The following is a 57,671-nucleotide window of genomic DNA, read 5'->3' as shown; positions in this document are numbered from 1 at the left end:
GGAGTTCTGGCCGGCCCCGGAACGGGACGACCCGGTCGGCAGCCAGGTCCTGCGCGCGAACACGGCAGCACTGTACGAGCACCCCGGCCGCGCCCTGCTCGACCTCCACTGCCATGCCGTGCTGTTCCGGGCCGGACGCAGTCTCGGCGACACCGGCCAACCCGCCGCCGCCGTGGCCTACTTCACCGATCTGCACACCGACTGCCTGCGAGTGCTCGGCCCAGACCACTCAGACACCCTGACCGCCCTTCACCACATCGCCCAGTGGCGGGGTGAGGCCGGCGACCCGGCCGGCGCGGTCGAAGCCTTCACGCAGGTGCTGGTTGAGCGGCTCCGGGTGTTGGGCCCCGACCACCCCGACACGCTGTCCACCCGCAACGACCTGGCCTACAGTCAGGGCCGGGCCGGTGACCCGGCCGGCGCGGTCGAAGCCTTCGCACGGGTGCTGGCCGATCGGTTGCGGGTCATGGGCCCCGACCACCCCGACACCCTCTTCACCCGCAACAATCTGGCCTACTGGCAGGGTGCGGCCGGTGACGCGGCCGGCGCGGTGGAAGCCCTCCGGCAGGTGCTGGCCGACCGGTCGCGGGTACTGGGCCCCGACCACCGACATACGCTGAGCACCAGTAGCAATCTGGCCCACTGGCGGGGTGCGGCCGGTGACCCGGCCGGCGCGGTGGAAGCCCTCCGGCAGGTGTTGGCCGACTACCTCCGGGTGTTCGGCCCTGACCACCCGCACACCCTGACCACCCGGCGCAATCTGGCCCACTGGCGGAGCGAGGCCGGTGACCGCGCCGGGGCCGTCGAGGCGACCGAGCACGTGCTCGCCGACCAGCTTCGTGTGCTCGGCCCCCGGCACCCCGACACTCTGGCCTCCCGACGGAACCTCGCCCGGTGGCGAGCCGACGATGAGGGCCGACCCAGGAACAACCCTCCATAGCCTCAGGCCGTGCAAGGCGTTCCCCAGTCACGGTCGGCTCCCGGGCGGCAGCCCGGCGAGGAGCTTTTCCACCCGGCGCCATGGCCTCGGCGGCGGCGTGATTCCCGCGATCTCGGTGGCGCCGCGGTCCGGGCGGGTCACGGCCGGGGCGCCTGGGCGGCGGTGAAGAACCGTCGGCGTGCCCACAGGGAGACGTAGACCAGGCCGACGAGGACGGGTACCTCGATGAGCGGGCCGACGACGCCGGCGAGGGCCTGACCGGAGGCGACGCCGAAGGTGCCGATGGCCACGGCGATGGCGAGTTCGAAGTTGTTGCCGGCTGCGGTGAACGCCAGGGTGGTGGTGCGTTCGTAGCTCAGGCCGATGGACCGGCCGAGCAGGTAGGAACCGGCCCACACGAGGGTGAAGTAGACCAGCAGCGGCAGGGCGATGCGGACGACGTCCAGCGGCCGGTTGGTGATGGCGTCGCCCTGCAGGGCGAACAGGATCACGATGGTGAACAGCAGGCCGTAGAGGGCGGTGGGGCCGATCTTGGGCAGGAAGCGGGACTCGTACCAGTCGCGGCCCTTGGCGCGCTCGCCGAGGCGGCGGGTGAGGTACCCGGCGAGCAGCGGGATGCCGAGGAAGACGAGCACGTTGCGGGCGATGTCCCAGCCGGAGACGTTCAGTTCGGCGCCGGACAGGCCGAGCCAGTCGGGGAGTGCGGCCAGGTAGAACCAGCCGAGCAGCCCGAAGGCGAGGACCTGGAAGACGGAGTTGAGGGCGACCAGGACGGCGGCGGCCTCGCGGTCGCCGCAGGCCAGGTCGTTCCAGATGATGACCATGGCGATGCAGCGGGCGAGGCCGACGATGATCAGGCCGGTGCGGTACTCGGGCTGGTCGGCCAGGAAGATCCAGGCGAGGGCGAACATCAGCGCGGGACCGACGAGCCAGTTGAGGACGAGTGACGAGACCAGCAGCCGGCGGTCGCCGGTGACGGTGTCGAGGCGGTCGTAGCGGACCTTGGCCAGCACCGGGTACATCATGATCAGCAGGCCGAGGGCGATGGGCAGCGAGATTCCGCCGATCTTGACGGCGTCCAGCGCGGTGTCGAGGCCGGGGACGAGTCGGCCGAGGAGGAGGCCGACGACCATCGCCAGGCCGATCCAGACCGGCAGGAACTGGTCGAGGCGGGACAGGCGTCCGACCACCGCGGTGGTGGAGTCGTCGTGGGTGGCGGTGCTCACGGGCACTCCCGTCGGGATTCGTCGTTGAGGTGTGTCCGGTGGCGATTGCCGGACCGGCTCGGAGGACGGCCCCCCGACCGGGCGCGGCCTACGCCACCGGGGCCGGCTCGACGGTGAGCAGCGCGGCGAGCTGCCGCAGGATGGCCGGCCGGGCCCGGTAGTACACCCACGTGCCGCGCCGCTCGGCGTCGACCAGGCCGGCCTCGCGCAGCGTCTTCAGGTGATGCGAGATGGTCGGCCCGCTCAGGTCGAACGCGGGGGTCAGCTCGCAGACGCACGCCTCCCCGCCCTCGGCCGAGGCGATCATCGACATCAACTGCAACCGCACCGGGTCGCCGAGCGCCTTGAACGCGGGCGCGAGAACCGCCGAGGTCTCCGCCGGCACCCGGCCCTGCGCCAAGGACGGGCAGCACGGCTCATCGGTGGTGAGGCCGATGGCGGGAGGCGGCGTCCCTTGCTTTGACATTCCTCTAGGTTGACATCCATCTAATCAGCATGCAAGTCTCTGATTCGACAGGCATCGAGACAGGCGGCGTGGAGGGGTCATGGTGGGCCGCCGACGTCGTCATGGGCCACCCCGCCCCCCAATCCGAACGGAGCCTGCTGATGGCCGACATCACCGTCCGTCCCATGACGGTCGACGACGCCGGGCGGGTCCGGGCCATCTACCAGGCCGGTCTCGACGGCGGCGACGCCAGCTTCGAAACCGCCGCACCCAGCTGGGCGGCGTTCGACGCGAGCAGGCTTTCCGGCCACCGCCTCGTAGCCGCCGACGGCGACGGCCCCGTCCTCGGCTGGATCGCCGTCTCGCCGACCTCGACCCGCGCCGTCTACGCCGGGGTGGTGGAACACTCCGTCTACGTCGATCCGGCCGCCCGGGGCCGCGGGGTGGCCCGGCTGCTGCTGGACGCGCTGATCCGCTCGACCGAGGCCGCCGGCATCTGGACCATCCAGTCCGGCGTCTTCCCCGAGAACGCCGCCAGCCTCGCCCTCCACCAGCGGGCCGGATTCCGGGTCCTCGGCGTCCGCGAACGCGTGGGCCGCCACCACGGTCGGTGGCGCGACGTCGTCCTGCTCGAACGCCGCAGCGCGGTCGTCAACTGAACCTCGTCTCCACGGTGGGGCACCTGCCTGCCTGCTTGATTCGACAGTTCTCAACACAGAGGAGTTGCCTGATGAGCGCCACGGACAACCTGCCCGTCGTGGTGATCGGCGCCGGCCCGGTCGGGCTGGCCGCCGCCGCGCACCTGCACGAGCGCGGCCTGCCCTTCACCGTCGTCGAGGCCGGCGACACGCCGGGGGCGGCGGTGCGACAGTGGGGGCACGTCCGCGTGTTCTCCCCGTGGCGGTACAACATCGACCCCGCCGCCCGCCGGCTCCTCGACGACGCCGGCTGGGTCGCCCCCGCCCCCGACGCTCTGCCCACCGGTGCCGAGCTGGTCAGCGACTACCTCCAGCCCCTCGCGGAGCTGCCGGGCCTCAAGCCGCACCTGCGCTACGGCGCCCGGGTCGAGGCGATCTCCCGCCTCGGCCTGGACCGGCTGCGCACCGCCGGCCGCGACACCACCCCGTTCCTGATCCGCCTCACCGACGGCGACGAGATGCTCGCCCAGGCGGTCATCGACGCCTCCGGCACCTGGCGCACCCCGAACGTCGTCGGCGCCTCCGGCCTGCCCGCCCGCGGCGAGAGCGCAGCCGTCGCGTTCCTGGAGCATGCCCTGCCGGATGTGCTCGGCGCGGACCGCGACCGGTTCGCCGGCCGGCACACCCTCGTCGTCGGCGCGGGTCACTCCGCCGCCAACACCCTGCTGTCCCTCGCGGAACTGGCCGCCGACCAGCCGGGCACCGAGGTGACCTGGGCGATCCGCGCCGCCTCGCCCGCGCGCACCTACGGCGGCGGCGGCGCCGACGCCCTGCCCGCGCGCGGCACCCTCGGCTCACGGCTGCGCGAGTACGTCGACGCCGGCCGGATCCGGCTGCTCACCGGCTTCTCCGTGCACGCCATCACCCCCGCCGGGGACCGCGTCTCGGTGGTCGCACGGCACGCCGACAACAGCGAGGATGCCGTCATCGTGGACCGGATCGTCGCCGCCACCGGCTTCCGCGCCGACCACTCCATCGCCACCGAACTGCGCCTGGACCTGGACCCGGTCATGGGCGCCACCCGCGCACTCGCACCGCTGATCGACCCGAACGAGCACTCCTGCGGCACCGTCCCCCCGCACGGCGTGGACGAGTTGTCCCACCCCGAGGCCGGCTACCACGCGGTCGGCGCGAAGAGCTACGGACGGGCGCCGACGTTCCTCATGGCCACCGGCTACGAGCAGGTTCGCTCCGTCGTCGCCGCGCTGGCCGGGGACTGGGACGCCGCCCGGGACGTCCAGCTCGACCTGCCCGAGACCGGCGTGTGCAACAGCAACCCCGCCGACTCCACCGGCGACGGCTGCTGCGGGCCGGCCCCCGCCGCCGCCGAGCCCACCGGCCGGGGCCTGGCCACCGGCATCTCCGGTGGCCTCCTGGCCGCGCCGCCGAGCCTGGTCACCCTCGACGCCGCCCCCGCCGGCCAGGCCGGCGGCTGCTGCTCCGGCTGACGCCCGCCACCAACAGCGGCGCGGTGCCCGCCGGCCATACGGCCGGCGGGCTGTCGCGTAACGGTTCGACAACCAGGAGATTGTCGCATGTCTATTGTTTCCCTCCGGCAATGGCGGCCCGATCATCCCGGATCCACCGCGAGCCCGGCGCCCACTCCAATCGACTGTCCTGGATGTGTTTGATCGGAGGACAGCGTACGGCAAGGGGAGTTCGAAACATATATCTAAACATCGATGCCTCCTGGCCCTAGCATCTGTGTCAGGCAGATGCAGAGTTGTCCGTCGATGTGTCACAAGCGCGTCGGCTGGGGATCGGAAGGAGGCTGGAGAGATGACGCTCTCCCGATCGTCTCGGCGCCGCTGGCGCCTTGGACTGGCGGCCACCGCGGCCACCACCGCGGTGGCCCTCGGGACACCGGCGATGGCGGCGCCGGCGGAGGGGGAGATCCTCCATGCGGGCGGTGCCACCGCCGTCGCCGACTCGTACATCGTGGTCTTCAAGGACACCGCGGTGACCCGTTCCCTGGTCATCGACAGTGCCAAGGACCTCGCCGCCCGGCACGGCGGCACGGTGGCCCGGACGTACCAGAACACTGTGCGTGGTTTCGAGGCGCGACTGTCGGCGCGGCAGGCCCGTCGACTCGCCGCCGACCCGGCCGTCAGGTACGTCGAGCAGAACCGCACCGTGTCGATCGCGGGCACCCAGACGCCCACCCCGTCCTGGGGCCTGGACCGCATCGACCAGCGCATCCTCCCGCTGAACAACACCTTCAGCTACCCGAACAACGGCGCGGGTGTGCGGGCGTACATCATCGACACCGGCATCCGGTTCACCCACAGCGACCTGGGCGGCCGGGCGATCACCGGGTTCGACGCCATCGACGGCGGCAGCGCCGACGACGGCAACGGGCACGGTACGCACGTGGCCGGCACCGTCGGCGGCACCGCCCACGGGGTGGCCAAGGGCGTCACCCTGGTCGGGGTGCGGGTGCTGGACAACGCCGGCAGCGGCACCTACGCCCAGGTCATCTCGGGCATCGACTGGGTGACCGCGGACCACGACCCGGGCGAACCGGCGGTGGCGAACATGAGCCTCGGCGGTCCCACCGACCAGGCGTTGAACGACGCGGTCACCGCCTCGATCGCCGACGGCGTCAGCTACGGCGTCGCGGCCGGCAACGAGACCACCGACGCGTGCACCAAGTCGCCGGCCAGCACCCCGACCGCGATCACGGTCGGCGCCACCACCTCCACCGACGCCAAGGCCAGCTACTCCAACTACGGCACCTGCCTGGACATCTTCGCCCCCGGGTCGTCGATCACCTCGGCCTGGAACACCAGCGACACCGCGACCAACACGATCAGCGGCACGTCGATGGCGGCCCCGCACGTCACCGGCGCCGCCGCGCTGGTGCTCGCCGCCAACCCGTCGTATACCCCACAGCAGGTACGCGACAAGCTGTACAACGACGCCACCAGCGACGTGGTGACCGGCGGCGGCACCGGCTCGCCGAACAAGCTGCTCTACACCGGCAACATCATTCCGCCGACCCAGGACTTCGGCATCGCGGTCGCGCCGGCCGCCGGGACGGTCAACCCGGGCGGCTCGCTCACCGCGACGGTCAGCACGACCACGACGGTCGGCAGCCCGCAGACGGTGGCCCTGACCGCGACGGGCCTGCCGGCCGGCGTGACGGCGAGCTTCAGCCCGTCGTCGGTCACCTCGGGTGGCTCGGCCACCCTGACGCTCAGCACCGCAGGCACGACGGCGCCGGGCACCTACTCCGTGACCATCAGGGGCACCGGCCCGGAGACCATCCAGAGCACCTCGTACGCGCTGACGGTCAACGGCCCGCCGGGCTGCTCCCAGACCAACGGCACGGACGTGTCGATCTCGGACAACAGCACGGTGGAGAGCTCGGTCACCATCTCCGGCTGCGCCGGCACCGCCTCGGCGGCCAGCACGGTCGCGGTGGACATCGTGCACACGTACATCGGTGACCTGGTGGTGAGCCTGGTCGCGCCGGACGGCTCGGTCTACGCCCTGCACAACCGGACCGGTGGTTCGACCGACAACATCAACCAGACCTACCCGGTCAACCTATCCAGTGAGACCAGCAACGGCACCTGGCGGCTGCGGGTGCAGGACGCGGCCTCCGGGGACGTCGGCTACCTCAACAGCTGGACGCTCAAACTCGACGGCCCCGTGACCCCGGATTGCAACGGCACCAGCGACACGGACGTGACGATCTCGGACAACACCACGGTGAGCAGCACCATCGCGATCGCCGGCTGCGCCGGCAACGCCAGCGCGACGAGCACGGTCGCGGTGGACATCGTGCACACGTACATCGGTGACCTGGTGGTGAGCCTGGTCGCGCCGGACGGCTCGGTCTACGCCCTGCACAACCGGACCGGTGGTTCGACCGACAACATCAACCAGACGTACACGGTCAACCTCGCCAGTGAGGTCCGTGCCGGCACCTGGACGTTGCGGGTGCAGGACGCTGCCGCCGGGGACGTCGGCTACATCAACAGCTGGACGGTGGCCCTGTAACACCACGCCGACCGGTTCCCGCCGGTCCCGACGTCCGGAGCTCCGGCCCAGGCCGGAGCTCCGGATCGACGCGTGCGGCCCTGCTCCCGCGGTTCAGGCGGCGCCTCCGTTGACGTACAGCACCTGGCCGTTGATCCAACGGGCCGGGCCGGCGAGGAAGGCCACCACGTCGGCGGTGTCGCTCGGGTCGCCGAGCCGGTTCATCGGCGACATCGCCGCCATCTGGGCGATCGTCTGCTCGTCCTTGCCCTCGAGGAAGAGCGCGGTGGTGGTGGCGCCGGGCGCTACCGCGTTCACGGTGATGTCGCGCCCCCGTAGCTCCCGGGCCAGGATCAGGGTGATCGAGTCCATCGCGGCCTTGCTCGCGGCGTAGGCGGCGTAGCCGGGCAGGGACAGCCGGGGCGTCGTGCTGGAGATGTTGATGATCGCGCCTCCGGGCCGGACCCGGCGGGCCGCCTGCTGGTCGACCACGAAGGTGCCGCGGACATTGGTGCGGTGCACCCGGTCCAGGTCCGCGAGATCCAGTTCGGCTATGGGGGAGTGGATCACTATCCCGGCCGAGTGCACGACGACGTCGATCCCGCCGTACGTCCGCTCGGCGGTGTCGAAGAGGTCGGCCACCGCGAACTCGTCGGCGACGTCGGCCTGCACCGCGACGGCCTCTCCGCCGGCGGCGATGACCTCGGCGACGGCCTCCTGCGCCTCGACCTTGCTCGTGGCGTAGTTGAGCACAACCGCGTAGCCGTCCGCCGCCAACCGTTCCACGACCTGCCGGCCGATTCCATGGGAGCCTCCGGTGACGATCGCGACGCGCTGGGGGACGGTCATGACTAGCTCTCCTTGATCCCTGAAGGGCCGTCGCGGTGGGGCTGCTCCGGAGACCGGATTAGATCAAACGAAGACCTTTGATGTGCACGGCCACCCCACCTGCCCTTCCGTCGGGCACCGGCAGGACGCCCCGCACGGCGTGCCCCGCCGCCCCGCTCGTCGACGACGGCGATCGTGGCGCGGCGGCGAACTTCCGCAGGCACCGGCGTGTTTTCCCGCCGTCCGCCGAGAGTTAGGACCCGCGTGCACTGGGTAGGCGGCGGGCGCCCTTACCAGCGGCTGTGGAGGTCGAATGACGGCGATCAGCGCCTTCTTTACACGGTTGGCGGAAGTTGGCCACGACCCACGCTTCTGCAAGGTGCGCGGCAACGTCCGGTTCGACATCCGGGACGGGGATCGGGTGGAGCAGTGGCTGCTGGACATCGATCATGGGTGGTTGCGGGTGACGCGGGATGCTGGTCCCGCCGGGACCGTCATCACCACGTCTGCCGAAGTCGCGGATGCGATGGCGCGGGGTGAGCTGAACGGCCTCGCCGCGATCGCGCGGGGTGAGATCCTGGTCGACGGGGACCTCGGCCTGGCGCTGCGGATCGGCCGGCTGTTCCCGGTGCCGCCTGCTTCACCGCGGCGAGCAGTCGCCCAGCGCGGAGGAAAGTGACCCGATGGAGGACACTCCGGGCACCGTGTCGTGCATCGACGGAAGCACCTTCATCGTGTCGGACGCCAGCGGTGACGTGGATGCCTCGCCCGCCACCCCGGTCGGGTTGTTCGCCGCCGACACCCGTTTCCTGTCCCGATGGGTGCTCACCGTCAACGGCGAGCGGTTGACCGCGCTGTCGGTGGATGACAGCCAGTACTACGAGGTGGCGTTCTTCGTGGTGCCGGGCGGGCGGGTCGACTACGTGGAGGCTGACGTGTCGGCGATCCGGCGGCGGCGGATCGGGCCGGATCTGACCGAGTCGCTGACGGTGTTCAACTACGGCGAGCAGGACGTCGACCTCGACGTGCGGTGGGAGGTGGCGGCCGACTTCGCCGACATCTTCGACATCAAGTTCGACATCCGCGACAAGGCTGGCAGTTACTACACCCACATCGGTCCGGACGAGTTGCGTCTGGGCTATCGGCGCGGCACGTTCCAGCGGGAGGTGTCCGTGTCGGCGAGCGAGCCGACCACCGTCGGTCCGCGCGGTCTCCGGTTCACGCCTCGGGTGCGGCCCGGACAGCAGTGGTCGACGCAGCTGCGGGTGGTCATGCGGGCGCTGCGCCCGGACGGCGTCGACCTCCGTTCCGCGGTACGGACCCTGCGCCCGGACGAGTCCACCCTGCCGGAAAGCGTGCGCGCGTGGGTCGCGGCGGCCCCGCAACTGGACACCGAGAACACCGCGCTGCAGCAGGTGTACCAGCGCAGCCTGGTGGACCTGGCGGCGCTACGCTTTGCTCCGCTCTCGCTCGGTGGCGCGACCGTACCCGCGGCCGGTCTGCCCTGGTTCATGACCCTGTTCGGCCGGGACAGCCTGCTCACCTGCCTACAGACCCTGCCCGTCACGCCGTCGCTGACCCCGCCGACACTGCGGGTCCTCGCCTCACTGCAGGGCGCCCGGACCGACGACGTCCTGGAGGAGGACCCCGGCCGGATCCTGCACGAGTTGCGCTACGGCGAGTCGGCCGCGTTCGAGGAACAGCCGCACTCGCCGTACTACGGCACCGTGGACGCCTCGCCGCTGTTCGTGGTGCTGCTCGACGAGTACGAACGGTGGAGCGGCGACGCGGCGCTGGTGATCGAGCTGGAGCAGGAGGCCCGAGCGGCCCTGGCGTGGATCGACCAGTACGCGGACCTGACGTCCACCGGCTACGTCTCGTACGAACGACGCAACCGGGCCACCGGCCTGGAGAACCAGTGCTGGAAGGACTCCTGGGACAGCATCTCCTACGCCGACGGCAGACTGCCGGGCTTCCCCAGGGCCACCTGCGAGGTGCAGGGCTACGCCTACGACGCCAAGATCCGCGGGGCGCGGCTGGCCCGTACGTTCTGGGGCGACCCAGCCTTGGCCGACCGGCTGGAACGCGAGGCGGCGGCGCTCAAGGACCGCTTCAACCGGGATTTCTGGATCGACGACCGCGGCTACTACGCCCTCGCACTCGACCGCGACGGCACCCCCGTCGACAGCCTGTCCTCCAACATCGGACACCTGCTGTGGAGCGGCATCGTCCCACCGGAGAGGGCCGGGCAGGTCGTCGAGCACCTGATGAGCCCGGCGCTGTTCTCCGGCTGGGGAGTACGCACCCTGGCCGAGGGGCAACGCCGTTACAACCCACTCGGATACCACAACGGCACCGTGTGGCCGTTCGACAACTCGTTCATCGCCTGGGGTCTGCGCCGCTACGGATTCGCCGCCGAGGCCGGCCGCATCGCCGAGGGCATCATCGACGCCGCCGCCTACTTCCAGGGTCGGCTTCCTGAAGCCTTCGGCGGCTTCGCCCGCGACACCACCCGGTACCCGGTCCGTTACCCGACCGCCGGCAGCCCCCAGGCATGGTCCAGCGGGGCCTCTCTGCTGCTCATCCGGACCATGCTCGGCATCGACCCCCACGAGGACCACCTCGCCGTGAACCCCGCGCTGCCACCCAGTTTCAGACGGATCGCGCTGCTGGACATCCCCGGCCGCTGGGGCAAGGTCGACGCCTTCGCCCGCCACCGCCCAGAGCATCTACCGCCCAACGACACCGGCCACCATCTCGCACCCTCGCTGGAGTAGCACCCGGGTGTGGTCGCCACCGGATCCCCGACGGGACGTCAGGGGGTCCCCGCATACGCCTGCGCCGCGCTCCGGCGGCGCAGCCCGGCGCGGGTCCATGCCTTGTCGAGCTCACCGGCGATCAGGATGGTGGAGCCCGCCGCCACGCACGCCAGCCACTGGCCGGAGGTGAGGTCGACGGTGGCGAAGAAGCGGCGGAGGGGATCCATTTCGACGACCAGGAACACAAGCGCGACGACGACCGCGACGGCGATGAACGCCGACGGGTTCCGCAGCGTCTCGCGGGCGAAGACACTGCGGCTGAGGTGCCGGACGTTGAGCAGGTTGAACACCTGGAAGAACACGAAGGTGACGAAGGCCATGGTGCCGGCGACGGTGGCCAGCCCCGGCGCGGGTTCGGGGCCGGGCGCCAGCACCAGAACCGCGAGGGTTCCGGCGGCCATCACCGCACTGGCCAGCAGGATCCGCCCGAGCCGGTGCCGGGTGAGGATGCGCTCGCCGGCGGGCCGTGGTGGCCGGCTCATCGCGTCCTGACTGATCGGGTCGACGCCGATGGACATCGCCGGTGGGCCGTCCATGACGAGGTTGACGAAGAGGATCTGCAGGGCGGTGAACGGCGTACCGCCGGCGATGCCGGTCAGCGACGCGACCAGGAAAGTCAGCACGAAGCCGAACGCGGTCGACACCTGGAAGCGCGTGAAGTTGACGATGTTGTCGTAGATGCCGCGGCCCTCGCGGACGGCGCGGACGATGGTGGCGAAGTTGTCATCGGTGAGGACCATCGTCGCGGCCTCGTTGGTGACCTCGGTCCCGGTGCGGCCCATCGCGATACCGATGTCCGCCCTGCGCAGCGCGGGGGCGTCGTTGACCCCGTCGCCGGTCATCGCCACCACGTCACCGCGGGCCTGCAACGTCCGGACGATGCGGATCTTGTGTTCGGGGGAGACCCGGGCGATCACCCCGATGTCGTCGAGTCGGCGGGCAAGCTCGGCGTCGTCCCCGATCCGGTCGAGGTCGGCGCCGCTCACCGCCGTCCCCGGGATGCCCAGCTCGGCGGCGATCGAGCCGGCCGTGACGACGTGGTCTCCGGTGATCATCCGGACGCGGATGCCGGCGGCCCGGCACTCGGCGATGGCCTGTCGCGCCTCGGGCCGGGGCGGGTCCACGATCCCCACCAGCGCGACCAGGACCACCCGGTCGAGCATGTCCTTGGGGTCATCGGTGGGTTTGAACCCATCCGCCGGAAAGTCCTGCGCGCCGACGGCCAGCACCCGCATGCCCTGCTCGGCGAGCAGGGCGTTGGCCTGGTCGTAGTCGGTCCGGGCGGCATCGTCGAAGGGCAGGATCGCCGCACCGCCGAGGTGACGGTCGGCACGGGCCGCCAGCACGTCCGGGGCGCCCTTGACGAAGGACCGGATCGTCTCGCGGCCGTGCTCGTCGGTCCATCGGTGGAACGTCGCCATGAACTTGTAGTCGGCGTCGAACGGAATCTCCAGCAGCCGGGGGCGCTCACGGCGCAGGCCGGCTACGTCGATGCCGCCCTTCTCGGCGAGCACCACCATGGCGCCCTCGGTGGGGTCGCCGACCAGGTCGCCGTCACGCAGCACGGCGTCGTTGCACAGCGCCATGGCGATCAACGCTTCGTCGAGTGTCCCGGGCAGCGGCGTACCGTCGGTGGTGCGGATCCGTCCGTCGGTGCGGTAACCCTCCCCGGAGACGGTGAACCGCCGACCCGCCAGCAGTACCTCCCGGGCCGTCATCTGGTTGAGGGTCAACGTGCCGGTCTTGTCGGTACAGATCTGCGAGGTGCTTCCCAGCGTCTCCACCGACGCCAGCCGCTTGACGACGGCGCCGCGTCTGGCCAGCCGGCCGGTGCCCATGGCCAGCGTGAACGCCACCACCGCGGGCAGCCCCTCCGGAATGGCGGCCACCGCCAGCGACACCGCGCTGATGAACAGGTCCCCGAAGTCCCGCCCGCGCACCAGGCCCAGCACGAACACGATCACGATGACCGCGCCGGCGACGAGGGCCAGGGTTCGCCCGAGCGTGTCGATCTGGCGCTGCAACGGCGTCGGTCCCGGCTTCGCCTGTTGCAGCATGCCGGCGATGCGGCCGGTCTCCGTCGCCATCCCGGTCGCGGTGACCACGGCCGCCCCCCGACCCCGGGTGACCATGGTGTTCATGAACAGCGCGGTCGTCCGGTCTCCCAGCGGGGCCCGCTCGTCGATCTCCGCGTCCGCCGCCTTCGCCACCGCCTGCGCCTCGCCCGTCAGCGACGACTCCTGCACCTCCAGCGAGGCCGACGTCAGCAACCGGCTGTCGGCGGGCACCCGGGCGCCCGCCTCCACCGCGATCACATCCCCGGGCACCAACTGCGCGGCGTCCAGCCGCACCAGCCGCCCGTCCCGGCGAACCGTCGCGGTCGTGACCAGCATCCGCCGCAACGCCTCCAGCGACGCCTCCGCCCGCGATTCCTGGACGAAGCCGATCGTCGCGTTGAACAGCACCACCACGGCGATCGCGGCCGGTGTCTCCCATTCCCGGCTCACGATCAGGCTGACCAGCGCCGAGAAGAGCAGAATCAGGATCAACACATCCTGGAACTGCCGCAGGAACGCGCGCAACCGCGACTCCCGCGCGGCTTCGGTCAGCCGGTTCGGACCGTGGCGCTCCGACCTGCGGGCCGCCTCCTCCGACGACAGACCGGTCGCCGGGTCCACCCCCAAGTCCCGGACGACGTGCTCGGCGGGAACGGCGTACCAGGCGTGCGCCTGCGTCGCTGATTGAGCCATTATCCCATTATTCCCGGCCATACCCCTCCGCATCTGCAAAGATCAAGACTGCGTGGGCGGGCGTCGGCCGCTGCGGTGCCCCGATCGTTCGTCGGCCCCTGTCCGCTCCGAACGTTCTCGGTCGCCGGTGCGGTGGCTGGATCGAGGCGGCGTCGGGCCAGAGTGTCAGCTCCCGGCGGTGGCAACCCGGTGGTGGAGGATGGCCACGGGAGCGTGCGCGTGCTGGAGTACGGCGTGGCTGACCGAGCCGAGCAGCAGGCCGGCGAGCGCGCCCCGGCCGCGGGCTCCGACAACCACCAGTTGGGCCGTCTTCGACTCCTCCACCAGCACTCCGGCCGGCGAGCCCCGCGTCAGCCGCTGCTGGACCGGTACGTCCGGGTACCGCGCCGCGAAGCCGGCGACCGACTCGGCGAGCGCGCGTTCCTCCTCCGCGGCGAGCGCCTCCAGGTCGTACACCAGCGGCAGGATGTCACCCGGGCCGAGCGGCGCCGGGTAGAGCCAGGCGTGCACCGCCACCAGCGGGACACCCCGCCGGGCCGCCTCATCGAACGCGAACTCGACCGCCTCGGTGGACAGTTCGGAGCCGTCCACGCCGACCACCACCGGGCCGTCGGCGCGCGACTCGCCGCGCACCACGAGCACGGGGCACGCCGCGCGGGCGGACAACTGCACAGTGGCCGAGCCGATCAGCAGCCCGGCGAAGCCGCCCAGGCCGCGGCTGCCCAGCACCAGCAACGAAGCGTCGCGCGACTCGGCGAGGAGCACCGGAGCCGGCGAACCGTCGACCACCGCGCCGGTGACCTCCACCTCTGGGGCGATCCTGCCAGCCTCGGCCACCGCCTCGGCGACGTACCGCTCGGCCTGGTTGCGCAGCCCGGCACCGGCCGGGGCGCCGGGCGCCGGATCGACCGTGACGCGCATCAGCGGCCAGATGAACGCGTGCACGATCCGCAGGGGGCGCTGGCGGCCGGCCGCCTCCCGAGCAGCGGTGCGGACCGCGTCCAGCGCGATGGCAGAACCGTCGACACCCACCACGACGGGCGCACTGCTGTTCATGACATCTCCCATTCTTCGGCTTCCGCTGCCCGACCCGCCCTGAGGTTGATCAGGCTCGTCGTCCAGCGTATCCAGCTCGCGGGCCCTGGACCGCCGCCGACCCCGACCGGGGTGACCTGCGTCAACTCCCGATCGTCGCCGTCACCGATGCCGGCGGTGGCCACCGGTGACCTTCCACCAGGCCGGGCGGGGCACCGGGGCGGCCTCGGCCCCGGTGCCCCGCCCGACGGACACTACCGGGGGGCGCTGCCGAACGCGCTGGACAGGTAGGCCCGGGAGTCCGCGATCGCGCCCTCGATGATGCGGGCCGCCTCCCGGGCCTCCTCGGGCCCGTGACCGGCCTGCACCTGAAGCCGGAACCGGGACGAGCCGGTCGGCGTGACCGGGAACTCCACCATGAACGCGAGGACCCCCCGGTCGAAGAGCAGCCGGTTCGCGGTTCGGGCGAGCTTCTCGTTGCCGATCAGCAGCGGGACGATCGGCGAAGGCTCCCCCATGCAGGTCAGGCCCCGGTTGGTCAGCTCGTCGCGGAGCGCATGGATCGCGGTGAACAGCCGGGCGCGAAGCGCGTCCCCCTCGGGGGACCGGATGATCCGCGTGGCCTCCCGGACCACCGCGGTCTGCACGGGGGAGAGCGCGTTGGAGAAGAAGTGCGAGCCACCGAACATCTTGATGTACTGCTTCAGGGCCGGCGAGTTCGACGCCACGAAACCGCCGTTGGAGCAGAACGTCTTCGAGAAGGCGCCCATGACGATGTCGACCTCGCCGAGCAGGTTCTGCGTCCCCAGCACACCCGTACCGCCCGGCCCCATCGAGCCGAGGTCGTGCGCGACGTCGACCAGCAGGGTGGCGTCGTGCTCCCGGCAGACCCGCTGGAGGGTCACCAGGTCCGGCCAGTCGGCGTCCACCGAGAAGAGGCCGTCGGTGACCACCAGGATGCCGTTGCGGGTGTCGTGCGACCGGATGTCGACCAGGTGCTGGCGGACCGCCTCGACGTTGAGGTGCTCATAGCGCACCACGTTGCGGGTCGCCGCCCGGGCGCCCTGCTGGAGGCACGAGTGCGCGAGCCGGTCGATCAGCACGTGGTCGGACTGGCGGACCAGACCGACCACCGCGCCGAAGCCCGCCGCCCACCCGGTCGGGAAGAGCGTCACGTGGTCGAGTCGCACCAGGTCGCCGAGGGCCGCCTCGAGGTCGTCGGAGATCCGGGTGTTGCCGAGCACCATCGGCGAGCCGGCGCTGTGCGGACCGTAGTCGCGCATCGCGCGGGCCGCCGCCTCCCGGATCGCCGGGTGGGTGTTGAACGACAGGTAGTCCTGCGAGTTGAAGTTGATGCCCCGGGTCCGCCGGCCCAGGTCGTTGGTGATCTCGGCGATGCTGTCCGGGGCCGCCTCGAGCACCCGGGAGTACTGCCAGGTCTCCGTACGACGGCGGGCCTGCACCCAGCCGTAGAAGTCCTCGGTGCGGGCGAGCAGGTTCCGGCCGGCGGGGCGGTAGAAATCGTAGGCGTTCTTGTCCAGCGCGTACTCCTCGTCCGGGTCGACGGGGTTGCGCAGGTGGGCGGGCTCCCACATCTCCGTCAGGTCCGCGACGATCTGGGCGAGTTCGCCGTCGGCCCCGGACCGGTCGAGGGTCGGGAAGTCGTCCCACGGGATGTGGGCGGCCCAGTTGCGGGTCATCTCGGAGACCTCGGCCGCGGTACGCGCCATGGCCTCGACGTCGCCGAGGCGGGCCGCGTGCAGGATGACCTCGATCAGCTCGCCGTCGTCACGCTGGTGCAGGTCGGTGGTGGTCGTCACGGTGTCGGCTCCCTGGTGCGGCATCAGGCGAAAAGGTTCTGCTGGTACATGCGGGACGTCGCGGCGAAGTCGTCGAAGACCGCGTAGTCGGCCGAGGACTCCTTCGCGGCGTCGTTGAGCAGGAAGAGGTTGGACGCCTGGAAGAACTCCGAGACCGGCGCGACGTCGGCGTGCGTGGCGATGAACCGGTCGGTCTCCTCCTGGTTGCCGCGCAACGCGAGGAACAGTTGCAGCTCGTCGTGCCGGTACGGCCGCATCTCCGCGAACGTGCACACGTAGTCGTAGTAGGCGGCGGCGTTCTGGCTGCGGCGGCGGCCCTCGTACGCGGCCATCGACTCGTCGATCGACACCTCCCCGGTCAGCCACCGGTCCAGGGCGGCAGTGACCAGTTCCGCGTCGCGGAAGGCGTGGGTCATGCCGATCGCGGTGCACTGGTCCTTCGCGGACTCGGCGTCACCGACGAGCACCCAGCCGGGCCCGTGCAGCGGCCGGAGGAAGGCCGACTGGTCCAGGGTGCCGTAGATCCGCTCCTCCCGCGTCCCCCGGGTGCGGACCACCTCGCCCAGCTCGGGGCTGACGAAGTCCAGCGCCCGCTGCATGTTGCCCGGCACGTCGGCGCGGAACTCCCGGGACCACTCGCTCGGCCCCCAGACCAGGACCATGTTCTGCGCGAAGTTGGTCGGCACCACCGCGCAGCCGAGCCGGCCACGCCGGTGGATCTGCCCGGACCCGAGATCGAATCCGGACCAGTAGCTCCAGTAGGCGAACGTGCACCGGGGCCGCTCGTCGTACCTGGGCAGATCGAGTGCGCGCGCGACGAACGAGTTCCGGCCGTCGGCACCGACCACGATCCGGGCCCGCTCCTCGAACGCCTGGCCGTCGGCCGCTCGCCCCCGGACGCCGACGACCCGGCCGTCTTCGACGATCAGCTCCCGTACGGTGCAGTTGGTGCGGACCTCGGCACCGGCCTTGGCCGCGGCCTCGACGAGGATCTCGTCCAGCACCCGGCGGCGGACGGAGGCGTAGCTCTGCACCACGCCCGAGTCGTCGCCGTGCAGATCCCGGAAGTGCTCGCGCAGCAGGTCCGTCGGCACCGATCCGGTCAGTCGGATGCCGTCGTTGACGATGTCGATGCTCGTGTGCGTGGGGGTGACCTCGGTGACCTGGTCCAACAGGCCCCAGCGGTTGAGGTAGGACATCCCGTGCGGCCACAGGAAGTGTGTCGAGATGACGTCACTGGGGAACGACGACCGATCCACCACGAGCACCCGGTGCCCTTGCCTGGCGAGCAGCAGGGCGGTGGAGGCACCCGCGCAGCGGGCGCCGACCACTATCGCGTCGTACATGATTCGCAGTTCCTCCGATGGGGGTTCGGCTGCCCAGCCGGCCGACCGTCCGGCGCGGCAGCGACCGGTGCGGCCCGGCAACCGCCCAGGAGGTCGCCGGCCGAGCGGGAATTAGACCGCCACCGTACACAGTGGACTCCCGGGGATCGCCGAGCGGTCGAGGTTGTTGTCCCGCGGAATATCCGCGCTCCCGGGTGAGCCTTCGAACGGCGCCCGAGGCACACCCGAGCCGATCGCGACCCGGCCCGACCGCCTCGCGGCGTCACGGTTCCCACTCAGGTCGCAAACCGATTGCGTCCCTGCGCCAGATGGCACGGCGACGCTGCTCCAGCAGGCTGTGCCAAGGGCATTCGAGTGACGCCGAACGGACTTCCTCCGGACACCCGAGAGCCTCGGAAGGCAGCAGAGACCATGTTTCTCGATGACGCACCCGCACGACCCCGCCCACCCCGATCCGGGTTCCGCCCGCTGCGCCGCGCGGCGTTCCTGGCGACACTGTTCGCTGTCGCCGCGACGGCGGTCGCGGGCTGCGGCGCCGGCACGGCGCCGACCAACCCGGCCCCGCCCGTCGGCGCCCCGGGCGCGTCGACCGACCCGGCAGCCCTGAACGGCAGGGACGTCAACGCCTGGCTCGACGGCCTGCTCCCGGCCGCACTCCAACGGACCGGCATCGCCGGAGCCACGGTCGCCGTCGTCCGCGACGGTGAGATCATCACCGCACGGGGATACGGCCATGCCGACACGGGCACCGACGAGGGCGCGGTCCCCGTGCCCGTCGACCCCGACCGGCACCTGTTCCGGGTGGGATCGGTGTCGAAGCTCGTCACCGCCACCGCCGTCATGCAACTCGTCGAGAAGGGCCAGCTCGACCTCGACGCCGACATCCGCGGATATCTCGACTTCACCCCGCCCCGCAGCCACGACCGGCCCGTCACCCTGCGGCACCTGCTGACCCACACCGCCGGGTTCGAGGAGCGAATCGGCGGCCTGATCGACCTGGCGGGCACCGGAGCCGACCTGCGCAAGGCGCTGACGACCGACCCGCCCGAGCAGATCTACGAGCCGGGCACCGTGCCCGCCTACTCCAACTACGGCAACGCGCTCGCCGGGTACATCGTCGAGCGGGTGAGCGGAACGCGCTTCGAGGAGTACGTCGAGCGCAACGTCCTCGGCCGCGCCGGCATGACGTCGTCGACCTTCGCTCAGCCGCTGCCGCCGCACCTGCGGGACCGCCTGTCGAACGGATACGACGACGCCTCCGCCCCGGCCGTGCCGTTCGAGACCGTCGGCGTCCCACCCGCCGGGGCGCTCAGCGCACCGGCGACGGACATGGCCCGCTTCATGCTCGCCCACCTCGGCGCACCGGCCGGTGGGGCGGCCCTGCTCAGCGCCCCGACCCTCGAACTCATGCATCGGCCGGCGCTCGACGCGGCCTCGCTCGGCACCCTCGCCGGCGGCCCCCGGATGACCCTCGGGTTCTTCGAGGAGAACCGCAACGGCCACCGGATCCTCGGCCACGGCGGCGACACCTCGTACTTCCACTCCCACCTGCAGATCTACCCCGACGACCGGGCCGGCATCTTCATCTCGCTCAACAGCAACGGACGCGGCGCGATCGACAGCCACGAACTGCGGCAGGCGGTCCTGTCGGGGTTCGCCGACCGCTACTTCCCGCCGGCCAGGCCCCTGCCGGTCCGGGCCGTCGACGCGGCGACCACCGCCGAGCACGCCGCGATGGCCGCCGGCACCTACGAGAGCTCGCGGGCGATGCGCAGCACCTTCCTGACCGCGGTCGGCCTGGTCGGCCGTACGACGGTGAGCGTCCAGGACGGCGGACGGCTGCTGTTCGAGCCCGGCCCGCTGTCGGAGTCTCCCGCCCTGTACGAGGAGATCACCCCCCACGTCTGGCGGGAGGTCGGCGGGCAGCGCGTTCTCTCGATGCGGGCGGTCGACGGCAGGGTGCAGGCGATCGGCTTCGAGTCCGCGTTCGCCCTCCTGCCGGTCGAGCCCGCCCGCAGTTCCGCCCTCGCCGTCCCGGTGATCGCCGCGTCGGCGGGCGTGCTCGTCCTCGCCGTCCTGTCCTGGCCGGTCGGCGCGGTCGCCCGCCGCCGCCTCGGCCGCGCCCCCCGCGACCCCGCCGGGCGCACCGCGCGGGTCCTGAGCCGCCTCGCCGTCGCCGGCGCCGTCCTCGCACTCGTAGGCTGGGGGTGGAGCATCGTGAGCATCATGGGCCTCCAGGACGTCCCGAGCGCCGCCCTGCGGGCCGTGCAGGCGTTACAACTGATCGGTCTGCTCGGTGTGCTGCCCGCCGCCGTCCGGCTCGCCGACGACATCCGCCGCCGTACCGGCTGGCGCCGGAGGGCCGCCAGCGGAATGATCCTGCTCGCCCTCGCCGGCACGGGATGGTTCGCCGTCGAGTTCATGCTGCTCGCCCCGGACATCTCCTACTGACCCGCCGACGCGCGCCGATCCCCGACGAAGGATGCTCATCGCCATGGCAGATCACCCCGGTGCTGGCCGAGCGCCCGCCGACACCCCCGGCTTGCCAGGACTGACCCGGCAGTGGGACGAACGACTCACCAGGCTCGGAGTGACCGGACGGTTCGCGCGGGACTGCCTGCTGGCGGCCGGTGTCACCGTGGCGACGTTCGCGATGCTGACGACGTTCCTCCGGTTCGCCGCGCCCGTCGAGGGGCTCTCCGTCGACCCGGCGCGGGCCCGGGTGCTCGTCGCCGTCGCCTGCGTACAGGCGCTGGTGCTGTGCCTGCGTCGGGTACGTCCGCGGCTCTGCCTCGGGCTCGTCGTCGCCCTGCAGGTCGTCGTCACCGCGGTGGTCCCGTCCGAAGCGACGGTCCGTGGCGTCGCACCGCTCGTCGCGGCCTACACCGTCGGCGCCCTGTTCCCCGCCAGGACGGCGCTGCTGCTGGCCGGCGCGGCCGTGGTGGCCGAGGCGTCGGGGGTGATCGCGGTCACCGCCGGGGTGGCCCCCGACATCCTCGTCGCGGCGCTCGGCCACCTCGCCTCGGGTGCCCTGTCCTACCTGGGGGCGGCCTTCGTCGGCAGCTACGTCGCCACCCACCGGCGCTACCTGGAACTGGTGCGGGTGCGGGCGGACGACGCGCTCCGGGCGCACCGGGACAAGGTGCGGGCGGCGATCGGCGCGGAGCGCGCCCGGATGGCCCGGGAGCTGCACGACGTCGCCGCCCACCACCTGTCCGGCATGGTGGTGCAGGCGGCGGCGGTCGAGCGGCTGATCGACCGCGACCCCGCGGCGGCGAAGGCCGGCGTCGTGTGGATCCGAGGGCAGGGCAAGGAGACCCTCGACAACCTGAGACTCGTCGTGGGTGTGCTCCGGGGGCGGTCGGTCAACGGGGGCGGCGCGGACAGCGCCGGGCACGACGACGACAACGCCCCGGTGCCGGGACTGGTCAGCCTCGACGACCTCGTGCGCACCGCGCGCGACCTCGGCACCTCCGTCGAGTTCGTCGGGGAGGGACCACGACGCGAGGTGTCCCCGATCGCCGACGTCGCGCTGTACCGGATGGTGCAGGAGTGCCTGTCCAACGCCCGCCAGCACGCCCCCGGCGCCCCGGTGCGCGTGGAGCTCCACTTCCTGCCGCGCGAGGTCGCGCTCAGGGTGTCGAACGAACCCGCCACGCGCGCCCCCGAACCCGGGGAACGGACCGGCGGGGGAGTCGGCCTGGTCGGCATGCGGGAACGCGCACAGCTGATCGGCGCGCAGTTCGCCGCCGGGCCGACGCCGACCGGCGGGTGGTCTGTCACAGTGATGTTGCCGACGGGACGCGACGACGCGCCCGCCGGTTCGACGGCCACGGCCACGAAGGGAGAGGAACCGGCATGATCACGGTGATGCTCGTCGACGACCAGGCGGTCGTGCGGGCCGGTTTCCGCGTCATCCTGGAGCAGGCGGGGGACATCGAGGTCGTGGCGGAGGCGTCCAACGGATCCTCGGCGGTCGAGCTGGCCCGCCGGCTGCACCCGGACGTCATCTGCATGGACGTCCGGATGCCCGGCGGCGACGGGCTCGCCGCGACCCGCCAGATCGTCGCCGACGCCGCTGGGGCGCCGCCGGCCGTGCTCGTGGTGACGACCTTCGACCTCGACGAGTACGTCTTCGGCGCGCTCGAGTCCGGGGCGAGCGGATTCATCCTCAAGGACTGCGAGCCCGACGACCTCATCGACGCGGTCCGCCGCCTCGCCAACGGATACGGGCTCGTCGACCAGGCCGTCACCCATCGGGTGATCTCGGAGTTCGCGCGGCGCAGGCCGACCTCCCCGTCCGACGCCGCGGCGGCCCACCAGCTCACCGCGCGGGAGAAGGAGATCGTGGGGCTGCTCGCCCAGGGCCTGTCGAACGTCGAGATCGCCGGTGAGCTGTTCATCGAGACCAGCACGGTCAAGTCCCACCTCGGGCGGGCCATGGCCAAGATCGGCGTACGCGACCGGTTGCAGACCGTGGTCTGGGCGTACCAGAACGGTCTGGTCCCGCGCTGACCGGGCGCCCTCGTGGGTGTCTCCGCGCCGCGTGTTCGAATGCCCCTCACCGCCGCGACGGTCAGTACATTTGTCATGGAAAATTCATACCTATGGATGTATTCGTTAGGCTGGTCCGGCCTGTCCCGCCAGTTTCGCGAATCCCGAGGGGATGATGACCATGATCGAACGGGCCTGTCGTGGGGTGCTGACCGTCGCCGTGCTCACCACGGCCGGGCTGGCCGTCGCCGCGCCGGCGCGGGCGGCCCAGGCCGACATCACCGTCACCTCGGCCAGCGCGGTGACCGTCGACCAGCTCCAGGTCAACGGCACGGTGACCTGCACCGGCTCGACCGGTGCCGCGCACATCAGCGTGTCGGCGACGCAGGTCCTGCCGTTCTCGTTCGGAATGGCGTCCATGGACGTGCCGTGCGCGAGCGGTCCGGTTGCCTGGGAGATCTCCATCTTCAGCGGATTCGGGTGGCAGTCCTTCCACCAGGTCACCGTGAACGCGCAGATGACCGACGACGCCCAGGGCGCGGACAGCGCCTCCGGTAACTGGTGGGCGTAGGCCGCCGGACAGGGCCCCGCCGCGTCCGCCGGACCGGGGGATGCCCGGCCGGTCGGCCCGGACCGGGCATCCGTTCTCCACGCTGGACGCCCCTGTCGGCCATGGGCGGACGCGCGAGGCTGGCTGAGCGCCCACGGGTTGCTGCCGGACGCCTCGCGGAAGACGTCGGCGGCGGCCCGACCGCCCCGGCCTGACCCACTGCCGCCGGCTCGACCGGCCGGGCCCGCCGAGGTCACGCCGACACGCCCTGTGCCGACTGGCGGGCGGTGGCCCACGGCCGGGTCCGTACACGGGTCGTTCCCGGCGGTTTTTCCGGCCAGCGGAGGGCTACGCTTCCGGTGATGATGCGGGGTGGTGGGAGCGATGAGCGGCTGCGTCGGATCGAGGCGGTCGCCGACGCCGCGCTGTCCCAGCTCGGCGTCACCGACTTCCTCGACGAGCTCCTTGACCGGGTCCGAGAGGTGCTCGGGGTTGACACCGCCGCCATTCTGCTGCTGGACGTGCACGCCCAGCAGCTGGTGGCAACCGCGGCCAAGGGGCTGGAGGAGGAGGTCCGCCGGGGCGTCCGGATCTCCGTCGGCAGTGGATTCGCCGGCCGGATCGCTCGGGACAGGCATCCCGTCACGTTGGACAACGTCGCGTCCGGCGACGTGGTCAGCCCGATCCTCTTCGGCAAGGGGGTCCGCTCGCTGCTGGGCGTGCCCATGTTCGCCGGCGGCGAGGTGATCGGCGTATTGCACGTCGGCTGCCTCACGCCGCGCCGATTCACCGATGACGACGTGAAGCTGCTTCAGCTGGCCGGCGAGAGGGCGAGCCTTGCCAGCCAGGCCGGGGCCGGCAACATGGACCGCGCCGCCGCCCTCGCCCTGCAACGCAGCCTGCTGCCCACCCACCTGCCCGACGCGCCCGGCGTCGACATGGCCGCCCGCTACGTTCCCGGCCACGACGCCGGCGTCGGCGGTGACTGGTACGACGTGTTCACGCTGCCCTCCGGCTGGCTGGGGGTCGTCATCGGCGACGTGTCCGGACACGGACTGCGCTCCGCCGTGGTGATGGGACGCCTGCGCAGCGCGCTGCGCGCCTACGCCCTGGTCTGCGACGACCCGGCCAGCGCGCTGACCCTGCTCGACCGCAAGGTCCACCATTTCGAGACCGGGAACCTTGCCACGGTCCTGTACGCCATGATCTCCCCGGACCGCACCACCATCCGACTGTCCCTCGCCGGGCACCTGCAACCCATCCTGGCCGCGCCGGGCCGGCCGGCCCGCGTGTTGAACAATCCAGTCGATCTTCCGTTGGGCACGGGCCCGCGTCAGCCGGCCCGCCGGTACACCGAAGTGGCGTTCCCGCCCGAGGCGGCCCTCATCTGCTACACCGACGGGCTCGTCGAACGCCGTGGCGAAGTCATCGACGTCGGCATCCAACGGCTCTGCTCAGCCGTCGAGCCCGGTCCCGCCGAATCGGTCTGCGCCCGCATCATGATCACACTCGCCGTCGAGCAGGCCACCGACGACATCGCCCTGCTCGCCATCCACTCCACCGGCCAGGATCAGTCCTGACCTGCGACCCGGGCGCCGTCGGCGATCAGCGGTGACGTGACCAGGCCGGCCGGCGCGTGCAGCCGCTCCAGCTCGCGCCGTAGCATCCGCCTTACTGTTCAGCGGGGGCCGACGGTTGCGAAAGGCGTGAGACGTGGCGGTAGCAGGGTTCTCAGGGATCCACCACATCGCGCTGAACGTGCGCGACCTCGATGCCTCGGTACGCTGGTACCGCGACGTCCTGGACTTCTCACCACTGTTCCGGTGGGACACCGACGGCTTCGACCGGCAGCTGATGCGCCACCCGGGCGGGGTCGTCATCGGGTTGACGACGCACAGGCACGCGGATGCCGGCGCGGAGTTCAGTGAACGTCGGACGGGACTCGACCACCTGGCGTTCGCGGTGCGGACGCGGGCCGAGTTGGAGGCGTGGGCCTCCCGGCTGACCGATGCCGGCGTCGTGCACTCCGGGATCACGGTTACGCCACCGATGGGCTTCACGCTGATCGCGTTCCGGGACCCGGACAACATCCAACTTGAGATGTACCTCGCGGAGGACGCCCCGGATCGCTGAGCGGCGGCCTCCGTCGCGCCGCAGCGGAGCCGGCGCTCGACTGCGTCCGGCCTGACGACGGAGTGCCGGCAATCTGACGCTGAGTAACCTTGATGAACCCGCAGGCCCCCGTGTTGCCCGAGTCTGTGTCGGTTCTGCCGACCGGTCGACATCGCCGCCGCGGCGGCGGCCCGGTACCGGGGTTCGAGGGCCGGCGGTGCGGGGGTCGCGTCCGCGTATGGCATGCGCTTGATGCCACGTGACGTGCGTCGTAGCCTATCGAGGATCATTCGTCGCGGGCGGCTCGGAGTCGCGCCTCAGGGGGGTTCGTGTGCCGGAAGCCGCATTGCTCCGCCTGGCCCGGGCGGCGGCCTCCGACGGTGTGCGGGTGTGCCCCGACGCCGTCCGCGATCCGGACGACCAGGTTACTGACTGTCACCGGCAGAGGTGGCCCGTGTCCTCATTCGAGGGTCGCTCCGCCCGCGCTCGGCGAACCGCGTCAGACGACTGCCATGACGTCCTCGACGTCGATCGGGTGAGGTGAACCGTGTTGTCCGCGAAGGAGAACGCGCTGTGGATGCTGGAGCGGTTGCTGCCGGAGACCGGCGTGAACAACGTGCCGCTGGCGCTGGTGACGACGGAACGGTTGGACACCGCGGCGGTGCAGGCGACGTTGGACCAGTTGGCGCGGCGGCATCGGGCGCTGCGGACCCGGTTCGTCGAGGTTGACGGGCTGCCGACGCGGGTGGTGGCGGAGTCCGCGACGGTGCCGCTCGAGGTGGTGCAGGCCGCGTCCGGCGAGGCCGGTCAGGTGTGCCGGACCGCCACGGGGCGGCCGTTCGACCTCGCCGTCGACATTCCGGTCCGCGCGGTCCTGGTGCGCAGCCCGGACCGGCACCTCATCTGCCTGTGCCTGCACCATCTCGCGGTGGACGCGGTGTCAGGCGCGGTGCTGATCGAGGAGTTCGCGGCGCTGTATCCGGCGATGCTCGCCGACGGCCGGCCGCCGGCGGCGCTCGCCGGGCCCGGACCGGCCCCGGAACCCGCCGAGCCGACGGCGGCGGCGCTCGCCTTCTGGCAGCGGCACCTCGCGGACCTGCCGGGCGTTCCGGCGGCGTTGGAGTTCGGCCGGCCGGACCCGGCGGCGCCGACGTTCGCCGGCGGCACCGTCACCCGGCGACTGTCCACGGCGGCGCTCGCCGGCATGCGAGACCTGCGCCGGGCGTGCCGCGCGACCGACAACATCGTGTTGTTGGCGCTGTACTACGTGCTGCTGATGCGGCATGGCGCGGGCCAGGACGTGGTGGTGGGGGTCCCGGTCGATCTGCGGGACGGCGCGGCCCGTCGGGCGGTCGGCTACCACATGAACACGTTGCCGCTGCGGCTGGCTGTGGCACCGGAACGCACGTTCCATGAGTTGGTGCGGGAAGTCCGTCGGTTGTTCGTCACCGCGATGGACCACGCCGATGTGTCCTACGAGGGACTGGAGACATCGCACACGCGCGACGACGCGGCGTGGTGGGTGCCGCCGTTCCGCCACATGTTCAACCACCGGCCGCCCCCGGAGCCGATGACCGGCGGCCGGGACGAGCTGGCGGCGGAGCTGTGGGAGGTCGACAGCGAGCACAGCAGGGTCGATCTCGAACTGGTGGTGACGCGCGAGGGCGACGGCGTCACGCTGAAAGCGGTCTACGGTTCGGACGTGCACGGCGCGGACGACATCGCCGCGCTTCTGGCGCGGTACGAGGCGGTGTTGGAACGCCTGCCGGCTCAGGTCGACCGGCCGATCGGCGGCCTCGACGTCTGGAGCGCCGCGGATCGGGCCGTGGTCGACGACGCCAACGCGACGACGGTGGACGGCCCGCCGAGAACGGTGGCGGAGGAGATCGCCGCGCAGGCGGCGGCCCGGCCGGAATCGGTGGCGATCATCGATCGCGACGGCGTGACGTGGACGTACCGTGACGTGGCGGCGCGGACGGCCGGTGTCGCCGCGCTGCTGGCGCGGGCCGGGGTGGAGAGGGGCGCGATCGTCGGCCTCTACGCCGAACGGGGCTTCCCGTGTGCCGTCGCCGCGCTGGGCATCTGGCAGGTGGGGGCGGCGTACCTGCCGCTCGATCCGGACCAGCCGGCCGCGCGACTCGCGTACGAGCTCACGGATGCCGAGGTCACCGTGCTGCTGGCGGACCGGGAGCCACCGCCGGGCGTGGTTCCCGCCGGCTGCCGGGTGATCGAGCTCGGCACGGTGGATCCGGACGAGCGTGGCTGGCAGGCGCCGGCGCCGACCGATCCGGCGTACGTCATCTACACCTCCGGCTCGACCGGGTTGCCGAAGGGCGTCGTGATCAGCCACGCCAACCTGGCGAACGTGGTGCGGCACTTCATCGCCGACATCGGCGTGACCAGCCAGGACGCCCTGCTGTGGCTGACGACCTACGCGTTCGACATCTCCGCCCTCGAGGTGTTCCTGCCGCTGGTCGCCGGCGCCCGGGTGGTCGTCGCCGACGACGCCGCCCGCAGCGACGGCGCGGTCCTGCTCGACCTGGTGCAGCGCTACGACGTGTCGGTGCTGCAGGCGACGCCGACGACGTGGCGGCTGGTGGTCCAGGACGCGAAGGGCCGGCTGCGGGGGCGGCGGGTGCTCTGCGGTGGTGAGCCGCTGCCGGCGCATCTGGCGCGGGCGCTGCTCGCGACCGGCTGCACGCTGTGGAACGTGTACGGGCCGACCGAGACGACGATCTGGTCCACCAGCGCGCTGGTCACCGACGTCGACGGGGGCGTGGCGGTGGGGCGGCCGATCGCGAACACCACCGTGGTCATCGCCGACGGGGCCGGCCGGCCGCAGCCGCCCGGAATGCCGGGCGAGGTGTGCATCGGCGGCGACGGTGTCGCCATCGGCTACCTGCGTCGTCCCGAGTTGACGGCGCAGCGGTTCGGTGAGCTCGGCGGTGCGGGCCGGTTCTACCGCACCGGCGATGTGGGCCGCTGGCGTCACGACGGCACGCTCGAACTGCGCGGACGCACCGACCGTCAAATCAAGCTGCGGGGCCACCGGATCGAGCTCGGCGAGGTGGAGGCGGTGCTGGAGCAGCATCCGCGGGTGAGTGCCGCCGCGGTGGTACTGGCCGGCGATCCGAGCGCCGACGGCGCACTGGTGGCCTTCGTGCGCGGTGCCGACGCGGACATCGCCGACGACGTGTGGCGTTTCGCGAAGGACCAGCTCGCGTCGTACGCGGTCCCCACCGACGTGGCGGTGCTGGAAGCGATGCCGACGACCGGCAACGACAAGGTGGACTATCCGACCCTGACCGCGATGGCCGAACAGCGGGCAGCGGCCCGGAAGACCGACTCGGCCGAGGGCGCGCCGGTGGTCGACGGCCTGGTCGGTGAGTTCGTGGCGTTGTGGCGGAGCATTCTCAGGGCACCGCAGCTGCACGAGCAGTCGAATTTCTTCCGCAGCGGCGGTCATTCGCTGCTCGCCGCGAAACTGGCACAACGGGTCACCAGGTCGACCGGGGTGAATGTGCCGTTGGCGGCGGTCTTCTCGGCACCGACACCGCAGGCGCTGGCCGGGTTCGTGCTGAACCAGCAATCGGATGGGGCATGACGATGCGGCTCGGACTCAGTCTCGGTATGTTGCACGACCGGGCCAGTCTCGATGATCTGGTGACGTTGGCGCAGGCGGCGGACCAGTTGGGGTACGACGCGCTGTGGATCGCCGAGGCGTACAGCAGCGACGCGCCGACGCTGCTGGGCTGGCTGGCCCCGCAGACCGAGCGGATCGACCTGGGTGCCGCGGTCATGCAGATTCCGGCGCGGGCGCCGACGATGACGGCGATGACCGCGGCGACGCTCGACCTGGCCAGCGGCGGCCGGTTCCGGCTGGGGCTGGGGATTTCCGGCCCGGTGGTGTCGGAGGGCTGGTACGGGGTGCCCTTCGGACAGCCGTTGACCCGTACCCGGGAGTACGTGGCGGTGGTCCGCGCGGCACTGACCCGCCGGCCGGTCCGGTTCGCCGGGCGGCACACGACGTTGCCGCTGCCCGGGGCGCCGGGGGAGCCGCAGCGGTTGACGATGCGCCCGTTGCGGGGCGACCTGCCGATCTACCTGGCGGCGTTGGGGCCGAAGAATCTGGAACTGGCCGGGGAGATCGCCGACGGATCGCTGTCGCTCTTCCTGCCGCCGGAGGGCGTGGCGGAGACACTCGCGCATATCGCGACGGGCCGGGACCGGGCGTCGGGCGACAAATCCGAGTTCGATCTGGTCGCCACGTTGCCAATGGCGATCGGTGATGACCTGGAGGCGTGCGCGAATAGGGTGAGGCCGTATGCCGCCCAATTCCTGGGCGTGGGCGGCACGGCCCGCAACTTCTACGTCGAACAGGCCGAGAGACTCGGTTACGGCGACGCGGCGCACAAGGTACGGAAACTGTTCCAGGAAGGCGACCCGGATGCGCTCGCGGCGGTGCCGTTTGAATTCCTCGACCGTACGTGTCTAATCGGCCCCGCCGAGCGGATCGAGGCCAAGGTGCGCTCGTACGCCGCAGCCGGTCTCGGCACGTTGTCGGTCGCGCCGCGCGGTGCCACGATGGACGAGCGAATCGCCGGGCTGCGGGAGATGGCGGCTATTTGGCGGCGTTGTGGCTTTCCGTTGCGGCGTACCGGATGAGCCAGTCACGGAATTCGGAAGTCGCGAATATCTCCGTGTGTGAGGAGCTGTACCGGATGTCGACGCCGCCGCTGAACATGGTGGCGAGATGTGCCATCACCTTGTCCTTGCTCTCGGCGATCGAGGTCAGGTAGGAGTCGGTGAACCAGGCGGTCGCCGTGCTGGCGACCGGGGCCAGAGTGTCGCCACCGGTGAGGCCGATCAGGTCGGCGACGACCCCGAGCCCGCGGTACAGGACGCGTTCCATCGGGTCCTGGTGGGGGCGTGGATCGTCCATCCGTTCCAGCACCTGGGCGAGCGGTGTCTCGGTCGCGGGTTTGCGCAGCAGGCGCGCGGCCGGTTCGGGACGGCGCTTGAGCTGGTGCAGCCGGAACATGACGGCGTCGCGTCTCGACGCGGCCAGGTGCCGCAGGTCCGGGTCGATGAAGAACATCCGGTCGACCGTCTCCCCCTGGCCTTCCAGCAAGTTCGCCATCGCGACGGCGATGACTGCGCCGGCGCAGTACCCGGCGAGCCGGTAGGGGCCCGCGGGCTGGGCGGCACGGATCTGGTCGGTGTACCGGACGGCGAGTTCCTCGATCGACGCGGGCGTGGGCTCGTCGTACCACCCGGGGGCGCGCAGACCGATCAGGGGGGCCGGCAACCCGATCCCGTCGAGGTGCTTGAGGAACCAGCCCACCTCGCCGTCGGCGCCGTGCACCAGCCACGTCGCGGTACCGCTTCCCCCCGCGAGGCGTAATTGCGGGCCGGGCCGGTTGATCGGCTGGTCGGCGATGAACTGGCCGAGCTGTGCCGGAGTCAGCACGCTGAGTGCCGCCGGTTCGGCGCGGAGGTGGAAAACCTCGAACAGGTCGCGCCGGATGCGTTCCCATTCCGCGTCGATGATGCCCAACTCACCGAGAGTAACGTGGATCGGCGGCAGCTGTAACAATCCCATCGCCTCGGCGATGACCATTTGGCTGCCGACTGTCGCGTAATCGGCAAATTCGCTACTCAAGCGGCTCAGGGAGTCTTGTGGCACGCGTCAGTGTAGCTGGGAACCGACGGGGGAGGCGTGGCGCAGTGACCGTTGACATGCCCTGGACGCCCGACTATCGTCCCGGAGGCTGGTTGGCCCAAAAGTAATGTAAGGGAGTGTTGGTGACAGACACTCACGGCGCATCCGACAACGCCATAGCTATTGTCGGAGTGGCGGCACGGTTACCGGGCGCACGCAATGTCCGTGAGTTTTGGCGCAACCTCCAAGGCGGTGTGGAGTCTGTCGAGCGAATCGCCCCCGAGGTGGCGCGCGCGCGACAACTGCCGTCCGAAGCGGCGGACACGCCGGGTTTCCAACCGGTTACAAGCACCGCCGCCGATCTCGATCTGTTCGATCCTGAGTTCTTCGGATTCACACAACGTGAGGCCGAGCTTTGCGATCCGCAGTTCCGGCTGTTCCTCGAGCTTTCCTACACCGCGCTCACCGACGCCGGCTACGACCCGCGCGGGATCGGGCAGCGGGTGGGCGTCTTCGGGGGCGCGACCACGAACCGGTACCGGATCGACTACATCGAACGCAATCGCGCCGTCAGTCGCGCCGCCGGCCTGACCAGCGTGAGCACCGGCAACAACCCGGACTACATCGCCCCGTTGGTGTCGTACCGCCTCGGGTTCATGGGGCCGAGCGTGTCCGTCTACACCGCGTGCTCGACGTCCCTGGTCGCGGTGCACCAGGCGATGCAGGCGCTGCGTCGCGGCGAGTGCGATGTCGCGATCGCCGGCGGCGTGCAGGTCGACCTGCCGTTGGGCGGCGGCTACCCGTACCTGGAGGGTGGGATCCTGTCGCGGGACGGGCACGTCCGTCCGTTCGCGGCCGATGCCACCGGCACGATCTTCGCCGACGGCGGCGCGCTGGTGGTGCTCAAGCCGTTGGCGGCGGCAACGGCGGCCGGCGACCAGGTGTACGCGGTGATCAAGGGCTCCGCGGTCAACAACGACGGCAACCGGCGGGCCGGATTCACCGCGCCCGGTGTGGACGGCCAACTGGAGCTGGTCCGGGCGGCGTTGGACGACGCTCAGGTGCATCCCGAGGCGATCGGGATGGTCGAGGCGCACGGCACCGGCACGGTCGTCGGTGACCCGATCGAGGTGGCGGCGCTGAGCGCCGCATACCGGGAGCGCACCGAACGCCGCCAGTACTGCTGGCTCGGTTCGGCGAAGGGCAACCTCGGCCACCTCGGCCCGGCGGCCGGCACGGTCGGCCTGCTCAAGGCGATCCTCGCGGTCCGCGACGGCGTCATCACCCCGACCATCAACTGCGTCGAGCCGAACCCGGCGATGGACCTCGCGAACTCCCCGTTCCGGCTGGCCAGGGAGGTCCAGCACTGGTCCAACCCCGAGTGGCGCGACCGGGACGCGCCGCGGATCGCCGCGGTGAGTTCGTTCGGCATCGGCGGCACCAACGCCCACGTCATCGTCGAGCAGCCACCGGCGCCGCCGGAGCCACCGGCTCGGACGACGGGGACGCCGCAGCTGTGGCCGGTGTCCGCCCGTTCCGCCGACGCCCTCGCCGCCAGTTGCGCGGCGCTGGCCGAGCACCTCGGTGACGCCGGGCACGACCCGGCCGACGTGGCGTTCACGTTGCAGGAAGGGCGGGCCGCGTTCGCGCACCGCAGGCTGGTGGTGGCCGGCGACCCGCAGGCGGCGGTCGCGGAGCTGGGCGGCGAGCCGACGGTACGCACCGTCGCAGGGGTCGCGGGGTCGCCGCAGGTCACGTTCCTGTTCCCCGGCCAGGGCGCGCAGTTCCCGGGCTCCGGGCGCGAGTTGTACCGGACCTGGCCGGTCTACCGGGACGCCGTCGACACCTGCGCCGACCAGTTGACGCCGCTGCTCGGGTTCGATCTGCGGGAGCTGCTGAACGCCGAGGTCACCGACGAGCAGGCCGCGGCGAAGCTCAACGAGACCGCCGTGACCCAGCCCGCGTTGTTCACCGTGGAATGGGCCATGGCGCAGCTCCTGCGCTCGTTCGGCATCGAACCGGTGGCGCTGCTGGGCCACAGCATCGGGGAGATCGTGGCGGCGACGGTCGCCGGCGTGTTCGCGCTGCCCGACGCGCTGCGGCTGGTCGCGCGGCGCGGACAGCTGATGCAGGCGCTGCCGCCGGGCGGCATGCTGTCGCTGTCGCTGGGCGCGGAAGCGGTACGGGCGATGCTGCCGAGCGAGCTGGACATCGCCGCGAGCAACTCGCCGTCGTCGTGCGTCGTGTCCGGGGAGCTGGCCGCGGTCGAGCAGTTCGCGCAGGAACTGGCCGACATCGGGCTGTCCGGCTCCCTGCTGCGCACGTCGCACGCGTTCCACTCGCGGATGATGGCGCCGATCTGCGACGACCTGGCGGCGCTGGTGGACAGCTTCCCCCGGCAGCCGCCGCGGCTGCGGTACCTGTCGAACGTCACGGGCGACTGGATCACCGACGAGCAGGCGACGAGCGCCGCGTACTGGGCGACACACGTACGGCAGGAAGTGCGGCTGGAGGACTGTCTGGCGCGGCTCGACGAGCTGGCCGACGCGGTGCACGTCCAGGCCGGGCCGGGGCAGTCGATGTGCGTCTTCGCCCGCCAGTACGCCGCCAGCCAGGGCCGGTCGACGAGCGCGCTGACCACGATGGCACTGCCGAACGACACCACCGCCACCGACGTGACGGTGCTGGCGACGACGGTGGGCCGGCTGTGGGTGTCCGGCGTCCACCTGGACTTCTCGGCGGTGCGGACGGACGGCGGGCGGCGGGTGAGCCTGCCCGGTTACCCCTACGAGCGGCGGCGCTGCTGGGTGGACCCGGATCCGGTGCGCCCGGGGGTGTTCGAGGACGACGTCGAGGTGCCCAACGACCCGTTGCTCACGCCGTTGTACCTGCCGGCGTGGCGGTCGCAGCCGGTGCCGCGCCGGGGCGGGAGCCTGCTCGGCGAGACGTGGCTGGTCCTCGCGGGCGACGACCCGGTGGGCGCGGAGATCATAGCTGAGGCCCGGCGGCGGGACGTGTTCGTGCTGCCCGCGTACGCCGGCCCGGGGTTCGTGTCGGCACCGGACGGCTACGAGTTCGACCCGGACGACAGTCACGACGTGGAACTGCTGGTGGAGGCGGTGTACCAGGCGGGTCTGCTGCCGGACCGCATCGTCTACGCGGTGTTCGACGGCGGCCCGGCCGGCGACCCGGAACTGGTCGCGATGCGGGGCTACCACCGGATGGCGGCGCTGGCCAAGGCGATGCTGCGGACCTTCCGGGCCGAGGTGGAACTGGTGGCGGTCACCGACCGGGTGTGGTCGGTCAACGGCGAGCCGGCGCGGCCCGAGGGCGCCACGATCGCCGGTCCGTTGCGTACCCTGCCGCGTGAGCTGAGCACGGTACGGGTGCGGCAGGTCGACGCGGCGTTGACCGCCCCGGCCGTGGCGGTGGCCGTGGTCGGCGAGATCGGCGCCGACGGGGACGCGGAACTGGTGGCGCTGCGTGGGCATCGCCGCTGGGTGCACCACCACGCGTCGATCCCGAACGAACCGGTGAGCGTGCCGCGGCCGGTCGACGGCAGCGGCGTCCTGCTCATCACCGGCGGGCTCGGCGGCCTCGGCCTGGCGGTCGCGCAGGACCTGGCGGAACGGCAACCGACGGACTTGGTGCTGGTGAGCCGGGGTGGACTGCCGGACCGGGAGCGCTGGGACGACCCGGGTACGCCGCACGGCGTGCGGGACCAGATCGCGGCGGTCAGGCGGATCGAGGCGAGCGGCGCCCGGGTACTGGTTCTGCGCGCCGACGTGACCGACGCCGACGCGATGGCGTCGGTGGTGCGGCGGAGCCAGGCCGAGCTGGGCCCGATCACCGGGATCATCCACGCTGCCGGGATCGCCGGGGGACAACTGCTGGCACTGCACGACGCGGAGACGGCCGATCGGGTGCTGGCGCCGAAGGTGCGTGGCACGCTCGTGCTCGACGCGCTCGTGCGGGCCGGTCAGCTGCCCGAGCTGGACTTCATCGCGCTCTTCTCGTCGATCGTCGCCGTCTCGGCCGACTACGGGCACAGCGACTACGCGGCGGCGAACACGTTCCTCGACGCGTACGCGACGTCCCACGCTGACGGCTCGCCGTACGTGGTGACGATCAACTGGTGGGGCTGGCAGGAGGTCGGCATGGTGTCGACCGACCGCGCCGGGGAGGGGTTCCGCACCCTGCGACGGCTGCGGGGCGGCTCGGCGGTGACGGCGCTCGACCACCCGCTGGTGCACCGCGCGTCGCCCGACGGGGACGGCTGGACCTTCGAGGTCGACCTGGACGTGGACAGCCACTGGGTGTTGACCGATCACCGGATCGGCGGAGTCGGTGTGCTGCCCGGCACGAGCCTGCTGGAAATGGTCCACGCGGCTGCCCGGCACGTGTGGGGTGAGGTGCCGGTACGGCTCGAGGACGTCGTGTTCATCGACCCGGTGCGCGTCACGGCGGCAGCGACCGGAACGATCACGCTGTCGCCGGCGCACGCGGGCGGATTCGAATTCGCGATCAGCTTCGCCCTCGCCGGCCAGTCGGCCACGGTGCACTGTCGCGGCAAGGTCCGTGCCGCACCGGACGGCACCGCCGAGCGGATCGACATCGCGGAGTTCCGGGAGGAACTGGTCGAGGAGGACGCGACCCAGCCGTACTCGGGGCTCGTCGCGTTCGGGCAGCGGTTCCAGGCGGTCAGCCGGTACTGGGCGAAGGACGACCGGGGCCTGGTCGAGTTGGAACTGCCGGCGGTGGGGCGCGACGACGCGGACCGGTACGCGCTGCATCCGGCGTTGCTGGACCGGGCGGTCTACGGGTTGTCCGGCGTCGAGGGTCGCCGCTACCTGCCGTTCCTGTACCGGTCGGTGGAGGTGCACCGCCGTATTCCGGAACGGTGCTGGGTGGTGCAGACCTATCACAGCGACCCAACGCGACCGGAGTTCATGGAGATCGACGAGGTCATCGTCGACGCCGACGGCACGGTCTGCGTGACCGTGAAGGGGTACTCGCTGCGCAGCGTGGACGAGGCGGCGGCGGTCACGGCCGCGGTGCCGGGGGTCGAGCAGGCCGCTCGCGGTGCCGGAATGCTGACCAACGCCGAGGGCGGCGAACTGTTCCGGCGGATCATGCGGCTGCGGCCGGGGCCGCAGGTCATCACGTCGATCGGATCGCTGCCGGAACGGTTGGCGATCGCCCGTACGTTCAATCAGCAGGCGGTCGAGGCAGCGGAGACGGTCGCCGAGCCGGTACGCACGATCGGTACGACGTTCGTGGCGCCGCAGACCCCGGTGCAGCGGGAGCTGGCGCGGCTGTGGTGCGAGTCGCTCGGGCTGACCCAGGTCGGCATCGACGACGACTTTTTCCTGCTCGGCGGCTCGTCGCTGACCGTGGTGCAGCTGGCGTCGCGGATCCGGGAGCGGCTGTCGGTGGAGCTGTCCGCCGCGGACATGTTCGAGTACCCCACCATCCGCAAACTGGCGGGGCTGTTGGACACCGACGGGATGGCCGATGGAATCAGCTGAATACGCCTTCGGCGGCGGGCGCTGGCAGGTGTGGCCGACGCTGGTGGCGCGGACCACCGGGATGCCGTTCGACTGGATCGACATCGAGGCGACCGGTGACTTCGAGGCCGACGAGAAGGCGGCACAGGAGGCGGTGACGGCCATCGCCGAGCAGCCGTCGGTACGCGAGGCGCTGCTCTGGCAGAACCCGGTCATCTACCGCCGCCGGTACCGGGGACGCGCTGCGCCGTCGGCGGGGAGCCGTCAGCGTCAACGGGACCGTACCCTCTGGGCGTACGCCTCCCGGTACTGCGCGAAGAACGACATGATCGGCTTCTTCGGGCCGGTGGTGTGGGGTCGGTGGGTCGACGGCCCCACCGAGATCGGGGAGGCGGGCCGGCCGCTGCGGGGGCGGAGCACGTCCTTCGAGTACTGGGCGATCCAGGCCCTCGCCGAGGCCCTGCACGACCGGCACGACCTGAGCCGGTGGACGGTGCCGAAACGCGCGCCGGTCACCCACCTGGAGGGCGAGGCGCTGTTCCTCGCCGACGGCACCGGACTGCGGCTGTCGGGGGTGCGGGCCCGGGTGCTGGCGCTCTGCGACGGCCGCCGGACCGTCGACGACATCGTCGCCGAGCTCGCCGACGTCGAGCGGGACACCGTGCTCGCCGAGATCGACCGGCTGCGCACGATGCGGCTGCTGACCAGCGGCTTCACCGTGCTGCGTGGAATCACCCCGGAACGGGCGCTGCGGGGGCAACTGCTGCGGGTGACCGACCCGGGCCGCCGTACCGCCGCACTGGCGGACCTCGACCGGGTCGTGCGGGCCCGCGACCGGGTGGCCGGGGTCGACGGCGATCCGGTCGCGCTCGACGCCGCGCTGGACGAGCTCGACTCCTGCTTCGTCGAGGTCACCGGTGGTGACGCCTACCACCGGGCCGGCGACTTCTACGCCGGGCGGACGGTGGTGTTCCAGGACTGCCACGGCGGCCTCGACGTCTCGTTGAGCACCGGGCTGCTCGACCGGGTCGCACCGGCGCTGGACCTCGTGCTCGCCGGGGCCGCGTGGTACTGCCGGCGCACCGCCGCCGAGTACGAGGAGTGGCTCACCCCCCACGTCGATCCGGTGGCGGGGACGCCCCTGATGAACGTGATGGACATGGTCGCCCGGTCGGCCACGCACGGCGAGGAGTCGCCGCCCGCCGACGCGGCCGTCGCCGAGCTGCGGCAGCACTGGGAGCGGCTGCTGGTGCCCGATCCCGACGCCCGGGCGGTGCACCTGACCAGCGACGATCTGCGGGCCGGGGTCAAGGCGGCCTTCCCGGCCGGCCCGCCGCCGTGGCCCCAGGCCCGCTGGCACAGCCCCGACCTGATGATCGCGGCCGAGGACGTGGCGCAGGTGCGCGCCGGTCGGGCGACGCTGGTGCTCGGCGAGGTGCACCCGGGGATGCAGACCATGGATGTGGTCTCGGCGTACGAGTTCCACCCGGACCGCCCGGGGCTGCACCGGCTGATCGACGACGCGATGGGCGACGACCGGATCATCCCGATCTACCCGCTGAGCACGGGCGTGCTCAACTCCCGCACCGTGCCGCCGGACACGTACCTGTCGGCGCGGTACCGCTACCTGGGACTCGGCGCGGAGGCGCCGTACGGGTCGCCAGACCGGCTGCTGCCCGCCGCCCGGCTGCGGCTGCGCCGCAGCGACGCGGGGCTGGTCGTGACCGACGACCGGGGCGGCTTCGAGGCGCCGGCGGTCCAGGTGCTCGGTGACTTCCTCTCCCACGCGGCGGCGCAGCGGTTCGGGCTGCTGCCCGCCCGCCCGCACCAGCCCCGGGTGACGATCGACGACCTCGTGGTGTCGCGCGAGTCGTGGACGGTCCCGACGGACACCCTGGGCGGCCAGGGTGCGGCGCTGTACGCGGCCGCCGCCCGGCTGCGGGACGACCTCGGCCTGCCCCGGCACGTCTTCGCCACCATCGCCGGGGAACGCAAGCCGTTCCACGTCGACCTGTCGAACCCGGTGTCGCTGGGGGTGCTCGGCCACCGGCTGCGCCGCCGGGACAACGCCCGGCTCCGGTTCACCGAGATGTTGCCCGCGCCGGACCAGCTGTGGCTGCGGGATGCGCACGACCGGCGGTACACCGCCGAGTTCAGGTTCGTCTGTGTCGATCGGTTCGGCCGATGAGGGGTGGTGGGCCACGTCCGGCCGGCCCCCGCGGGGCGACGACGGCACGACTGTCGGGTCAGATCATCGGCCGCAGGGTGCGGTGATGCTGGTGTTTCGGTGGGAGGCAGTGTGAAAGCGGTCGTGGTGGAGCGGTTCGGCCCCGCGGAGTCGCTTTCGGCGATCGATTTCGCCGAACCGGTACCGGGTGAGAACGAGGTCCTCGTCCGGGTGGAGAAGGCCGGCGTCAACTTCGCCGACAAGCACGTCGTCGAAGGCTCCTACAGTTACCGGCCCTCGTTGCCGTACATCCCGGGCATCGAGGCGGTCGGCACCGACCCCGACGGGCGGCGGGTCGTCGCGTTGCCCCGTACCGGTGGGGCGTGGGCGGAGTGGGTGGCCGCGCCCGCCGCGACGTTGGTCGCGGTGCCCGACGCCATCACCGACCTGCAGGCGCTCGCGGTGGCCAACCAGGGGTTCGCGGCGTGGCACATCCTGCGGACCGCGGGCCGGATGACCCGGCAGGACACCGTGGTGGTCACCGCCGCCGCCGGGGGCGTCGGATCACTGGCGGTCCAGCTGGCCCGGGCGTGGGGCGCAAAGCGGGTGATCGCGCTCGCGTCCACCGGGACCAAGCGTGACCTCGCGGTCCAGCTCGGCGCCGATGTGGCGCTCGACCCGACCTCCGAGGACCTCGCCGACGAGCTGGCCGCCGCGAACGACGGCAAGCCGGTCGACCTGTACCTGGAGATGTCGGGCGGTGCCGCCCTCGACACCGCGCTCGCGTCGCTGGGGCGGCTCGGCCGACTGGTCACCTACGGCGCGGCCTCGGGCCGGGGCAGCACACCGATCCGCTCCGAGTCGCTGATGCAAGGTTCCCGCAGCGTCGTCGGTTTCTGGGCGAACGACCTGGTCACCCGCTATCCGCGGATCACGGCGGAGACGATGACCGGTCTGTTCGCGATGATCAGCAGGGGTGCCCTGACCCCGGTGACCGAGCACGTGTATCCGCTGGCCGAGGCGGGCAAGGCGCTGACGGCGCTGGCCAACCGGGAGACGACAGGGAAGCTCATCCTCGATGTCACCGGCTGACGGGGAACTGTTCACGTCACCGACCGACGAGGGACTGTTCTCGCTGATCAGCGCGGCAGGGCAGCGCGACCCCGAGCTGGCCGCGATCCGCTCCGGCGACCGGTCGATCAGTTACGCGCGGCTGCTCACCACCGCGTCGTGGCTGGCGGGGCGGTTGCGCGCCGCCGGTGTCGGGCCGGGCGACGTCGTCGCGGTCTGCGCCGGGCGGTCGACCGAGTACCTCCTCGGTATCCTCGCCGCGCTCGCCGCCGACGCGGTGTTCCTGCCGATCGACCCGGAAACGCCACCGGGCCGGGTCGCCGCCGTGCTCGGCGAGGCCGCCCCGGCCGCCGTCCTGCGGGCACCGTCGTCTCCCCTGCCGGTGACGACGACGCCGGTCATCGACCTGGACTGGGCGGCGGCGCCGGCCGCCGCCCCGGTGGCGCAGCCGACGGCGCACGGCGACGATCCGGCGTACCTCATCTACACCTCCGGTTCCACCGGTACGCCCAAGGGGGTGCTCTGCCACCACCGGGGGATCAGCAACCTGCTGGCCGACTTCACGGCGCGGCAGCCGCTCGCCCCGGGCGCGGTCGGCACGATGTGGTCGTCGGTCGGCTTCGACGCGTCGGTGTACGAGATCTTCTCGGTGCTGCTCGCCGGCGGCACCCTGCTGGTCGTACCCGACGACGTGCGGCTGGAGCCGGCGGCGATGTTCGCGCTGATGGCCCGGCACGCGGTGACGACCGCCTACCTGCCACCGGCCGTCCTGTCGTCGCTGGGCACGTGGGTGGACGCGCACCCGGGTGCGCTCACGCTGCGACGGCTGATGGTCGGCGTGGAACCGATCCCGGAGCGGCTCCTGCACGGGATCGCCGCCGCCGTCCCGGGGCTGAAGATCATCAACTCGTACGGGCCGACCGAGGCCCACGTCATCGCCACCGCGTACGACATCACCGGCGACGACCCCGAGCCGGACGACGGCCGGACCCCGATCGGCACGGCGGTACGCGGCGTCACCACGCACGTCCTCGACCCCGACGGCCGCCCGGTCGCCGCCGGGCAGGTCGGCGAGCTGTGGGTCGGCGGGGTCCAGGTGGCGCTCGGTTACCACCGGCGGCCGGAACTCACCCGGGAGCGCTTCGTCCCCGACCCCTTCGACACCGCCCCTTCCGCCCGCCTGTACCGCACCGGCGACCTGGTGAGACACCGCCCCGATGGCAACCTCGTCTACTGCGGACGCGTCGACCGGCAGATCAAACTGCGCGGATTCCGCGTCGAACCGGCCGAGGTGGAAGCGGTGCTCGAACGCCACCCCGGTGTGTCGGGCGCGGTCGTCGTGCAGCCGGAGTCGGCCGCCGAGACGCTCTGCGCCTACGTCACCGGTGCGGGCACGGCGCAATCCCTGCTCGCCCACGCGCGTGAGCTGCTGCCGGACTACATGGTGCCGAACTGGGCGGTCTTCGTCGCCGAGTTCCCCCTGACGGCCAACGAGAAGCTCGACCGGGCGGCCCTTGCCCGGCGTCGCCCACCGATCGCTCCGACCGGCGCCAACGCGCCGCGGACGCCGACCGAGGCGACGCTGGCCCGCCTGTGGGCGGAGGTGCTCGGCGTCGAGGCGATCGACGTGGCCGCCGACTTCACCGCGCTGGGTGGGCACTCGCTGGCCGCGGTGCGGCTGGGCGGGCGGATCCGACGCGACTTCGGGGTCACCCTGACCGTGGCCGACGTCTACCGGCACCGCACCGTGTCCGCCGTCGGCGCGGCCGTCGACGCCCAGGCGGCCACCACCCCGGCGCCGAACGCCGCGCGGCCGAGCCGGCGGATCGGGCCGCTCTCGGCGGCGCAGCAGGCGTTGTTGCTGCTGCACCGGCTGTACCCGAACTGCCAGGCGTACACCCTGGCGGTGCCGCACCGCCTGACCGGTGACCTCGACGTCGCCGCCCTCTCGACGGCGCTGAACCTGCTGGTGGAACGGCATGCGGCGCTGCGCACGATCATCACGACGGTTGGCGACCGGGACGTCCAGCGCGTCGTCGACCACGAGCCGATCGACCTGCCGGTGGTGACGGTGCCGGAGGAGGAACTGGCGAAGCACTGCGCGGCCGAGGTCGCGGCGGCGGACTTCGACCTGTCCGGGGGCCGGCTGTTCCGGGCGGTGCTGTTCCGGATGGGAGCCGACCAGCACGCGTTGTTGCTGCTGGCGCACCACATCGTCACCGACGGCTGGTCGTTCAACGTGATCCAGCGCGATCTCGGGCTGGCGTACGAGGCCGTACGGGCCGGTCGGCCGCCGGCGTGGGAGCCGTTGCCGGCGCAGTTCATCGACCTGGCGGCCGAGCAGCAGACCCCCGGGCACCAGGAGACAGTCACCGCCGAGCTGGACTTCTGGCGGCGGGAACTGGCCGTGATTCCGGCGCCGCTGCGGCTGCCGGTGCAGCGGGTGCGGCCGGCCCGGCCCCGGTTCCGCGGCGGCCGGGTCACGGTGCCGGTACCGGAGTCCACCATGGACGCCGTCCGGGAACTGGCGCGGGCGCTGCACACCACGGTGTTCGCCGTGCTCGTCACCTGCGTCCAGGTGATCGTCGCCCGGTACAGCGGTCGCGGCGAGTTCCTGCTGGGCATGCCGGTGGCGGGGCGTGACGACCTGCGGGCCGAGGACGCGGTCGGGTTCTTCAACAACTCGCTGGCGCTGCGCTGCGAGGTGGCCGACGACGCGACGGTCGCGGAGCTGACCACCGCCACGCACGAGCGGCTCATGGCGGCGTTGGCGCACCCGCATGTCCCGTTCGACGTGCTGGTACGCGAGGTGAACGCCCCCCGTACGCCGGGCGCGAACCCGCTGTTCCAGATGTGGTGCAACATGCTCTCCTACCCGCCGGCGCCGCTGCGGCTGCCCGGCTGTGTGGTCGAGCCGCTGCCGGCGCCGCTGGCCGGGGCGCTGTTCGACCTGTCCTGGTACTTCGTCGAGGACGGCGCCGGCCTGAACGTCGAGGTCGTCTACGACGCCGAGCTCTTCGAGGCCGGCCACGCCCGGGCGATGGCCGAGCACCTGCGCACGCTGCTGCCATTGGCTGCCGCCGCGCCGGACGGCCCGATCCGCGACCTCGACTTCGGGCTGCACGACCCCGGCCGGGCGCCACGACAGTTCGTCGCGCCGGGCCCACGCGTCGTGGACCGGTTCCGGCAGGCCGTGGCGAGGCACGGCGCGGCCCCCGCGATCGGGGACGCGTACTCGTACGCGGAGCTGGACGCGGCGGTCACGGAACTCGCCGCCGGCTGGCGCGGTAAGGGGCCGATCGGCATCGTGGCGGGGCGGACCCCCGCGCTGCCGGTCGGCGTGCTCGCAGCGCTCGCGGCCGACGTTCCGTTCGTGTTGTTCGACGCGGCGCAGCCGCTCGCCCGGTTACGCCGGATGGTCGCGCAGGCGCGGCTCAGCCACTGGTGGGATGCCACCGACGGGCAGTACCCGCAACTGGTCGGGCAGCTCGACGGCGGTGACCGGGGCGCGGGTGCCGACGTCGCCGACGGCACCGCGTACGTCGCCTTCACGTCCGGCACCACCGGCGCGCCCACGGCCATCGCCGCCGGCGAGGAACCGCTGCGGGCATTCCTGGAGTGGTACGTGCCGCGGTTCGGCCTCACCGCGCAGGACCGGTTCGTCCTGTTGTCCGGGGTCGGACATGATCCGCTCTTCCGCGACGTGCTCACGCCGCTGTCCATCGGCGCGCGGCTCTTCGTGCCTCCCCGGGCGGCGTCGGAGTCACAGCTCGCGATGGTGCGGTGGCTCGCCGAGATCGAGCCGACGGTCCTGCACCTGACACCCGCGCTGGGACGGCTGTTGAGCGCCGCGGCGGTCGTCGAGGGAATCACACTGCCGTCGGTACGGCTGGTGGGGTTCGGCGGCGCCGCGATGACGCGCGTGGGGACCGCCGATGCCCGGGTCCTGTTCCCGCAGGCACGGCTCCTGTCGTACTACGGCACCACCGAGACGCCACAGGTGGTGAGCGTGGCCGACCTGGGGACCGACGCGGGCATCGGTTCCGGTGGACCGACCGCGCAGGTGTCGGTGGTCACGCCCTCCGGTGCGCCCGCACCGGTGAACGGCGCGGGCGAGATCGTCGTACGCAGCCCGTACCTCGCCCTGGGTTACCTGGGCGACCCCGCCCGGACGGCGCGACAGTTCCGGCTCGGCGATGGTGTGCGCGAGTACCGCACCGGCGACGTGGGCCACACCCGGCCGGACGGCGCCGTCGTGATCAGCGGGCGGGCGGATCGGCAGATCACCGTCAACGGTCTCCGGGTGGAGCCGGCGGAGCTGGAACTCGTCGCCCGGGAACACCCCCAGGTACGCGACTGCGTGGTGACGACGGCGGTCTGGGCGTCGTCGACCGAGGTCGTCGCGTTCGTGGAAGGCGACCCGGGGGTGCTGACCGGCGACACCGTGCTCCGGCACTTCGCGGAACGGCTGCCGGCGACCATGGTGCCGACCCGGGTGATGGTCCTGCCGGCGTTCCCGTTGACCCCGAACGGCAAGCCGGACATGGCCCGGCTAGCGGACGTCGCGAAGACCGCCACCGGCGCGCCGGCCTCTCCCGTCAAGGGAGCCGCCGCGCTGGTGGCCACGATCACGCAGGTCTGGAGCACGGTGCTGGGCACGCGACCGGCGGGGCCGGAGGTCAACTTCTTCGACTGCGGCGGCACGTCGGCCGACCTGCTGAAGGTGCAGACGGAGCTGTCCCGTCGGCTGTCGCGGGAGGTGGCGCTGCTGGACCTGTTCCGCTATCCGACGATCGCGGGCCTCGCGGCGGCGCTGGCCACCTGACCGCTATCCGTTCCAGGCGGGTGCCGCCGCGACGGCGGGGGCCAGCGTCGCCGGAGTGGGGAAGTCGAGGTTCCCTCTATCTTGTGTTCATTGTGCCGAGTGGCACGGCGACGCTGGTCAGCCGCAGCAGTTCGGCGCCTCGTGCGAGTTTCGCCTCAAGGCTTCCGCGACCGAGTGTCAGCCGTTGCGCCCCCGCCTCGATCGCGAGCCGCAGCGGTTCGTAGACGACCAGATTGAAGTACGAGTACGTACCCGCGGTCCGCTCGTAGTCACAGCCCCAGCACCGCACCCGCCACATCTTGTCCTGTCGCCAGACGACCGTGAACGCGACCGGGTCGCTGCGGCCCGGATCGTCGTCGCCGAACACCGCCAGGCAGGTCGCCTGATCGCCCAATGTCCGCGCGATGCTGGCCAGGTAGTTCTCGTAGTCCTGGACGGTGCCGGCCACCCCGTACTTCAGTTCCACATTCCGCAGCAGCGGCGCCAGACGCCCGTGCCATGCCGACAGATCGACCTCGACGACCCGTAATCCCGCCGCCCGGAACCGCCGCTGCTCCTTGCGGATCATCTCCCGCCGACTCGCAGACCGCGCCGTCAGGTATCCCGGGAAGGAGTCGAAGGACACCGGGATGAACGCCTCGTTGCTCTCCACCAGCACCGGGTCGTCCGCCGCGACCAACGGCAGCACCGCCGCCAGCAGTTCGTCGTCCAACAGCGGAAAGCACGCGAAGTCCAGCCGCTCGGACTGTTCCGTCACCAGCTTCCAGCCGGCTTTCAGCAGGGCGGCCCGCACGGGGCCCGACTCGGCGGCGGGGCTCACCGCGGCCATCGCCGGTGCCCGGCCGAGCGAACCGAGGTAGCAGCCCGTACGCCATCCCCGGGTCGCCTCCGACCCTTCGAGCACCAGCCGAGGATGAGGCGCCACGGCGTACGGCTGCCCGACCGGATAAACCGGAAGGAGGCCCTTCGGGCCCGGCTTCCCGGCCCCGACGACGACATACCTCGCGACGTGGCCCATGGCAGCCAGGGCTCTGTCCACCCGCATCATTTCGAGCTGGTCGATTTGACCCGCCAATGCCGGCCCCACGTCACGCAGAACCGTGAACAAATCCGTGCTGACTGTTACATGACTATCATCAGGCTGCGACATTGTGGGGAATGTTAAGGTCTGCCCTCGGGACTGTCAATGATGTCACCCACATCGCGCGCCGTATTTCAGGAGGCCTGATTGTCGGGTGACCGAACCGGTGCGTTCGGTTAGCGGTCGCGGGGGAGAGGACGACCTCGAAGACGAAAGCGAGGATGCGGAAAGGGGCCTGGCGAAATAGTTTCCCGCCTCGCATCGGTCTGCATCAGAACTGACGAGCGGGGCCACCGGCGTAACGTCGGCAGGCCAGTGGACGCGCGGTGATTCCTCGAATGCGCCGAGGTTCGCATCGATCAACAGCGGAGCCGTCGAATATGTCGGCATGGCAAGACGCAGGATCATTGCGTTGTCGCGGGTGCGGTCCCCGGTCAGGGCCCCGGCAAAGTCGTGAGGGTCTCCGGCTTGGCAGGCGCCCGGGGATGCGCGCGCTGCCGGCATCATCGGCCCCTGCCGGGTCGGTCTGCCCTGCGTTGGTCCCTATGGAGCTGCCCCGTTTGTGCGGTCGGTGGAGTGGGAACGTGGACGGGGCAACTCCATAGGGGCCGAAGGGCAGGTCCCCGACCGGGGGTGGGGGCGATCGTCAGGTCGCCGCCCGACTGCCCGGCGCACGGGGCGGCATGGGGAGGGGCGGCCGTAGCCGCGGCCTTCCCCGGCATTTGGGCGAAATGTGGAACAGCTGAGGTTCGGCGGAACCGAGGCCCCGGGCCCCCGTACGGCGCACCACTACCAGGAGCGCCATTTCCGACGGCACGACTGACCGCGCGGGAGATCTTGGTAGAAAATGGCCCCCGGAGGGGCCAATTCCTTCCATGATCTCCTGCCATCCTGAGATGCGGAACGGGATTCCCGGAAGGTGGATGAACTTCGGGCGGGACCGGACACCTCGCGACTTTGCCGGGGCTCTGGGTCCCCGGTCGGCCGGGGACCGTGGCCCGGCGGAGCTGCGGGCGCGGCGGCTCGATGCCGTGGGGCACCGCCTATGGAGCTGAGTCGTTCACGTCATCACCGCCGGTCGGGTCGCCGCCGTCGCGTTACCCACCGCCCCGTCGGGTCGCTTGCGGTCGCCGATCGCGGCGGGCGTGGGTGATGTCGTATTCGACTCAACTCCATAGGCGCCGGGAGGCGTACCTGCCGCGGAGCGGCGCCCACGCCAGGAACCCCCGGACTCCCTGATCAAGCGCTCCCGCCCGACTTCGCAATCGCCCCGGGGCCAGCATGCTTCGCTGCGGCATCCGCCACGGCCGGGCCCCGGGTAGTGGGGACCTCCAAGTACCGCGAGGTCTGACGCGACACCCGGCCACCCGCACCGGGGTCAGGCGTTCCCGAGCGGGTAGTAGTCGGTGCCCATGAGCCGGCGGACGTCGGTGAGGGTCTGTCGCGCGATCCCGGAAGCGTGTTCGTTCCCCGTCTTGAGGACGGACATCAGGTGACCGGGATCAGTCAGCAGCGCGCTGCGGCGCTCGCGGATCGGGCGGAAGAACTCGTTCACCGCCTCCGTCACGGCCTTCTTCAGCCCGGCACCGCCGCTGTCGGCGCAGGCGGCGGCGAACTCCTCGGGACTCTGGCCCGCCGCCAGAGAGCCCAGCAGCACCAGGTTGGAGACCTCCGGTCGCTGATCGGGATCGTAGGTGACCTCCCTGATCGAGTCGGTCTTCGCACCCTTGATCAGTTTTGCGGTCTGCTCGGCCGTGGCGCCGAGGTTGATGGAGTTGTTGAGGCTCTTGCCCATCTTCTTGCCGTCGACCCCCAACAGCAGAGGGGCGTTGCTGAGCAGGATCTCAGGCTCCGGGAAGTAGGCCTTACCGGCACCGAACCGCTCGTTGAACCGCCGGGCGATGTCCCGCGTCACCTCCACGTGCGGCAACTGGTCCTTCCCGCCGGGCACCAGGTTGCCCTTGCAGAACAGAATGTCTGCGGCCTGGTGAACCGGGTAGGTGAACATCAGGCCATTCACCTGCGGCCGGTTGGAGGAACGAATCTCTTCCTTGACAGTTGGGTTCCGCTGCAACTCGCTGACCGAAACCAGGCTCAGGAACGGCAACATCAACTGATTCAGCTCAGGTACGTAACTGTGCGCGAAGATCGTGCACCGCTCGGGATCGAGCCCGATGGCGAGATAGTCGGCCATGCATTCGAGGACGTTCTGGCCGATCTCGGCGCTGATGTCACGATCCGTGAAGACCTGGTAGTCGGCGAGCAGGACGAACAGCTCGACGCCGAGGTCCTGCAGGCGGAGCCGGTTCTGCAGAGTGCCGAAGTAGTGACCGACGTGCAACCGTCCGGTGGGGCGCTCCCCCGTCAGCATCCGGAACCGCTCGGGATGCTCCGAAATCTCCCGCACCAGGGCAGGGTTACGGGCTATCGCCGCAGCGAGCGGGGCATTCGGAGCCTCAGTCATCGGGCAAGTGTAATCGTGTCGAGCAGGTGTGGTCGACGGGCGGGTGGCCGGGCAGGGTGGCCGAACTGAAACTGTTGTCGGTCGCGATGTCGGCCGACAGTTGGGAAAGGACGTCGGCGAAGACCCTGAGCCCCTCGTCCGCCGGCAGGCCCGCAAGGTTGGCGGTGACGACGCCCCGGCTCGACGTCACGTTCATCGAGTGCGCCTCAGCCTCCGGCCTCGAACTCGTGGTCGCAGTAGCGTCCGTGCGCTCAGCTTCCGAACTCCAGACTGCCGTCGGCGCGACCCTTGGTGACCACGCGGTTGATCGAGACGGTGGCCAGGGCGAACCAGCCGATGCCGACGAGCGCCTCCAGCGCGAGCCTCGGCCACACCTCGGACCAGGCGCCACCGGCGAGAACGGCACGGATGGCTTGCAGTCCGTTGGTCAACGGGAACAGGTGGAGAACCGGTTGCAGCCAGGTGGGCCAGAAGGAGATCGGGACGTTCACGCCGCAGAAGGCCATGATGGGCAGGTAGCCGAGGTTCAGCACGATCACCTGCAGGCTGCGGTAGCGCACGGCGAGACCGGCCAGGAAGCAGCCGTAGCAGTAGCAGCTGAGCGCGACGAGAAGGATGATCGCCACCGCGGGCAACGCCTCCGGCCACGGCAGCGGTACGCCCAGCAACGGTGGCAGGACGAGCCAGCCGATGACAGAGCTGGCGATACCACTGGCGAGCCAGTGCAGACCGCGCCCGAGGTAGACGGGTACGTGGCTGGTCGGGGCTATCGCGAGCAGCGGCAGGGTGCCTAGCCGGCGCTCACCGGCCATCGTCAGCACGACGATCATCGACTCCAGGCACGAGAGCGCGACGATGTTGCCCACCAGCACGAACTGCATGGTGGCGTCGTCGGCGACGAACTTCCCGATCAACGCGAAGAACGTCACCTGCGCCAGCAGCCGTGCCACCCAGCCGAACAGCCAGGTGCGCCACGTGTGCACCGTTCGCATCTCCGCGATCGAGAACAGCAGCGACTGGTGGCCGAGGCGCAGCCAACCGGTACCCAACGAGGAAGCTCGGAGAGGAGATGGACTGTTCATGAGTGACCCACGTGTGCCGTCTCGCGGCTCTGGTCGATGATTCGGTTGATGAGCAGGACCCCGGCGACCAGCGCCGCCGTGCCGAGACCGACCGTCATGGCGATCCAGGCCGGCCATGCCTCCGGCAGGTCCCCGCTCATCGAGCCGCGCAGCAGATCGGCGCTCCACGACAGGAAGATGACCCGGCTGACCGGTTCCAGCCAGCCTGGCAGGAGCGCGACCGGCACCAGGACCCCGCCGAGAATGTAGAACGGGTAGGTGAGGGCGTTCTGGAACACGTGCAGCGCGCGCGACTTGATGAACACGGCGGCGAGCAGGGTGGCGGTACCGGCCATCGCGAAGCAGGTGGCCAGGATGGCCACGGCGAACACGCCAGGTCGTTCGAGTGGTACGTCGGCTCCGAATCCGACGACTGCCACCAGCCATGATTCGAAGAAGGTCAGCGCGCCGGCCAGGATGACGACTCCGATCCGCCCGAACACCACGAGGCTCACCGGAGTCAGCGAGGCGACCAGCAGTTCCATCCGCCCGGCCCACCGCTCCTCTTCGATGATCGAGGCGGCCAGGTCCAGCGACATCAGCCAGAGCCCGATCAGGCCCGGCGCGAGTACGCCGTTCACCAGCGTCCCCGACCGTTGGCCGCTCACGACGAGGGACAGGAAGATGACGCTGAACAGCGGCGAGGTCAGCAGGATCAGCAGGTGGCCCGGGCTGCGCCGGGTGATGGCGAGCTGCAACCGGAAGGCCGCGGCGATGACCCGTAGCGCGTTCACACCGACATCGCTCTCGTGCCGATCAGCCGCAGGTACACGTCCTCAAGCGTGGGCTCGCTTCGGCGCGCCGACAGGACACCCCGCTCGATCAGCCACATCAGCAGCCGTGCCACGTCCGTGGGTTCCCTCAGCAGCGCCCGGTGGCCGCCGTCACGTGGTTCGACGCTCTCCACGAACGCCAACTCCGACACCTGGGCCAGCACCGCCGGGTCGTCGCAGGTGAAGTCGACGCACTCGCGGGCATCCAGGTACCGGCCGATGTGTCTGGTCGGTTCGTCGAGCACGAGCCGGCCGCGGTCGATGAGGGTGACCCGGTCACAGAGGGCCTCGGCCTCGGCCATGTCATGCGTGGTGAGAAAAACGGTGCGCCCTTCCTGCCGCAGTTCCCGCACGAGTGCGCGGAAATCACGGGCGGCGACCGGATCCATACCGATGGTCGGCTCGTCGAGGAATAGAATCCGGGGTCCGTGTATCAGCCCACGAGCAAGGTGCAGTCGCTGTTTCATTCCGCGGGAGAATGTCTCCACGGGTTCGTCCGCCCGGTCGGCGAGCCCCATCCGCTCAAGCAGTTCGGAGCAGCGGGTCCGAGCGGTACGGCGGTCCAGCCGATAAAGCGCGGCCCAAAAGGCGAGATTCTGTCGCGCGCTGATCCGGGGATACAGTCCCCGCTCGCCACCGAATACGACACCGACGTTTTCCCGGACCGTCTGCGGATCGGTGACCAGGTCTTTCCCGAGCACCCTCGCGGTACCGGAGGTGGGCAGGAGGACAGTGGAGAGGATCTTGACAAGTGTGGTCTTGCCCGCTCCGTTCGGCCCCAGCAGGCCGAGGACCTCACTGTCGTCGACAGTCAGCGTGACGCCACCGAGAGCGACGGTCTCCTCGGCCTTGCGCCGTGTTCGGTACGTGCGGACCAACTCGCGGATTTCAACAACCGCTGGCATTCAGATTCCTTTGTCGCGATACTGGTCTGCCCGACGCTCGGCACGCGGGCACCCCGCCGTCCTGACAGCCGGCCCGGTTGGCATGGCCAATATAGACGGCGGCGCGGGGGTTGGGAAGTCGCTGATACCGTCGTCCAGGCTTCCGCATCGGGAGTTACTCAGCGCAATTCTTGCGATACTGAAACCGCTGTTGCGGCGCGCGAGGGCGGAACGCGTGAACAATCCAATGTGGCATACGCTCAGGTCGGCACCGGCCGAGATCGTGCTCGTAGTCGACTTCAGTGCCGACGCCGGCCGCGAGGCCGCCGGGTTCAGCGACCGGGTCCCGCTGCCTCCGTCGGGGAGCTGGCCCGGTGGCTCGCGGCGCGGTGAAGGCAGGCGGTGGGGCGCGATTTCCCACGCGCCCACGGGTGGCGTCGACGACCGGCGGGACCAGGCGCCGCCCTACGTCTGCGGACGTTCGACACGGGTGGGGTTGCCGCGTACGAGCTCGTCGTGGATACGCCAGCGGGCGGTGGTCACGGCACGTCCTGCCGTTTCGTCGCCCTGCTCGATGCGTCGTCGCAGCAGTTGCACGGCGATGCGCCGGTTGAGGCTGAACTGCCGCTCCGTGTCGACCACGACGACGAGCCCCGAGGGACGGTGGGTCGCCCGTACCGCCGTGCTGGCCTTGTTCCGGTGTTGACCGCCGGGTCCGCCGGTGCGACAGGCGACGAAGTCGACATCCCTCTCCGCGAACGCCGTGTGCGGGGTGTCGACCTGGCACGGTCGGGCGATGACGTACCAGTTCTTCCGGCCGGCGTCGGCCCGGTAGGGGCTGGGCGCCTGCCAGCACAGAGTTCCGGTCCACGCCTCGGCGAACGCCTCGGCGCCGGCACCGGAGATCCGGACCAGGACCGACCGGTAGGTGCCGGGCCGGTCACCGGGGACGGTCTCGACCCGACGGACCGCCAGGCTCTGCCGGGTGCCGTCGGCCTCCAGGCGGCGCAACAACCGGGCCAGCGCCCACGCGCACTCGCGCGGGCCACGCCCGGCCGACATGAGCAGGTGGACGCTCACGGCCGGCCTCGCCGGTGGCGGTGCTCCCGGCGATCCCGTGGGGGCACGGACCCGAGGTCGGGCGTCTTGTAGGTGACCAGGGGAACCGTGGCGGCGACGGGGGTGGCCAGGTCGTGGTCGACGAGGTCGGAGATCACCTGCTCGATGCGTTTGTAGGCGGTCGGGGCCTCCTCGAACAGCAGTTGGCGGTCGCCGCACACCACCAGCGACCCCATCGGCGTGCGGCGCAGCTCCTCGATCGTGTGCTTGGCCCGACCCCGGCGCAGGGCGTCGGCGCGCGACATCTTGCGGCCCGCGCCGTGCGCCACGGAACGGTTGGCGTCCGGTCCGGCGTGGGCGGCCACCAGGTAGGAACGGGTGCCTCGGGTGCCGGCGACGAGCACGTCGCGGCCGTCGCCCGGCGCCGCCCCCTTGCGGTGCAGGTAGACCCCGTCGCGGACCTCGACCAGGTTGTGGCACTCGTCGACGATCGGCTCGGTGGGCTCGGCTCCCAGGGCGTGGGCGACCCGGGCGGCCATGAGCCGCCGGTTGAGCGAGCCCCAGCGTACGGCCTCGTCATGCATCCTCAGGTAGGCCTCGGGATCCGGGGCGGGACCCGCGCCGTGGACCTCGGTGTGCGAACGCAGGATCCGTTCGCCCAGCCCCCGCGAACCACTGTGGACGATGAGCACGAGGTCGCCGGCGGCGAGCCCGAGCCGGTTCGCGTGGTCCGGTTCGAAGACGGTGTCGATCCGTGCCAGCTCGACGAAGTGGTTACCCCGACCGACCGTCCCGAGGCCCTCCACGTGGCCGGCGGGAATATCGCCCGTCACGACGGCCCAGGCCGGGTCGTCGGCATCACGCTCGGGGTCCAACGCGCGGTCGAGGTCGGGAAACCGGGCGGCGAGGCGCTCGGGCACGGCACGCCTGAGCTTGAGCGGGAACACGGCGATGCCGCAGCCGATGTCGGAGCCCACCAGGAACGGGTACAACAGGGTCGAGGCCATGGCGGCGCCGATCGGGGCGCCCTTGCCGGGGTGCAGGTCCGGCATGGCGGCGACGTGGATCATGCCGTCGAGGGCGGCCACCTGGTGGCACTGCGCGAGGGCGTCGGACTCGATCCAGCTCGTGGGGGAGGCGAACACGGTGACGGTGGCCGAACCCGGGGCCGGGGTGGACCGCGGCAGGGAACCCTGCCGGAAGGGTGGCTGAGACAAGGACGCTCACTTCGCCGAAAGTGGTCATGGACGGACGGCACGACGGCGCGGGTCGGCGCCGTGAGGCCGTGGAGCAACTGGGTGCGGTCCGTCAGAACGTCATGGACCCACCCTCCCGGAGCCCGCCGCGCGCCGCAAGCGCTTTTCGGGCGGGTGCGCCGCCCGGGTGGTTGCGCCCGTGGTGCGTCGGCGTCGGCGGGCGCCCGTCGGAGGAGCGGGCGACGGCCAGCCGGTGCACCACCGACCGCGGGCGCGACCGTCAGCCGGTTTTGCTCGCGGTCATCCGGCCATCGCGCGGCGGCAGCGGTCGAGTTCCGTGCGCAGGTCACGCCGTAGCGCCCGGTCGAGGCCGGGCTGGGCGAGCGCGTGGGTGAAGTCCCGGGCGGCCTCGTCCCACCGTCGCAGTCGCATCAGCGCCGTGCCCCGGTTGTAGCGGGGCACCGGCGCGGCCGACAGCGCCACGGCCCGGTCCAGGTCGGCCACGGCGGCGGAAACGTCGCCGCGTTCGAACCGGACGGCGGCCCGGTTAGTCCAGGCCTCGACCAACTCCGGATCTCCGGCCAGCGCCCGGGTGAGCAGTTCGTCTGCCTCGGCGAGGCCGCCACGCTCCGAACGGATCAGCCCGAGGGTGCACAGCAGCGCCGGCTCCTGCGGGACCAGCGCCAGGCCGGCTCGCGCGCCGGCCTCGGCCGCGTCGAGCGCGCCGCGTTCCAAGTGCAGGTTGACCAGGGCGATCCGGGCGTCGAGGTGCCCGGGGTCGATGGCGAGCACGCGGTCCAGGTCCGCGCGCGCCCGCTCGGTGCGGCCCCGCTCCTGCTGGAGCACGGCCCGGTTGTAGTACGCCTCGGGCAGGTGCGGTCCCAGGCGGATCGCGGTGTCGTAGTCCTTGATCGCGGCCGGGGCCCGCCCCGCCGCGCGGTGCAGGGCGGCCCGGTCCACGTAGTACTCGCAGTTGCCGGGATCGTGGGCGATCACGGTGTCGAGATCGGCCAGCGCCTGCGCCGGATCGCCGAGGGCCAGGTGCACCTGCGCCCGGTTGTGGCGCAGCCGGGCCAGGTCCTGCGGGCGTTCGCCGGGGCCCAGCACCGCCGTCAGCCTGGCCAGCCCGTCGTCGATCAGCCGCAGCGCGAGGACGGGCTCGCCCGCCCTGCTGTCCAGCAGCGCCAGGCCCTGCTCGTAGAAGACGGTGGACAGCATCCGCTGCCGCGGGTCGTCCAGGCCGGCGGCGAGGTGCACCGCCCGCTCCAGCCACTGTCGCGCCTGCGCCGGGTCCTGGTCGGCCGCCGGCAGGTGCCGGGCGTACAGCATGGCGGTGGCGTACGCGGCCGACATGGTGATCTTCGGGTCGTCGGTGGCGGCGCGCGCCTCCCGGTAGAGGTCGAGCGCCTCGGTGGCCTCGCCCAGCGCCGCCAGGGCGGTGGCCAGGCCGGTGGTGAACGCCCACCAGTGCGGCAGGTCGCCGTCCGGGGTCACCGTGGCGCGCCCGCGCCGTGCCACCCGGGCCGCGTGGTGGTAGAAGCCGCGGGCCAGGCCCTCGCCGAGGGCCGTGCGCGTCGCCTCCGGCGTCGGGTCGGCCGCAGCCGGTTCGCGGTCGCCGCCGTCGCGCAGGTCCAGGCGTACCAGGGACGACCCGAGCCGGCGGGCCAGCGCGTCCAGCAGCTCGCGGGTGGTCTCGTCGGCGCTGGCGACGTGGTCGAACCGGACCGTGACCGGGCGTCGGAGCTTGTCCGCCCAGGCAGCCACGAACTCCGTCGCGCCGTAGGCCAGGCAGGCGGTGCGGCGGGCGGGATGGAACCGGATCGGCTCCTCCTCGGCGACCGGCCGTGCCGCGTGGTCGAGCCGGGGTGCGATGGCGTACAGCTCGACCTCGTGACGGGCTGCCAGGCGGGGCCGTTCGGCGGCGATCCGGCCGAGGAAGTCCGCGACTCCGGCGTACGGCCCGTAGGCGCGGTGGCAGTCGTAGCGGCCCGGATCGCCGGTCACGGCCGGGCCGGCCGCCGCCGTGGCGGGCGCCCGAGAGCGCCCGCCGTGCCCGGAACTACCAGCACCACTCGATCCAGAGCCGACGGGCACCGGACACCAGGCGCAGCGCGCTCGTGCGGCGGACAGTCATCTTCTTCATGGGGAACCTCCACTATGAGTCGCTTCAGGACTGAGGCAGAGCGTAAACCCGATCAAGGAGAATATGAAGACCGCTCGCGACCAATCTGGTGCGGCCCGTCCGAGGGGCCGACCGGTGGGGTGGAGCGCGGTGCGCAGCCGTCGACGACGATCAGCACCGCCCCCGGTCGACCGCGCGGTCAGGGCCGCTGTTCGTCGTCGCCCACCGTCTCGATCTCACCGTCATGCTGGTAGCGCACGGCCAGGTGCTCGTCCGGCTGCTTCGCCTCCGCGAGGGTGTGGTGCGGGTCGCCGTCGGGGGAGAAGAGGACGCGGTCGGTCTTGGCGCTCTTCTCCTGCTCTTCCTCCGGTTCGGTCATCAGTCGCCTCCCGCTGCTCAGTCTCCGGCCCCGTGCCGGGGGATGCCCCACTGACAACGCTACGACGCCGCGCTCGCCCACAGGCGCGATCGGCGACTCTCGCGGGACATGGCCCGGCCCCGGCGGCTCGGGGCGGCGTACCGCGCCGGGCCCGCCTGGTTCGTGTGGAAGACGTCCACGGCGCTCAGGGTGACCATGTCGTGCCCGGGCGACCAGCGCCCTCATCGCTGGATCGCCTTGGTCTGGAGGAACTCGTCCAGCCCGTGGCTGCCCAGCTCCCGGCCGAGGCCGGACTGCTTGTAGCCGCCGAACGGGGCGAGCGGGTTGAACGGTGCGCCGTTGACGTCGACCGCGCCGGTACGCATCCGCCGCGCGACCCGCACCGCCCGCTCCTCGTCGCCGGACCAGACCGCGCCGGCCAGCCCGTACCGGGAGTTGTTGGCCACCGCGACGGCGTGCTCGTCGTCGTCGACCGGGATCACCGCCAGCACCGGCCCGAAGACCTCCTCCTGGGCCAGCGCGCTGTCCGGGTCGACGTCGGCGATCACTGTGGGGGCGACGAAGAAGCCGCGCTCCGGGACCGGCGCGTCCGGTCCGCCGAAGACCAGCCGGCCCCCGTCGGCCAGGCCCCTCTCGATGTGGTCGCGCACCCGCTGCCGCTGGGCCGCCGAGACGAGCGGGCCGAGCCGAGTGGCCGGGTCGAACGGGTCGCCGAGCCGGTACCCCTCGGCGGCCCGCGCGGCGAGGGCGAGGGCCTCGTCGTACCGGCTGCGGTGCACCAGCATCCGGGTCCAGGCCGTGCAGGCCTGCCCGGAGTTGAGGAACGCGTTGCCGACGCCTACCTTCACGGCGGTGGCCAGGTCGGCGTCGTCGAGGATCACGTTGGCCGACTTGCCGCCGAGCTCCAGCGCGACCCGGGCGATGCGGTCCGCGGCGAGGTGGGAGATCCTCCGGCCGACGGCCGTGGACCCGGTGAAGGAGACCATGTCGACGTCCGGGTGGGCGGCGATGGCCTCCCCGACCACCGGGCCGGTGCCGGTGACCAGGTTGACCACGCCGGGCGGCAGGCCGGCCTCGTCGATCGCGTCGAAGAGCAGGTACGCCACCAGCGGCGTCAGCTCGCTCGGCTTGAGCACCACCGTGCAGCCGGCGGCCAGCGCCGGGGCGAGCTTGGCCACGACCTGGTGCAGCGGGTAGTTCCACGGGGTGATCGCGCCGACGACGCCGACCGGTTCGCGTACCACCAGCGAGTGGCCGACGGTCTGCTCGGCCGGCGGCCGGGCGGCCAGCTCGACGTAGCTGCGCAGGACGGCGAGGGGGAGCCCGGCCTGCACCTGGGTGGCCATCTTGAGCGGGGTGCCCAGCTCGCACGCGATGGTCCGGGCGATGTCGTCGGCGCGGGCGGTGAGCGCGTCGTGCAGCCGGCCCAGGCCCGCCGCCCGGTCGGCGGGGGCGGCGGCGGCCCAGCCGTCGAACGCGGCGCGGGCGGCGGAGACGGCCCGGTCCACGTCGTCCGCGGTGCCGGCCGGCACCGTCGCGATGATCTCCTCCGTCGCCGGGTTCCGCACCGGCAGGGTTTCCGGGCAGGACGCCGCGACCCAGCGGCCGTCGAGGTGGAAGTCGGTCCGTGCGAGATCCATCGAGCCCCTCACGTGCGTCGGCCGGAACCTAGCAGTGGAAGTTCGGACTCTAGTGCGTGGCGGCGGCCGGCGGGAGGGGTGGCAGTGGGCCGAGGGGCCGCCCGTAGGTGCGTGACCACGCGCCTCCGGGCCCGATCCGGCCGGCGGCGACGGGACGCCCGCCCGTCGGGCTGCCACGGGTGGCTCGCCCACGGCCGCCGGGCGAGGGTCAGCCGTCGGTGCCGCTGACCCTCGGCTGTCTGTGATCGGTCACCCGGAGCCCGACACCGCGCACCGCGACGACGGTGACGCCGGTGCCGAGCTCGCCAAGCTTGCGCCGCAACCGCTTCGCCAGGGACTGCACGTCCGCCGTGCGCTGGCGTCCCTCGGCCCGCCAGACCGATCGGTGCAGCTCGGCGTAGCTCCAGACCCGGACCGGCTCGGTGATCAGGCAGGCCAGCAGGTCGTGTTCGAGCCGGGTGAGGGGGACCTCGCGGTCCCGGCAGCGGGCGGTGAGCCGGGCCGGGTCGATCCGCAGGGTGTCGTCCGGCGCCGCCCGCGCGGCGGCGGGGGCCCGCGCCCGCCCCCCCCCCGGCGGGGGGGGGGGCCCCGCGGGCCCCCCCCCCCCCCGCCCCCCCCCCCGGGGGGGCCCCCCCCCCCCCCGCGCCCGGCCCGCGCCGGGGGCCGCGGCCCC

The 57,671-nt window shown here is 71.8% G+C and carries 38 protein-coding genes (1 of these 38 only partly in view); 18 read left to right on the top strand and 20 right to left on the bottom strand.

The features are described 5' to 3' along the window. Positions 1–940, top strand: the end of a protein-coding gene (gene fxsT / locus ACFYZF_RS21175; RefSeq protein ID WP_387023260.1) for an FxSxx-COOH system tetratricopeptide repeat protein. 1,106 nt of this gene lie to the left of the window's left edge; 940 of the gene's 2,046 nt are visible here — the last part of the coding sequence; its start codon lies off the left edge, out of view; it ends in the stop codon at positions 938–940. A gap of 137 nt (positions 941–1,077) precedes the next feature. Here the strand turns inward: fxsT and arsB are convergent, their stop codons facing one another. Together arsB and ACFYZF_RS21165 are read right to left on the bottom strand one after the other, a co-directional pair. Next, positions 1,078–2,166 (bottom strand): ACR3 family arsenite efflux transporter, encoded by a 1,089-nt coding sequence (arsB, locus tag ACFYZF_RS21170; protein WP_387023258.1) that lies wholly within the window; start codon positions 2,164–2,166, stop codon positions 1,078–1,080. 88 nt (positions 2,167–2,254) lie between these two features. Further along, entirely contained in the window at positions 2,255–2,632 is a 378-nt protein-coding gene (locus ACFYZF_RS21165) for an ArsR/SmtB family transcription factor (RefSeq protein WP_387023256.1), read from the bottom strand. Between the two features lie 140 nt (positions 2,633–2,772). On the opposite strand from ACFYZF_RS21165, the gene ACFYZF_RS21160 reads away from it, so the two are divergent. From ACFYZF_RS21160 to ACFYZF_RS21150, 3 genes are all read left to right on the top strand, one after another. Further along, on the top strand, positions 2,773–3,270 hold the full coding sequence (locus ACFYZF_RS21160) for a GNAT family N-acetyltransferase (protein WP_387023254.1): 498 nt from the start codon (positions 2,773–2,775) through the stop codon (positions 3,268–3,270). A 71-nt stretch (positions 3,271–3,341) separates the two neighbouring features. After that, complete coding sequence (locus ACFYZF_RS21155) at positions 3,342–4,757, top strand: FAD-dependent oxidoreductase (protein ID WP_387023252.1); 1,416 nt, start codon at positions 3,342–3,344, stop codon at positions 4,755–4,757. Positions 4,758–5,088: 331 nt separating this feature from the next. Next, positions 5,089–7,314 carry a proprotein convertase P-domain-containing protein gene (locus ACFYZF_RS21150; RefSeq protein ID WP_387023251.1) on the top strand — a complete coding sequence of 742 codons (2,226 nt, stop codon included), beginning with the start codon at positions 5,089–5,091 and terminating at the stop codon, positions 7,312–7,314. Between the two features lie 93 nt (positions 7,315–7,407). On the opposite strand, the gene ACFYZF_RS21145 is transcribed toward ACFYZF_RS21150, so the two are convergent. Beyond that, positions 7,408–8,142 carry an SDR family oxidoreductase gene (locus ACFYZF_RS21145; RefSeq protein ID WP_387023249.1) on the bottom strand — a complete coding sequence of 245 codons (735 nt, stop codon included), beginning with the start codon at positions 8,140–8,142 and terminating at the stop codon, positions 7,408–7,410. A gap of 292 nt (positions 8,143–8,434) precedes the next feature. Here ACFYZF_RS21145 and ACFYZF_RS21140 point away from each other — a divergent pair, with 292 nt between their 5' ends. Further along, positions 8,435–8,800 (top strand): SCP2 sterol-binding domain-containing protein, encoded by a 366-nt coding sequence (locus ACFYZF_RS21140; RefSeq protein WP_387023247.1) that lies wholly within the window; start codon positions 8,435–8,437, stop codon positions 8,798–8,800. 4 nt (positions 8,801–8,804) lie between these two features. Next, positions 8,805–10,898: a glycogen debranching N-terminal domain-containing protein gene (locus tag ACFYZF_RS21135; RefSeq protein ID WP_387023245.1), complete on the top strand. Its 2,094-nt coding sequence runs from the start codon at positions 8,805–8,807 to the stop codon at positions 10,896–10,898. A 38-nt stretch (positions 10,899–10,936) separates the two neighbouring features. On the opposite strand, the gene ACFYZF_RS21130 is transcribed toward ACFYZF_RS21135, so the two are convergent. From ACFYZF_RS21130 to ACFYZF_RS21115, 4 genes are all read right to left on the bottom strand, one after another. Continuing rightward, entirely contained in the window at positions 10,937–13,690 is a 2,754-nt protein-coding gene (locus ACFYZF_RS21130) for a cation-translocating P-type ATPase (RefSeq protein ID WP_387023243.1), read from the bottom strand. Between the two features lie 165 nt (positions 13,691–13,855). Beyond that, positions 13,856–14,746 carry a universal stress protein gene (locus tag ACFYZF_RS21125; protein WP_387023241.1) on the bottom strand — a complete coding sequence of 297 codons (891 nt, stop codon included), beginning with the start codon at positions 14,744–14,746 and terminating at the stop codon, positions 13,856–13,858. Between the two features lie 233 nt (positions 14,747–14,979). Further along, positions 14,980–16,545 (bottom strand): aminotransferase class I/II-fold pyridoxal phosphate-dependent enzyme, encoded by a 1,566-nt coding sequence (locus ACFYZF_RS21120; protein ID WP_387023240.1) that lies wholly within the window; start codon positions 16,543–16,545, stop codon positions 14,980–14,982. A 23-nt stretch (positions 16,546–16,568) separates the two neighbouring features. Further along, positions 16,569–17,891, bottom strand: a complete 1,323-nt coding sequence (locus tag ACFYZF_RS21115) for an NAD(P)/FAD-dependent oxidoreductase (protein ID WP_387023239.1) — start codon at positions 17,889–17,891, stop codon at positions 16,569–16,571. A gap of 411 nt (positions 17,892–18,302) precedes the next feature. On the opposite strand from ACFYZF_RS21115, the gene ACFYZF_RS21110 reads away from it, so the two are divergent. The 8 genes from ACFYZF_RS21110 to ACFYZF_RS21075 all read left to right on the top strand — a co-directional run bounded on the left by ACFYZF_RS21110 (position 18,303) and on the right by ACFYZF_RS21075 (position 29,712). Next, positions 18,303–20,342, top strand: coding sequence for a serine hydrolase domain-containing protein (locus tag ACFYZF_RS21110; protein WP_387023238.1), 2,040 nt, complete (start codon positions 18,303–18,305; stop codon positions 20,340–20,342). Positions 20,343–20,481: 139 nt separating this feature from the next. Next, positions 20,482–21,753: a sensor histidine kinase gene (locus ACFYZF_RS21105; protein WP_387023236.1), complete on the top strand. Its 1,272-nt coding sequence runs from the start codon at positions 20,482–20,484 to the stop codon at positions 21,751–21,753. Beyond that, entirely contained in the window at positions 21,750–22,406 is a 657-nt protein-coding gene (locus ACFYZF_RS21100; RefSeq protein WP_387023235.1) for a response regulator, read from the top strand. The genes ACFYZF_RS21105 and ACFYZF_RS21100 overlap by 4 nt, the downstream gene beginning before the upstream one ends. A 160-nt stretch (positions 22,407–22,566) precedes the next feature. Beyond that, the gene (locus tag ACFYZF_RS21095; RefSeq protein ID WP_387023234.1) at positions 22,567–22,956 is read left to right on the top strand and encodes a hypothetical protein; all 390 of its coding nucleotides are present in this window, start codon (positions 22,567–22,569) and stop codon (positions 22,954–22,956) included. Positions 22,957–23,297: 341 nt separating this feature from the next. Then, positions 23,298–24,515 carry a PP2C family protein-serine/threonine phosphatase gene (locus ACFYZF_RS21090; RefSeq protein ID WP_387023232.1) on the top strand — a complete coding sequence of 406 codons (1,218 nt, stop codon included), beginning with the start codon at positions 23,298–23,300 and terminating at the stop codon, positions 24,513–24,515. 133 nt (positions 24,516–24,648) lie between these two features. Next, complete coding sequence (locus ACFYZF_RS21085) at positions 24,649–25,068, top strand: VOC family protein (RefSeq protein WP_387023230.1); 420 nt, start codon at positions 24,649–24,651, stop codon at positions 25,066–25,068. A gap of 526 nt (positions 25,069–25,594) precedes the next feature. Continuing rightward, positions 25,595–28,651, top strand: a complete 3,057-nt coding sequence (locus ACFYZF_RS21080) for an amino acid adenylation domain-containing protein (protein WP_387023228.1) — start codon at positions 25,595–25,597, stop codon at positions 28,649–28,651. 2 nt (positions 28,652–28,653) lie between these two features. After that, a complete protein-coding gene (locus ACFYZF_RS21075) occupies positions 28,654–29,712 on the top strand; it encodes an LLM class flavin-dependent oxidoreductase (RefSeq protein WP_387023408.1) in 1,059 nt (352 codons plus the stop codon). On the opposite strand, the gene ACFYZF_RS21070 is transcribed toward ACFYZF_RS21075, so the two are convergent. Continuing rightward, positions 29,669–30,667, bottom strand: coding sequence for a thioesterase domain-containing protein (locus ACFYZF_RS21070; protein ID WP_387023226.1), 999 nt, complete (start codon positions 30,665–30,667; stop codon positions 29,669–29,671). The two genes, ACFYZF_RS21075 and ACFYZF_RS21070, sit on opposite strands and share 44 nt — an antisense overlap. Positions 30,668–30,846: 179 nt before the next feature. Here ACFYZF_RS21070 and ACFYZF_RS21065 point away from each other — a divergent pair, with 179 nt between their 5' ends. The 4 genes from ACFYZF_RS21065 (at position 30,847) to ACFYZF_RS21050 (ending at position 44,279) form a co-directional block, all read left to right on the top strand. Then, entirely contained in the window at positions 30,847–36,237 is a 5,391-nt protein-coding gene (locus tag ACFYZF_RS21065; RefSeq protein WP_387023224.1) for an SDR family NAD(P)-dependent oxidoreductase, read from the top strand. Then, positions 36,224–38,404: a lantibiotic dehydratase gene (locus ACFYZF_RS21060; RefSeq protein ID WP_387023222.1), complete on the top strand. Its 2,181-nt coding sequence runs from the start codon at positions 36,224–36,226 to the stop codon at positions 38,402–38,404. Before ACFYZF_RS21065 ends, ACFYZF_RS21060 begins: the two co-directional genes overlap by 14 nt. 111 nt (positions 38,405–38,515) lie before the next feature. Continuing rightward, a complete protein-coding gene (locus ACFYZF_RS21055) occupies positions 38,516–39,475 on the top strand; it encodes a zinc-binding alcohol dehydrogenase family protein (RefSeq protein WP_387023220.1) in 960 nt (319 codons plus the stop codon). Beyond that, positions 39,462–44,279: an amino acid adenylation domain-containing protein gene (locus tag ACFYZF_RS21050; protein ID WP_387023218.1), complete on the top strand. Its 4,818-nt coding sequence runs from the start codon at positions 39,462–39,464 to the stop codon at positions 44,277–44,279. The genes ACFYZF_RS21055 and ACFYZF_RS21050 overlap by 14 nt, the downstream gene beginning before the upstream one ends. A 76-nt stretch (positions 44,280–44,355) precedes the next feature. Here the strand turns inward: ACFYZF_RS21050 and ACFYZF_RS21045 are convergent, their stop codons facing one another. The 12 genes from ACFYZF_RS21045 to ACFYZF_RS20990 form a co-directional block, all read right to left on the bottom strand. Then, entirely contained in the window at positions 44,356–45,429 is a 1,074-nt protein-coding gene (locus tag ACFYZF_RS21045) for a GNAT family N-acetyltransferase (protein WP_387023216.1), read from the bottom strand. Positions 45,430–46,738: 1,309 nt separating this feature from the next. Then, entirely contained in the window at positions 46,739–47,824 is a 1,086-nt protein-coding gene (trpS, locus tag ACFYZF_RS21040) for a tryptophan--tRNA ligase (RefSeq protein ID WP_387023214.1), read from the bottom strand. After that, the gene (locus ACFYZF_RS21035) at positions 47,817–48,020 is read right to left on the bottom strand and encodes a hypothetical protein (protein WP_387023213.1); all 204 of its coding nucleotides are present in this window, start codon (positions 48,018–48,020) and stop codon (positions 47,817–47,819) included. Before ACFYZF_RS21035 ends, trpS begins: the two co-directional genes overlap by 8 nt. 55 nt (positions 48,021–48,075) lie before the next feature. After that, the gene (locus ACFYZF_RS21030) at positions 48,076–48,873 is read right to left on the bottom strand and encodes an ABC transporter permease (RefSeq protein WP_387023211.1); all 798 of its coding nucleotides are present in this window, start codon (positions 48,871–48,873) and stop codon (positions 48,076–48,078) included. A 29-nt stretch (positions 48,874–48,902) separates the two neighbouring features. After that, positions 48,903–49,679, bottom strand: coding sequence for an ABC transporter permease (locus ACFYZF_RS21025; RefSeq protein WP_387023209.1), 777 nt, complete (start codon positions 49,677–49,679; stop codon positions 48,903–48,905). Continuing rightward, on the bottom strand, positions 49,676–50,623 hold the full coding sequence (locus tag ACFYZF_RS21020; RefSeq protein ID WP_387023207.1) for an ABC transporter ATP-binding protein: 948 nt from the start codon (positions 50,621–50,623) through the stop codon (positions 49,676–49,678). The genes ACFYZF_RS21025 and ACFYZF_RS21020 overlap by 4 nt, the downstream gene beginning before the upstream one ends. A gap of 444 nt (positions 50,624–51,067) precedes the next feature. Then, complete coding sequence (gene prfH / locus ACFYZF_RS21015; RefSeq protein ID WP_387023205.1) at positions 51,068–51,682, bottom strand: peptide chain release factor H; 615 nt, start codon at positions 51,680–51,682, stop codon at positions 51,068–51,070. Then, entirely contained in the window at positions 51,679–52,878 is a 1,200-nt protein-coding gene (locus ACFYZF_RS21010; RefSeq protein WP_387023204.1) for an RNA ligase RtcB family protein, read from the bottom strand. The genes prfH and ACFYZF_RS21010 overlap by 4 nt, the downstream gene beginning before the upstream one ends. A gap of 279 nt (positions 52,879–53,157) precedes the next feature. Then, complete coding sequence (locus ACFYZF_RS21005; protein WP_387023202.1) at positions 53,158–54,861, bottom strand: tetratricopeptide repeat protein; 1,704 nt, start codon at positions 54,859–54,861, stop codon at positions 53,158–53,160. Between the two features lie 317 nt (positions 54,862–55,178). Further along, positions 55,179–55,358, bottom strand: coding sequence for a hypothetical protein (locus ACFYZF_RS21000; protein ID WP_350886635.1), 180 nt, complete (start codon positions 55,356–55,358; stop codon positions 55,179–55,181). 221 nt (positions 55,359–55,579) lie between these two features. Further along, a complete protein-coding gene (locus ACFYZF_RS20995) occupies positions 55,580–56,998 on the bottom strand; it encodes an aldehyde dehydrogenase family protein (protein WP_387023200.1) in 1,419 nt (472 codons plus the stop codon). A gap of 208 nt (positions 56,999–57,206) precedes the next feature. Next, positions 57,207–57,425, bottom strand: a complete 219-nt coding sequence (locus tag ACFYZF_RS20990; RefSeq protein ID WP_387023406.1) for a helix-turn-helix domain-containing protein — start codon at positions 57,423–57,425, stop codon at positions 57,207–57,209. Between the last annotated feature and the right edge of the window lie 246 nt (positions 57,426–57,671).

This window comes from Micromonospora sp. NPDC001898 (assembly GCF_042891255.1).
In the GTDB taxonomy this organism is placed as follows: domain Bacteria; phylum Actinomycetota; class Actinomycetes; order Mycobacteriales; family Micromonosporaceae; genus Micromonospora.
This window is presented reverse-complemented; position numbering and strand designations above follow the sequence as displayed.

What these genes read in the sequence shown, in the direction of transcription:
- ACFYZF_RS21115 (WP_387023239.1), bottom strand. Translation starts at nt 17,891, where the DNA reads ATGTACGACGCGATAGTGGTCGGCGCCCGCTGCGCGGGTGCCTCCACC.
- ACFYZF_RS21095 (WP_387023234.1), top strand. Translation starts at nt 22,567, where the DNA reads ATGATCGAACGGGCCTGTCGTGGGGTGCTGACCGTCGCCGTGCTCACC.
- ACFYZF_RS21155 (WP_387023252.1), top strand. Translation starts at nt 3,342, where the DNA reads ATGAGCGCCACGGACAACCTGCCCGTCGTGGTGATCGGCGCCGGCCCG.
- ACFYZF_RS21110 (WP_387023238.1), top strand. Translation starts at nt 18,303, where the DNA reads ATGTTTCTCGATGACGCACCCGCACGACCCCGCCCACCCCGATCCGGG.
- ACFYZF_RS21090 (WP_387023232.1), top strand. Translation starts at nt 23,298, where the DNA reads ATGATGCGGGGTGGTGGGAGCGATGAGCGGCTGCGTCGGATCGAGGCG.
- ACFYZF_RS21140 (WP_387023247.1), top strand. Translation starts at nt 8,435, where the DNA reads ATGACGGCGATCAGCGCCTTCTTTACACGGTTGGCGGAAGTTGGCCAC.
- ACFYZF_RS21100 (WP_387023235.1), top strand. Translation starts at nt 21,750, where the DNA reads ATGATCACGGTGATGCTCGTCGACGACCAGGCGGTCGTGCGGGCCGGT.
- ACFYZF_RS21150 (WP_387023251.1), top strand. Translation starts at nt 5,089, where the DNA reads ATGACGCTCTCCCGATCGTCTCGGCGCCGCTGGCGCCTTGGACTGGCG.
- ACFYZF_RS21160 (WP_387023254.1), top strand. Translation starts at nt 2,773, where the DNA reads ATGGCCGACATCACCGTCCGTCCCATGACGGTCGACGACGCCGGGCGG.
- ACFYZF_RS21135 (WP_387023245.1), top strand. Translation starts at nt 8,805, where the DNA reads ATGGAGGACACTCCGGGCACCGTGTCGTGCATCGACGGAAGCACCTTC.
- ACFYZF_RS21035 (WP_387023213.1), bottom strand. Translation starts at nt 48,020, where the DNA reads ATGAACGTGACGTCGAGCCGGGGCGTCGTCACCGCCAACCTTGCGGGC.
- ACFYZF_RS21000 (WP_350886635.1), bottom strand. Translation starts at nt 55,358, where the DNA reads ATGACCGAACCGGAGGAAGAGCAGGAGAAGAGCGCCAAGACCGACCGC.
- ACFYZF_RS21075 (WP_387023408.1), top strand. Translation starts at nt 28,654, where the DNA reads ATGCGGCTCGGACTCAGTCTCGGTATGTTGCACGACCGGGCCAGTCTC.
- ACFYZF_RS21060 (WP_387023222.1), top strand. Translation starts at nt 36,224, where the DNA reads ATGGAATCAGCTGAATACGCCTTCGGCGGCGGGCGCTGGCAGGTGTGG.
- ACFYZF_RS21045 (WP_387023216.1), bottom strand. Translation starts at nt 45,429, where the DNA reads ATGTCGCAGCCTGATGATAGTCATGTAACAGTCAGCACGGATTTGTTC.
- ACFYZF_RS21130 (WP_387023243.1), bottom strand. Translation starts at nt 13,690, where the DNA reads ATGGCTCAATCAGCGACGCAGGCGCACGCCTGGTACGCCGTTCCCGCC.
- trpS (WP_387023214.1), bottom strand. Translation starts at nt 47,824, where the DNA reads ATGACTGAGGCTCCGAATGCCCCGCTCGCTGCGGCGATAGCCCGTAAC.
- ACFYZF_RS21145 (WP_387023249.1), bottom strand. Translation starts at nt 8,142, where the DNA reads ATGACCGTCCCCCAGCGCGTCGCGATCGTCACCGGAGGCTCCCATGGA.
- ACFYZF_RS21050 (WP_387023218.1), top strand. Translation starts at nt 39,462, where the DNA reads ATGTCACCGGCTGACGGGGAACTGTTCACGTCACCGACCGACGAGGGA.
- ACFYZF_RS21165 (WP_387023256.1), bottom strand. Translation starts at nt 2,632, where the DNA reads ATGTCAAAGCAAGGGACGCCGCCTCCCGCCATCGGCCTCACCACCGAT.
- ACFYZF_RS21070 (WP_387023226.1), bottom strand. Translation starts at nt 30,667, where the DNA reads ATGGTCATCGCCGAGGCGATGGGATTGTTACAGCTGCCGCCGATCCAC.
- ACFYZF_RS21020 (WP_387023207.1), bottom strand. Translation starts at nt 50,623, where the DNA reads ATGCCAGCGGTTGTTGAAATCCGCGAGTTGGTCCGCACGTACCGAACA.
- ACFYZF_RS20995 (WP_387023200.1), bottom strand. Translation starts at nt 56,998, where the DNA reads ATGGATCTCGCACGGACCGACTTCCACCTCGACGGCCGCTGGGTCGCG.
- ACFYZF_RS21125 (WP_387023241.1), bottom strand. Translation starts at nt 14,746, where the DNA reads ATGAACAGCAGTGCGCCCGTCGTGGTGGGTGTCGACGGTTCTGCCATC.